Origin of the sequence: Novosphingobium sp. UBA6272, from assembly GCF_002440635.1 — a bacterium.
Classification (GTDB): Bacteria; Pseudomonadota; Alphaproteobacteria; order Sphingomonadales; family Sphingomonadaceae; genus Novosphingobium.
Window position 1 is genome coordinate 308,724 of sequence record NZ_DJUW01000002.1, and the last position, 40,769, is coordinate 349,492.

Below are 40,769 nucleotides of genomic sequence, written 5' to 3' on the forward strand. Positions count from 1 at the left end.
CCGGCACCGGAAAGCCGGCGCTGCCGCGCTTGCGGCGCAAATCGCCCAGCGCAAAGCAGGTCGCGACCCCGGGCCAGCCGAGTTCGGTCTGCCACCAGTGGTCGATCACCGGCAAGCCGCTGTGCTGTTCCAGCCAGGCGATCGTATCAGGATCGGCGCGTTCGCCAGCAAGGAAGATGACGCGGCAATCGCCGGTGCCGATCTCTTTCAGGAACTTCGCCTCGGGATCTTCCTTGCGGACCGCGCGGATCGCAGTCGGCGCGGTGAAGAAGCTTTTGACGCCGTGGCGGTCAATGACTCGCCAGAAGGTGCCGGGATCGGGAGTGCCGACCGGTTTGCCCTCGAACAGTACCGAGGTCGCGCCAGCGATCAGCGGGCCATAGACGATGTAGCTGTGGCCCACGACCCAACCCACGTCGCTCGCCGCCCAGAACGGATCGCCCGCACCAATCCCGTAAATGTTGGCCATCGACCAGGCGAGCGCAACGGCGTGCCCGCCATTCTCGCGCACCACGCCCTTGGGCATGCCGGTCGTGCCCGAGGTATAGAGGATGTAGAGCGGATCATCCGAAGCCATTTCCGCGCAGGGCGGGATTGGATCAGAGGCAGTCGCGGCGCGCAGCTCCATCCAGTCATGCTCGCCCGGCGCCAGCGCGGCGGGCAGGCGATCACGCTGCATCACCACCATGTCGCCCACCTTGTGCGCGGCAAGTTTCAGCGCCTCGTCGACCATCGGCTTGTAGGCAATGGTCCGCGCGCCTTCGATCCCGCAGCTGGCGGTGAGCAGCACCTTGGGCGCGGCATCGTCGATCCGCTTGGCCAGTTCGAGCGGAGCGAAGCCGCCGAACACCACCGAGTGGATCGCCCCCAGCCGGGCGCAGGCCAGCATCGCGAAGACGGTTTCGGGGATCATCGGCATATAGACGATCACCCGATCGCCCTTGCCTACGTCCAGGCGGGCCAGCATCGCCGCGACCCGGCAGACTTCCTCGTGCAGTTGGGAATAGCTGAAGCGCCGGACCGTATCGGTCACCGGGCTGTCATAGGCGAGCGCGACCTGATCCCCCCGCCCTGCGGCGACATGGCGATCGATGCAGTTGTAGGCGGTGTTAAGTGTGCCGCCTGGAAACCAGCCGCGCCGCTCGTCGTAGGCTTTTTCTGGCGGCATGATCCAGTCGATCGCCTCGGCCGCACGGGTCCAGAACCCCTCGCGGTCCTCGATGCTCTCGCGCCAGGCAGCCTGATAGGCTTCACTCATCGCACCGGTCCCCTCTTGTTCGTCATCACACTACCGCCGCGAGCAGGCCGACGCGATAGCCTATCCATTGCCATAAACAGAACCGGAGCGAGGGCCGATGCTGCATCGCCGTCGCTCCGGGTCAAGGTTTGGGACGCGCCGCCAGGGTGTGCGGTCGCGCGTCCCGGGGAGATCAATCGTCGATGTTGCGCTTGAAGGTTTCCGGCAGGAACAACAGCCCGGCTACCACCGTAAGACCGGCGATCACGATCGGATACCACAAGCCATAGTAGATATCGCCAGTGGCTGCGACCATTGCGAAGGCCGTGGTCGGCAGGAACCCGCCGAACCAGCCGTTGCCGATGTGGTAAGGCAGCGACATCGAGGTGTAGCGGATCCGGCTGGGGAACAGCTCCACCAGCAGCGCGGCGATCGGGCCGTAGACCATGGTCACCAGCAGCACCAGATAGGTCAGGATCAGGATTACCATCGGCTTGTTGATCTGCGCCGGATCGGCATAGAGCAGCAGCTTGGGTGCCTTGGGATCCTTGGCTGCAGCCGGGTTTTCCTTCACCGGATAGCCGGCTTCCTTCAGCGAGCCGATCACGTCGCCGCCGAACTTCTTGATCGCGGCGGCCTTGTCGTCGCCGGTCAGGACGTTGGGATCGGGCGCGGCGATCACTTTGTCGCCGATCGTCACGCTGGCGACGGTACCGGCCGGGGCTTCGACCGTTTCATAGCTGACCGCGTTCTTGGCCAAATAGGACTTGGCGATGTCGCAGCTTTTGCTGTCGAACTTGTTCTTGCCCACCGGATCGAACTGGAACGAGCAGTCATTGTCGTTGACGGTCACCTTGACCGGGGCCGAAATTGCCGCCTGAGCCATCGCCGGGTTGGCGGCATTGGACAGGGCGTGGAACGCCGGGAAGTAGGTTACCACTGCCAATGCGCAGCCGGCGAGGATAATGTACTTGCGGCCGATCTTGTCCGACAGCCACCCAAAGACGATGAAGAACGGCGTACCGATGGCCAGTGCGATCGCGATCAGGATATTGGCGGTCGCCCCATCGACGAGCATCATTTTCTCGAGGAAGAACAAGGCATAGAACTGGCCGGTGTACCAGACCACGGCCTGGCCGGCGACCGCGCCGATCAGCGCGATCAGCACCCAGCGGGCATTCTTCCACTGGCCGAAAGCTTCGGTCAGCGGTGCCTTCGAGGTGGTGCCTTCATCCTTCATCTTCTGGAACACCGGGCTTTCGGCGAGCTGCATGCGGATCCACATCGAAACCGCCAGCAGCACGATCGAAACCAGGAACGGAATGCGCCAGCCCCAATCCTTGAAGGCGGCTTCACCCATCCAGGTCCGGGTGCTGATCACCACCAGCAGGGCCGCGAACAGGCCAAGCGTGGCCGTGGTCTGGATGAAGCTGGTGTAGAGCCCGCGCTTGTTGTTGGGTGCGTGTTCGGCCACATAAGTCGCCGCACCGCCGTATTCGCCGCCCAGGGCGAGGCCCTGGATGAGGCGCATCACGATCAGCAGGATCGGGGCGGTCACCCCGATCGAGGCATAGCTGGGGAGCAGGCCGACCACAAAGGTCGACAGGCCCATAAGCCCCATGGTGACGAGAAAGGTGTTCTTGCGGCCAACTAGGTCGCCGATCCGACCAAAGAAGATCGCCCCGAAAGGCCGGACGGCAAAGCCCGCCGCAAAAGCTGCCAGCGCGAAGATGAATCCGGTCGTCTCGTTCACGCCCGAGAAGAACTGGGCAGAGATGATCGAGGCCAACAGGCCATAAAGGTAAAAATCATACCATTCGAAAACCGTGCCGAGCGACGAGGCGGTTATGACGAGCTTTTCGCTCTGCGTTGCCTCGTGATGCTTGGGCATGGCGTCATAATTCGTAGCCATTCCACTCTCTCCCTTGTTGTCTCAGAAGCTGTATTTCGCGACCACATCGATGCGGTCGGTCGATCCTTCGGCGCCGTTCACCAGTTCGCGTTCCCCGTGACGATATTCGACCCCTAGGTCGACGTTCTTCATCGGCGAATAGAACAGGTTCGCGGCTCCGCTCCAAGCTTGCTTGTTAAAGGTACCGACGTTGGCCAGTGTCAGGACATCCGCGTAGTCGACGTTCTGGTAGCTGCCCATCAGGTTGACACGCACACCCGGGGCCACTGGCACCCGCACAGCACCGATGATCGCCAGCAGACTTGCGGATTCGAGACGGTTCGTAGCCGGTACATAGACAGCGTCGGGCGCGAAGTTCAGACCGACATAACGGCCGATGTTGCGGCCATAGGTGACCAAGATCCGGGCATCGCCGGTCTTTGCATCATTGAAGAACAGCTTGCCGCCCAGCGACACGCCGAACCCGCCGGTGCTGGCAGAAACACCCAGATTCTCCGTCCGCACCTGTCGCGCAAGCAGTCCAAGCGAGAACTCGCCACCCTTGCCGCTATGGGTCAGCCGAGCGGCAACGTCCGGCAGACGATCGTCGCCGTTTTCGGTCAGAGTGGCCGAACCGATGCTGGCCGTGCCGCTTTCCGGGTTCTCGATCCCAAGGTGCAGCGTCGTCCCCTTGCCCAACGGCGCGCTGTAGCGGATCAGCGGCTGGCGGACGAAGACTGTGCCCTCTGCGCCGCCGACATAGTCAGTGCTTTCCGGCAGCGCCCCGGTGTACTGGAATGTGGTCCAGTCCTGCCCGAAGGTCCAGCGATCGACCTGCATGTAGGCGCGGCGCAGCGCCGGATTATAGCCGTTGGTAGTACGCTGCGAACCTTGCGTACCGGGCGAAGTCTGGAAGTCGAATTCGAGATAGCCCTTGACCGCGTGGCCCGAGATTGCCGTATCGAGATTGAGCCAGAAGCGCGATTGCTTGGCGGTAAAATCGGTATCGTGTGCCGCCGGCTGACCACCAGTCGGGATGGTCTGCGGCAGGTAGAAGTCGCGGCCGAGCGAGTTGGTCGCCACCTCACCGTCGCTGTAATGGGTGCTCGAACCGATCAGCTTGATATAGCCGCCCAGCTTTATCGTGGTGCTGCCGGACTTGAAGCCGTCGGCCGGGGCCGGAGTGGGCGTCGGTGCCGGTTTTGCTTCGAGTACCGCGACGCGCTTGGTGGCTTCGGCAGCCTGGCCTTCCGCAGCCGCAGCGCGGGCTTCGGCGTCCGCTGCCCGTTGCTTGAGCTTGTCATTCTCGGCGCGGGCCGCATCAAGATCGCCCCGCAGGCCCTGCATCTCGGCCTCAAGCTTGTCGAGCCGGGCTTCGACCGAAACCGGCTTGGCCCAGGCGGTCTGCGGCGCAATCAGCGCCGAACCGGCCAGCAGGCCACCTAACAATATTCTTCGCATCCCTCTCATCGTCCCCTCTCCTCTGCGACCCGGATTTCGATTCCTGGGTTGCCGCAAGCATGGCGGGTGGAGAGGCCAATAAGCAGAGCGATCTAGGTCTTAGCACTACGACCTTTGTCTATGCTCGCTTCGGCCCTCGGCATTCGCTAGGGATTGAACAAAGGCCTTCGCGGCTGTGAATCGATCTTGGAAGAGGAGGCTCTGATGGGCGAAGCGATCTATCCGGTGCCGGCGGATTGGGCCGAGACTGCGCTGATCGACGAAGCGCGCTACCAGGAAATGTACCAGCGCTCGATCGACGATCCCGAGGCCTTCTGGCGCGCCGAGGCGCAGCGGATTGACTGGATCAAGCCGTTCACCACGGTCAAGCAGACCAGCTTTCACGAAGCCGATTTCGGGATCAAGTGGTTCGCCGATGGCACCTTGAACCTGTGCGCCAATGCGCTGGACCGGCACCTGGCCGAACGCGCCGACCAGATAGCGATCATCTGGGAGCCGGACGATCCGGCCGACGCCGGCCGCAAGATCACTTATGCCGAGCTCCACGCCGACGTCTGCCGCTTCGCCAACCTGCTCAAGGCCAGGGGCGTGCAAAAGGGCGACCGGGTCACGATCTATTTGCCGATGGTGCCCGAAGCGGCGGTGGCGATGCTGGCCTGCGCGCGGATCGGGGCAATCCATTCGATCGTCTTCGCCGGGTTCAGCCCCGAGGCGCTGGCCGGCCGCGTCCAGGATTGCGACAGCCGGATCATCCTGACATCCGACGAAGGCCTTCGTGGCGGCAAGAAGGTGCCGCTCAAGGCCAATGTCGATGAAGCGCTCGCCCATTGTCCTGGCGTCGAGACGGTAATCATGCTGCGCCGCACCGGGGCCGATGTGACCATGGTGCCGGGTCGCGACGTCGATTGGGCGGACGCTTCCGCGCAAGGCCCCGATTGTCCGTCCGAGGAAATGAACGCCGAAGATCCGCTGTTTATCCTCTACACGTCAGGCAGCACCGGAAAGCCCAAGGGCGTGCTGCATAGCACCGGCGGATACTGCGTTTGGGCCTCGATCACCCACCAGTATGTGTTCGATTACCGCCCCGGGCAAATCTATTGGTGCGCCGCCGACATCGGCTGGGTCACTGGCCATTCCTATGTCGTCTACGGCCCGCTGATGAACGGCGCGACCACGGTGATGTTCGAAGGCGTGCCCAACTTCCCCGATCCCAGCCGGTTCTGGCAAGTGGTCGACAAGCACCGGGTCGAGATCTTCTATGGCGCCCCCACGGCGCTTCGCGCGCTGATGCGTGAGGGCGACGACTGGGTGACCAGGACCAGCCGCAAGTCGCTGCGCCTGCTCGGCTCGGTCGGCGAACCGATCAATCCCGAGGCGTGGGAATGGTATCACAAGGTGGTCGGCGAACGCCGCTGCCCGATCGTCGATACCTGGTGGCAGACCGAAACCGGCGGGGTAATGATTACCCCCCTGCCCGGCGCGACCGCGCTCAAGCCCGGCTCAGCCAGCCGGCCGTTCTTCGGGGTAAAGCCCAAGCTGGTCGACAACGAAGGGGTCGATATCGAAGGACCGGGTGACGGATGCCTGGTGATCACCGACAGCTGGCCAGGCCAGATGCGGACCGTCTGGGGCGATCACGAGCGCTTTTTCCAGACCTATTTCTCCACCTTCAAGGGGCTGTACTTCACCGGCGACGGCTGCCGCCGCGATGCCGACGGATACTACTGGATCACTGGCCGGATCGATGACGTGATCAATGTTTCGGGCCACCGGATGGGCACCGCCGAAATCGAATCCGCGCTGGTCGCACACGCCAAGGTTGCCGAGGCCGCGGTGGTTGGCATGCCGCACGAAATCAAGGGTCAAGGCATCTATGCCTTTGTCACCACCAACGCCAATATCGAACCCGATGAGGCGCTTCGCAAGGAGCTGGTCCAGTGGGTCCGGCACGAAATTGGCCCAATCGCCACGCCCGACGTGATCCAGTTCGCTCCCGGCCTGCCCAAGACCCGCAGCGGCAAGATCATGCGCCGGATCCTGCGCAAGATCGGCGAGAACGACGTTTCGAACCTGGGCGACACGTCTACTCTGGCCGATCCTTCGGTGGTCGATCACCTGCTCGCCAACCGGCCGAACGCCTGAGCTGGCCGGGACCGGGGCGTTGAGCGGTACGGTCCTGATCGCGGATGATCATCCGCTGTTTCGCCAGGCCCTGACCCTGGCGGTTCAGCGGGTCGCTCCGACGGCGAAGCTGGTTGAAGCCGGGACACTGGCTGCAGCCGCCCGCGCGGTAAGCGAGGCGGCGGACCTGCGGCTGATCCTGCTCGATCTCAAGATGCCGGGTGCAATCGGCTATTCAGGGATCGCCCTGCTTCACGCCGAGCGGCCCGAAGTGCCGATCCTGGTCGTTTCAAGTGCCGAGGGTGAAAGCGCCGCGCAAGAGGCGAGAGCCTTCGGAGCGATCGGGTTCCTGCGCAAGGATGCCGATCTGGCAGCGATCGAGGCGGCGATTGGCCGGGCGTTGAACGCCGCGCCGCCGACCTCCTCGCCTGCTCCGTCCCGGCCCGAAGATGCCGTGCGCCAGACTGTGGCCGGCCTCACACCGACACAGCTCAAGGTCTTGCTGGCCGTGCTGGAAGGCCAGCTCAACAAGCAGATCGCCCATTCGCTGGGGATGAGCGAGGCCACCGTGAAAGCGCACATGACCGCGATCATGCGCAAGCTTGACGTGCGCAACCGCACCCAAGCCGCACTGGTCGCCCGCTCGCTAGGGCTCGACCTCAAGCATTGACACTTCGGCGAGGAACCGGGCGATCATTGCCGGATCAACCGGCTTGGCCAGGATCGACACTCCCATTTGCCGCGCGCGTGCCGCCATCGCCTCTCCGGATTCGGCCGTAACCAGCCGCGCCGGAAGCCCAGGGCGAGCTTGCCAGATCGCTTCGATCACGCTGAGCCCTTCTTCCCCGTCATCAAGTTGGTAGTCGGCGAGAATGGCATCCGCAGCGCCGCAATGCGCTAGCGCTTGGTCCCTCCCGGAAGCGCCAAGCGGACGGTGCCCAAGGCCTTGCAGCAAGGCGCTGGTGGCTTCGACGATCCGAGGATCGTTGTCGATCACCAAGACTGCCAGCGAACGGGCTGGCTCGGCGTTGAGCGAGGCAGCTGGCCGCGGTGTGCCGATAACGGCATCCCCCACCGGCAGCGCAAAACTGAACCGGCTGCCTCGCCCGGGCTTCGACGCAACGCTGATCCGCCCGCCGAGCAATCGCGCAATCCGCTGGACCAGCGCCAGACCGAGGCCGAGGCCCTCCTCCTCGACATCGCCAAGCCGGGTGAATTCCCCGAACACTGCATCAAGCTTGTCGGGTGCAATGCCGACCCCGCTATCAATCACGTCGATCCGCCAATTCTGGCCCCGGCGCCTGACCCCGACAACGATCCCGCCGCTCCGGGTATAGCGCACCGCATTGGTCAGAAAATTCTGCATAACCGAGCGCAGCAACGCCGGATCGGTCACGACGCTCCCTGGTGCGGGCCCCAGCCGCAGGGTCAGCCCCCGTTCTTCCGCCAGCGGTCGCAGGCTGTCGGTCAGGTCGACCAAGAATTCTTTCAGGTTGACCGGCTCGGGGCGCGGCTGGACGCCTCCGGCATCGAGTTTCGAGATGTCGAGCAAGGCCCGCAGCAGGTCTTCAGCCGCAATGATCGCGCTTTCGACGCGGTGGACCAGTTGCCGGGGTTTGTCATCGACTTCGCGGTCCAGCGCAGCGGTAAACAGCCGGGCGGCGTGGAGTGGCTGGAGCAGATCATGGCTGGCCGCCGCGAGAAAGCGCGTCTTGTCCGCATCGCTTTGCGCCAGCAGCCGGTTCACTTCGGATAATTCGCTGGTACGTTCAGCTACCCGGCTTTCCAATTCGTCCAGCGTCCGCCGCAGTTCCTCGCGAACCCGGGCTTCCTCGGTAATGTCGGTGAAGCTCATCACATAGCCGCCGCCGGGCATCGGGCCGCCCACGGTCTTGATCACCCGCCCGTCATTGCGGCGGCGCTCGAACGAATGCTCCAGCCCGCGCCGCAGGTGGCCGAGCCGCTTCTGGACGTGGAATTCGGAGTCTCCAGGGCCGAAATCGCCGCGTTGGGCATTGTGCTGAAGCAGGTCTGCGACTGGCAGGCCTGTCCGGACCATACCAGACGGGTAATCGAACAGTTCGAGATAACGCGAGTTCCACGCCACCAGGTTCATCTCGGCATCGACCACGCTGATGCCAGCGTCGATATTTTCGAATGTGGCAGCGAGCAGCTGCCGTGAGAAACGCAGGTTCTGCCCGCGCTCATCAAGCAGTCGGGCAACTTCGGGCAAGCTCATCGTCCCGCCGGCCAGTGCCGAGGTCACCAAGGTGCGGGCCGAGGAAACCCCGACCACGCGGGCAATCAGCTCCTGCGCGTGCCGGGCCGATCGGCGATCCACCGGCTGGCCGATCGCCACATCCTGAAATTCCTGCTCGGCCCGTTCGCGGCCGATGAAACTTGCGGTCAGTTCGACCAGGCTGGGCATGTCGCTGATCGTGCGCTGTGCGCGCAGGAACCGGGGCAAGGCCGGCGCGCGGATTCCCTTGGCCGAAAGCGCGAAAAGTACCAGCAGGTTCACGCCGAGGCTCCAGAAAACCCCATGAACCAGCGGGCTGGCTGATCCGACCCCGAACAGCTGCAGCGGGTCGGCCGGACTGCCGCGAAGCTGTCCCAGCCATGCCGGGGGCAAGATCGGCGGCAGCGCCAGGGTATAGGCCCACAGCACCAATCCTGCTGTCAGGCTGGCGCGGGCGGCAAGCGGATCGCGGCCCCCGCCGTTTGCCGCCAGGATCAGGTGCGGGGTGAACTGGGCCATCGCGGCGAAGGCGATCAGCCCGATCGAGGCAAGCGAGTTCGAGGCTGAAACCAGCATCGCCCAGGCCAGCGCCAGCAGCATGATCGCCAGCACGGAAAGTCGCCGCACCAGCAGCATTCTGGCGCCGAGGGCACCGGCGCGGCGCCGCACGTCGTCGCGGAGCAGGGCCGGGAAAACCAGATGGTTCGAAATCATTGTCGCCAGCGCGGTGGCATCGACGATTGCCATCGAGGCTGCCGCGCTAACACCGCCCAGCAGTGCCAGGATCAGAACAAGCGCGTCATCTCGGGCGGCGGGCAGGGCAAGCACGAAGCTGTCGGGTGGTGCCGCGGTGCCAAGAACGCTGATCCCGGCCAGCGAGATCGGCAGAACAGTGATTGCCATGAGCCCGAGATAGCCGATCAGCCCTGGCCTGGCGCGGCTGAGATCGCTCGGTTCGCGCGCTTCGACCAGGCCCATGTGAAATTGCCGCGGCAGGGCGATGATCGCCGTGGCGGAAATCAGCGCGATAACCATTGTCTCGAGCGCGATCCGTCCTGGCGCGAACTGCTCCGCCAGACCGCCCAAAGCCTGATTGAGTTCAGCCGGACGTAGATCTTGCAGAACCGAGATCGCCAAAATGGCAACGGCCGCCAGCGCCAGCAGCTTGAACAGCGAATCGACCCCGATCGCATAGACCAGACCCTCGCTTCGTCCTGCGACTTCATAACGGCGCGCCCCGAACAGGATCGCGAACAGGGCAAGCAGGATGGCCGCGATGACCATCGCCGGAAAAGTAACCTGCTGGCCCGAAACAATCGACATGGCATAGCCGATCGATCGCAATTGCAGAGCGACATAGGGGATCGAACCAAGCAGCGCGATCATGGTGACGAGCCGGGCAACCCCGACATCGTGGCCGAACCGCGCCGCGATAAAGTCGGATACCGTGGTCGCCCGTTCCATCGCCACGGCTTCGGACAGGCGCTCGATGAAGCGTGGCGCAAAAAGCAGGAACAGGATCGGCGCAAGGTAGATCGGCAAATAGTTCCAACCATCGCGGACCGCGCTGCCCACCGCGCCGTAAAAGGTCCAGCTTGAGCAATAGACGCCCAAAGCCAGAGTATAGGCCAAATGGCGCCACGCAGGACGCGCCTGGAACACCGCCGAACGCCGCTCGACCAGGGTCGCGAGCGTGAACAGCGCTGCGATCAACGCCAGTGTCGCAAATGTTGCAGAACGCAGGTCCACGCTGCCCGCCCGACCTTCCTTCCCCCGACCAACCCGGTTGCACTCCGCTTCCAGGTCGATTCCGCGTGCCGATGCACTTGTCCGGCCAAGAAATGCACGGTTGCACTTTGAAAGCAAGCGGGCCCGGAGATCTGAGAACGCAAGGTGATGGAGGGGGAGTGGGGATCCAAACCGCACCGAGATCTTTTGGCAGCATGGGCACCGCGGGCACGACAGGTAGCACCAAGGACGTGATGATGACCTATGGCCTTGTGCTGCCGCAGTTCGACGTGGCCTAGCGGGTGCGGCACCTGTGCCGCCGGTGCTGATCGAGCGGATCCGCAAAGAACTCGGCCCGCGCGACATCATCACCGCCTATGGCATGGCCGAATGCGCCAATATCACCTTGTGCCGTCCGGGCGGTCCGGTGGAAACCACGGCCCAGACTTGCGGCGCGGCGATCCCCGGCAACGAGGTGATCTTTGCCGGTGACAATGGTATTGAACTGCCGCGCGGTGCAGTCTGCGCTTAAGCCACGCCGCCTCAGCCGATTGCCTTGGTCCTGATGTTGAGCTGCCCGGCGAGGCCAGCGTCGCGGTGCTTGGTGATCGCCTGGTATTCTGCCGACTGGACCATCTCCAGCATCGCTGCCCGCGAGGGGTATTCGGCGATCGCGACCATGTCCCACAACTCTTCGACTTCGCCCAGCATCAGATCGGTGACCATGCCGCTGAAACGGGCCTTGCCGCCAACCGCGGCGAGGCAGGCCTGGACCCCGGCTCCGTAGCGCAGATAGGCATCGCGCCCTGAAAGCTCAGGCTCGGAACCGTCGGCGTAGGTCGCCTTGTCCTTGAACTTGAGCAGGTTGACCATGCACATCGGACCATCTTCCTCACCACTGAAGAATGCCTTGGCCTGTTCAGGGGTGGGGTGAATCTGATTGGAGACGTTCATTCAGGACTCCTGTGCTTCGATGAAATTGAGGATCAGCTCTACCAGCCGTTCGGGCTGATCTTCCTGGCAGAAATGGCTGGCTTCGATCCGGCAATGCGGTTGGCCCGTGGCACCAGGGATCCGCCGCTGGATTTCGGCATCGAGGTGGCCGAGCACCCGGTCGTGCTCGCCGTAGCAAGTGATCACCGGCTTGGCGAAGCTCTCGAGCACCGTCCACGCCGCTTTGTTTTCGGCGACGGATGCGTGGTCAGGGGTCACCGGCACAAGGACGGGAAACTGGCGTGCCCCGGCTTGATAGCTCTCGTCGGGATAGGGCGCATCGTAGGCGGCCACTTCGGCACTGCTCAGTTCGCGGGCACAACCGCCAGCGACGATCCGGCCGGTCTTGAACTCGGGCGTTGCCTGGCTGAAGGTGCGCCAGGCATCGAAGCCTGGACCGATGCTTTCGCCGGTGGGCAGATAGGTGTTTGAGATAACCAGACGGGCGAAGCGTTCCGGGAAGGCCGCGACCAGCCGCAGCCCGATCAGTCCGCCCCAGTCCTGACAGAACAGCGTGATGTCCTGGAGGTCGAGCTGGATCAGCCAGTGGCTGAGCCAGGCGACATGGCGTTCATAGCTGTAATCGGCGCGCTCGGCGGGCTTGTCCGATTTGCCGAAGCCGATCAGGTCGGGCGCCAGCACCCGGTGGCCTGCAGCGGCGAGCGGGGGCACGAATTTGCGATAGAGGTAGGACCAGGTCGGCTCGCCGTGGAGTAGCAGGATCGGCGCGGCATCGCGCGGTCCCTCGTCAACACAGTGGAGCCGCAAGGAGGGCGCGCCGGGCGCACCGACCTCAAGATAATGCGGAGCGAAGGGATAGTCCGCAAGGACCTCAAAGGCCGCTTCGGGGGTGCGCAGGACTTTCACTTCTTGGCCACTTTCAGGATGCAGTCGACAAAGCCTTGCGGATCGTTCTCCTGGATGAAGTGGCCGCCCTTGAGCGTGCAATGCGGCTGGTCTTTGGTTCCGGGAACGCGACCAATGAACCGGGCCTCGCCGCCGCGGGTCACCGGATCGCCATCGCTGAAGCAGCACAGGAACGGCTTGTCCCATTGCTCGAACACCTGCCAGGCGCGCTTCTGGTCGGGCACCGCGACGTTGTTTTCGAACGGCACGAAGCTGGGAAAAATCCGCGCCCCGGCCTTGTAGCTGCTGTCCGGGAAGGGCGCGTCGTAGGCGGCGATTTCTGCCGGGCTGAGCGCGCGCTTGGCTCCTGCGTTGACGATCCTGCCGATCGGAAAGACCGGACTCCATTTGGAGAAAGCGCGCCAGATCGCGAAGGCGCGCGGCGGTGTGCCGCCTTCGGGCAGGCCGCCGTTCGACAGCACCACGCCGGCGAACCGATCGGGCATTTCAGCCACCAGCCTGAGGCCGATCAGCGAGCCCCAGTCCTGGCAGGCCAGCGTCATATTGGTCAGGTCGAGCGCCTCGATCCACTGGCGCATCCAGCCGACGTGTCGGGCATAGCTGTAATCGGTCTTCCTGGCCGGCTTGTCCGATTTCCCGAACCCGATCAGGTCGGGCGCAACCACGCGGAAACCCGCCGCGACTACCGGTGCGATGATCTTGCGGTAGAGGTAGCACCAGCTTGGCTCACCATGCATCATCAGCACCACCGGCGCGTCACGCGGCCCTTCATCCAGATAGTGAACGCGCAGCCTGGTGCCGTCATCCGGATCGGTGATTTCCAGATAGTGCGGGGCAAAGGGAAAATCGTCGATCCCGGCAAAAGCCGCATCGGGGGTGCGCAGGACTTTCATGGGTTTCTCCATTGCGGCGATATTATTGGCACTGTAAATGCCATATTTTTCACCAATGGTCAACGCGGCGGAAGTGGCTTGATGTTATCGACCAGCCTGAACCCGATGTGGTCGGTCCCAAGGCCCCGCTCCTGGAACTGGCGCGCGGCCGGGCGATAGCGCGCACAATAATTCGCAGCGCAGAGGAACGATCCGCCCTTGATCACCTTGGCCGGTTCACCGGCGTCCGGGCGCGATCCCGACGTGCTGGTCCATTCCCAGACATTGCCGATCATGTCGTAGAGCCCGAAAGCATTGGGCTTGAAGCAGCCCACCGGAGCCCGGCCGACAAAACCGTCGGTGCCAAGGTTCTTCACCGGGAAGACACCCTGGTAGTAGTTTGCCTGCGGCTTGCCCGCTGCATCGACTGGCTCAGGCAGTGCCGTGCCTCCAGCGCGGGCGGCGTATTCCCACTGTTCCTCAGTCGGCAGCTCCAGCCCGATCCACTTCGCATAGGCTTGAGCATCCTCGTAGGCGATCTGGACCACTGGCTCGCGCCCGCGCCCCGCGATGCTATCTGCTGGGCCGGATGGATGCCGCCACTGCGCACCCACAACCCAGTACCACCAGTTGGGATTCTCCTGCGTTGGTGCCTGGAAGACCGCCGATCCCGGCTGCAACATCTCCGGCGGCGCGCCGGGCAGCTTGGGCGGATCGCGCTCGGCCAGGGTCTTGTATCCGGTGGCCTTCACAAAGGCGGCGAACTCGGCATTGGTCACTTCATGAGCACTGATGAAGAAGCGCTTGAGCGAGACCTTGCGCGGGGGGCCTTCCTCTGGGTTCTGAGGATCCTCGCCCATTGTGAAGCTACCCGCGGGGATGTCGACCATAGCGTTGGCGGCTAGTTCGGCGCATGCTGAAACCGGTGCAGTCGGCTCAGTCTCGCAGCCTGCCACCATGACCAGCAACCCCAAGGCAAGCAGGCCGCGCATGGTCAACCGTCTGGCAGTTCGGCCAAGGCGGCACCAAGCAAGCGGCGAACCACTGCCTTTGCCGCTTCGACTGGCAGTTCCTGATCGTGGCGCAGCAGCCGCCAGGTCTGGAAGCTCAGGATCACGTTGAGCCCACCTGCTGCAGTGGCATCGGTCCGCACAGACTGCGGCAAATGCGCCTCGATCGATTCGCTCTCGAACCGCAGCATCCGGCGGTAATCGTGCATCAGATAGGTCGATTCAAAGCGCCTGAGATTGGCCGAGATCCGATAGGGCATGATTGTTTCGAAAAGCTTGGCCCGGCGCTCGGCCAGGTCGAAGACCTTGTCCTTCCAGGTTTCACCGACCGGCGGTTGGAGCAGGATCGGCAGAACCCGCGCCTCGATCACTTCACCCATTTCGCGGTAGAGCGCGTCCATATCCTCAAAATGCCGGAATACCGAGCGCAGCCCGACCCCGGCCACTTCGGCGACCCGCGCCGCGCTGGGCGAGACATCGCCCTTGCCGATGAGATCGAGCAAGGCGGCGACGATTTTCGCGCGGCTGGAGCGGCTGCGCTCGCGCCGCCCATCACCGAGAGGGGCTTGCTTCGCCAATGCAGGGGGGAGCTTCGTGACAGCCATCGCCGGTTTGATCGCCGCAAAGGCGCTTTCGTGCTGGGGTTGGTTGACCAAAGTCGCTATATTATGGCACAAATAATGTCAATTGAGTGGTAGATAGGGGAGTGGACTGATGGCATCGTGGATGATTTGGGCCGCAGCACTGGCAGCCTATGTGCTGTTCCGGCTGTGGTATGACAATTGGTCCGGTCCGCTCAATCCGGCGGAAGTCGAGGCCTTTCTGGCCGAGATGGCAGGTCGTTATGAAGGCACCGGCAACAGCCCGGACGTGATGCGCGCGTTCCTCGAAGCCTATGACGGGCGCGAATTCGTGATGCTCAACCTGGTCAAGGCGCAGATGGACCAGGTCAAAGACCCGGCCAGTGGTGAGATGGTTCAGGGCTTCGAACTGCTCAAGCGCTATTCGAAACGCTTCATGCCGGTACTGTTTCGCAATGGCGGCCATCCCGGCATCGTTGGCCGCAAGGTCGGCGGTTATGTCGATGCCTGGAATACCGAGCCCGATCCCGGCTGGACGATTTTCGGGCTGATGCGATACCGCAGCCGGCGTGACATGATGAAGCTGGCGATGGACCCTGCCTTCAAGGATGCCCACCCGGAAAAGATCCTGGGCACGCTAGCAACCTTCTCCTTCCCGACCCAGCGGGTTGTTTCGTTCTATGTCAGCCCGCGCGTAACCGTGGCGCTGGCGCTGGCGCTGGCCGCCGCGCTGGGCCATGTGGCACTGCTGAGCAGCGGATCATGACCGCGCTGCTCCCGCCCAGCACCAATCACCAATACCACGGCTCGCGCTATGCGGCCTGGTTTCTGGCCCTTTACGGTGTCGGCTGGATCGTGCCGGGGATGATCCACAGCTTCCTGCCCGATGGCGGCGCGGAGGCGATTGCCGGGCTCGATCTCAGCCACAATCGCAAGCTTATCCTGGGCCTTTTCGCCTGGGCGGGCGCCACCCAGATTGCGCACGGGATCGTGACGCTGGTCGTCGCGCTGTTCTATCGCTCGCTGGTGCCGTTGTTTCTGGTGGTGAGTCTGCTGGAGCGCATCTTGCTCAGCTGGTCGGCCTGGATTGGCGAAGGGAAAGCCGGCGGCCACCATCCGCCCGAACACTATGGCAGCCTGATCCTGGTCCCGGTTATCCTGTTCTTCCTGGCGCTCGCCCTGCGGCCTGGCGCAGTTCACCCAAGAGGCCCCAAATGAACCGCACGATGAAATGGCTGGGGGCCGTGGCCCTGCTGCTCGGCGCGGGCTATCTTGGCCTGCGCCAATACGGCATCTACATTCCCGGGATCATCGGCGAACTGCGCGAACCGATTGCCGACAACCGTCCGGTGACCTGGGACCAGGGCCCCGCAACCACACCTTCGGGCGAGCGTCCGCCCAACGTGATCCTGATTGTCGCCGACGATCTGGGGGTGAACGATATCTCGCTCTACGGTGGCGGCGTGGCTGGCGGGGCGGTGCCGACCCCCAATATTAATTCGATCGCCAAGCAGGGCGTCAGTTTTTCCAACGGCTATGCCGCCAATTCCACCTGTTCGCCCTCGCGCGCGGCCTTGATGACCGGGCGTTACCCGACCCGCTTTGGTTTCGAATTTACCGCCGTCCCGGCCTCGTTCGTGGGCAATCTGGCGCATGCGGGAGACAGCCCGCTCTATCCAGCGATCTACCACAAGGAACTCAACCACGATCTGCCTGCCTACGCCGATATGGGCGTACCGCACGACCAGATCATGCTGCCCGAAATCCTCAAGCCCAAGGGCTATCACACGATCCACATCGGCAAATGGCATCTGGGCGAAGCGCAGCCGCTCCGCCCGACATCGCAGGGCTTTGACGAAAGCCTGGGGCTGCGCGCGGGCGGCGGGATGTTTGCGGCGAGCGGCGATCCAGATGCGGTTGACGCCAGGTTGCCGTGGGATCCGATCGACCGCTATCTGTGGGCCAACTTGCCCTATGCGGTCTATTGGGGCGATGATCAGCGGTTTCGCCCCAAAGGCCACCTGACCGATTATTTCACCGACAATGCGATCGCCGCGATCGAGGCCAACAAGAACCGCCCGTTCTTCCTATACCTGGCCTACAACGCCCCGCACACGCCGTTACAGGCGACCAAGGCAGACTACGATGCGCTGCCGCAGATCAAGGATCACACCCAGCGGGTTTACGGCGCGATGATCCGCCAGCTCGATCGGCGGATCGGTGATCTGCTGCAAAAGCTGAAGGATACCGGGCTCGACCAGAACACGCTGGTGATCTTCACCAGCGACAATGGCGGGGCCTGGTACACAGGGATCCCCGATCACAACAAGCCCTACCGCGGGTTCAAGGGTACCTTCTTCGAAGGCGGGATTCACGTTCCGATGCTGATGCGCTGGCCCGGCCAGATCGCGCCAGGAACCGTGCGCCCCGACACCGCCCAGCACCTCGACATGTTCGCCACGATTGCTGCGGCCACTGGGGCGCAAATGCCCGGCGACCGCGCGATGGACAGCTTCAACCTGCTCGGCACCGGACCCCGGCGTGAGGTGACCTTCTGGCGCTCGGGCGATTACCGGGTGGTGCGCGCGGGCGACTGGAAGCTGCAAGTCTCGAAGCGGCCGGACAAGGTCTGGCTGTTCAATCTTGCCGCCGATCCGACCGAGCAGGTCAACCTGGCGACGCGCGAACCCCAGCGCACGGCCGAGCTGCTCAAGCTGATCGAGGTGCAGAACGCCAGGATGCCGCCACCGCTGTGGCCCGGCCTCCTCGAAGCCCCGATCCGGATCGATGTTCCGCTCAATGCTCCATGGCGCAAGGATCAGGAATACATTTACTGGGCCAACTGATTGCCCAAATCACCGATATTGGTGCGAGCTTTGGCATAAACCGCACACGCGGCGGAACGCATGGCTGCTAACCAAAGCAGAGATTGGCTCTGGGAATGCGTGGCGGAGCGGGAGGGCGCCAGTCTATTTGAACAACAAGCTGAATAACCGCCTCATTTCAGATTTCTGGACGAACCGCCCCCACATCTTCCCCACTTTGCGCCGGTCACTACTAAGTCAGCTACATTCGCCTAGCCGGCAAGGCTCCATAAGACGCCCAGTTTGGAAGGCGGACCCCCCAACCGAGGACCAGCGAGTGAGTATCGCGCCGCGATCCAAGTCACGCGTGCAGCCCAAAGCCTCCTCGGATCGATCAATCAAACGGCAGCATGTGCTCGGCGCTCGCGCGTCGTTAGTCGCTCGACGAAAGCAGGTTCAGCCGGCATCCCCCAGGATCATTTCCGCTGCACGTTCACCGATCAGAATGCAGGGGGCATTGGTGTTGGTCGAGACCATGGTTGGCATGATCGACGCATCAGCTACCCGCAATCCCTGAAGGCCTCGCACGCGCAGGCGCGGGTCGACTACGGCGTCAGGATCACTGCCCATCCGGCAGGTGCTGATCGGATGCCACGAAGTTTGCCCGGTTTCCCGAGCATAGGCGAGCAGGGCTTCGTCGGATATCACGTCTGGGCCAGGCAGCAGTTCGCGCACGACGTGCCCTTCCGGCCCCATTTTTGCAGCTACGTCGCGGATCAGGCGCAGACCTGAAATGGTATCGCGCTGATCCTGGGAGTGTTGGAGATAATTGGCCACGATCACGGGTGGCTTTCGTGGATCGGCAGAGGCGATATGCACCGATCCGCGCGAGAGCGGGCGGATCTGAAAAGTCCCGAGCGTCATGCCCGGGCAGCTGTCAGTCCCCTTGCCATTGCCGCTGTAGCGATCCGCGCCGCTCATCAGGGCAACCTGGATCTTGGTGTCGGCTGTCTCGCTGTCTGGACGGGATTTCATGATGGCGTGAGAGACAACCGTTGAAGTCGCAAACAGACCTTTGCGGGTAACGAGATATTTCAGCAGTTCGAAGGCACCATGCAACGGGCTGCCGAGGATGTCGTTGACTGTCCGCTCGCCCTCTACCTCGAAGGACATCCGTACCTGCAGATGATCATGCAAGTTCTCGCCGACCTGCGCGAGTGCATGGTGCAGCTTCACTCCGGCGGCGGCAAGGACGGCCGGATTGCCGACCCCGGACCGTTCAAGGAGCGCTGGCGATTCGATCGATCCCGCGCACAGAATCACTTCCCGCCGCGCGCGGATCTGCTTTCGAATCGTACCCTGCCAATAGCTAACACCGGTACACTGCGTGCCATCAAAAGTCAGCCTGTCGGCCAATGCGCCCGTCAGGACGGTGAGATTGCGGCGGCGCTTGGCAGGCCTGAGGTAGCCGACCGCGGTTGAACAACGCCGACCCTTGCGGATCGACATTTGCAGATCGGCGACACCGACATTGTCAACGGCGTTATAGTCTTCAAGCGGCTGCGCTCCAAGCGCCTCGCAGGCCTTCTTGAAAGCCTCGGACACAGGTGAGCGATGCGCCACATTGGTGACGGTGATTGGCCCGTTCTGACCGCGGTACACCGGATCACCGCCTACACGGTTTTCCATCCGCCGAAAGCTGGGCAAGATATCGTCATACCCCCAACCCTCACAACCCAGGTCGCGCCACTCGTCCCAGCTTGCTTTGGAACCGCGGACGAACACCATGCCGTTGACCGAGCTGGAGCCGCCGAGCAAGCGGCCCTTGGGCCAATAGACCGGCTTGTGCGGAGGATCTTTGGTCTCTTCGGTGAAGTACTGCCAGACATAGCGGGGATCGGTGAGGATCTTGCCGACACCGAGCGGCACATGAATCCACAGACCCCGGTCTACTTCACCGGCTTCGAGCAGCAGCACCTTCAGGTCTGGACGCTCGCTCAGACGTGCCGCAACGACTGCACCCGATGAACCTGCGCCAATCACCACATAGTCGAATTCACCCTGGCTCATTCGCGATCCATATTTCAAAACCTATCCCACGAATACCACAGTCTTGCGCCCATTGAGCAATACGCGGTGTTGCAAATGGTATCGCACCGCCCGCGCCAATACCCTCCGCTCCACGTCACGACCAAGCCGGACCAGATCGTCAGGCGAGTCGGCATGCGTGATCGCCTCTGCGTCCTGATGAATGATCGGCCCTTCATCCAGATCGCCGGTCACATAATGAGCGGTTGCACCGATCATCTTGACCCCTCGAGCATGCGCCTGATGATAGGGCTTCGCGCCTTTGAAACTGGGCAGGAAGCTGTGATGAATGTTGATGCAGCGTCCGCTGAGAAACGCGGCCATCTCATCCGAAAGGATCTGCATGTAGCGCGCGAGCACAATCAGATCGGCACCGCTTTCCTCAATGAGCGTCCGGATTGCGGCTTCTTGCGCCGGTTTGGTCGACGGCGTGACGGGCAAATAATGGAACGGCACATCGCCCAGGATGGTGATGTTGAGAACCTCCCTCGGATGGTTGCAGACCACCCCGACGACATCCATCGCGAGGTCACCGGTCCGGCTGCGATAGAGCAGATCGCCAAGGCAGTGATCGAATTTGGACACGAGCAAAAGCACGCGCGCACGCCGGTCACTGGGCACCAGCTTCCAGTCCAGCTCGATTTCAGCGGCAATCGCTCCTAGCGCGGTAGCCAGATCCGATTCAGTGGCATCCGTTGCAAAAACGACCCGCATGAAGAACATGCCGGTCTCGCAATCGCCAAACTGGCTCGAATCAAGAATGTTGCCGCCATTGTCGAGAATCATCCCGCTCACACGTTGCACGATTCCCGGCTGGTCGGGGCAGGTGATTGTCAGGGTAAACGATTGCGACATGAGAAAGTCCTTGAAGAACAGGTGCCGGCGTTCAGTCGGAACGCCGCACTCACGACTACCGGCTAACGCCGGGCGTCAGATCAGACTGGCTTGCGCAGCAAGTGAGAGCATGGCCTGGTGAAGGTGGTGCACAGCAGTACGCGACAGGCTCTGCAGGACCATGATTTCAAAACCTTGCGCGATCGGGGTGATGATCGCAGGCATGTCTGCCAGCGGCGCACGGGCGGTTTGGCCGATTCCGAAGCGTTCGGTCCGCAGATCAAGCGGGCAGTGCCGCGCAAGCACCTCCGCCGCGCCCGCACCGACCAGGTGCATCACCGCCCAGGCATCGCCCTGGTCGGTGAGAGCCGCAAATTCTGAAAGCGAAGGGGCTGCGGGCGCTGCACCAATCAGCAGATATTGATCGGTACCGAACCACAACAGCCGATGGTCTGTCGCCGCAGTCACCTTGCCGACTTCGGGCAGAGTAAGCCCATGGCTCGCCTGAAGCGCCTTGGCCAGAGCCGAAGACTTGCCCTGGCGTGCCTGGATCGAACTGACGAAAGCCGGCGCAGCTTCGGTCAATGTCAACTGCCCCGCGCTTAGCGGAAGCAGTCCGGAATGCGGGCTCTTTGCGACCAGATCAACCACGCAGCCTCTCCCCGTCCGGATCGACATGCACCATCGGACAAACTTCGCAGACAGCCTCGATCCCGCGGGCATTGTCTTTCATGATGATATGTTCGCCCAGCCTCGATCGGCCGTCCCTGAGGAAAGCCATTGCGATGACATGATCCAGCGAGGGCGAATAGCAATGGCTTGTCACATGGCCTTCCTCGTTGCCGAGCACCTGCCTTGCTCCCTGGCTGAACAGGAATGCCCCGCCGCTGAACTGCTTGAGCGGCGACACCGGTTTCAGCCCGATCAGTTCCATCTTGCCCGGGCCGACCAGCGCCGAACGCTGGCTCAAAACCTTGCCGATACAATCCTTCTTGGCCGAGACCATGCCCCCGATCCCCAGAGCATCGGCGGTGTATTGGCCAGTCATCTCGGCGTGGGTGAGATAGCCCTTCTCGATCCGCAGCGCGTTGAGCGCCTCCAGCCCGTACCAGCCGCCGCCAAGCGCCGCCGCGCGCTGGCCGAGTTCCCGCGCCAGGGCCTCGCCATAACGCGCCGGAATGGCGATTTCATAGCTTTGCTCGCCAGAGAACGAGATACGGAACAACCGGCAGCCAATCCCGCCGATTGTCACCTCGGCGCATGCCATATACGGGATCCGTTCGTTCGATATGTCCTCGTCGCACAACCCGCTCACCAATTCGCGCGATCGCGGCCCGGCAATCGAGAACTGCGCCCACTGGTCAGTGACCGAGAAGAATTGCACGTCGAGTTCTGGCCGCAGCACCTGCGTGCAGAATTCGAGATGGGCGAACACATCGCTGGCGGCCCCTGCGGTGGTCGTCAGCACAAAGTGATCCTCGCCAAGCCGCGCGCAGGTCCCGTCGTCGAGCGCCATGCCGTCTTCGCGCAGCATCACCCCATAACGGACCCGGCCCTGCTTGAGGCTGGACATGGTGTTGGCGTAGACGAGGTCGAGCAAAACTGCGGCATCCGCACCCTGCACGTCGATCTTGCCGAAGGGCGTGATGTCGGTGATCCCCACCGCCGAGCGCACCATGCGCATTTCCCGGTCGCAGGTTTGCCGCCAATGGGTTTCGCCGGACTGCGGAAACAGGCTCGGCCGATACCAGACGCCCATTTCGATGAAATGCGCTCCCAGTTCGCGCGCCAATGCATCGGACGGCAGGAAGCGCGATGGCGCGAAATCCTTGCCCGCACCGTGCGCGCCCAGGGCCCCCAGAGCTACGGGTGAATAGGGTGGGCGGAAGGTTGTCGTGCCGGTTTCGGGGATCGAGCGCTGAGTAAGGTCGGCCATGACCGCCAGCCCGCCGACGTTCGAAGTCTTGCCCTGGTCGGTCGCCATGCCCAGCGTGGTGTAACGCTTCATGTGTTCGACCGAACGGAAGTTCTCACGGTGGGCCAGCGCGACATCCTTGGTCGTCACATCGTTTTGCAGGTCAAGCCAGGCGCGGCCCTTGCTGCCTGTGAAGTGCCAGAACGGCTCAAGCTGGATCGGGGCATCTTCGGCTGCGGGAAAGACGGTGGCGGGCGCAGGCTTTCCAAGATCGCCCAGCGCCTCCGCCGCAGCCGCCGCTCCAGCGGAAAGCGCGGCGTGGGTGGAGAAATCACCGTTTGCAGCACCAGCCACCCGCATCCCCGGAATGGCATTGTCAGCCGGAACGAAAGCGGCAATGTCCTCGCGCCAGACCGGACGGCCGTTCATGTGGCAAGTGAGATGCACCGACGGGTTCCAGCCACCGCTAACCGCGAGACAATCTGTGGCCACCTTCAGCCTTCCCGAGGCGCTGCTGACCGTGATCGATTTCAGGCCGAGGCGGCCTGAGGTCCCGGTGACCTGCCCCCCGGTGATCAGCGGATAGTCGCCCATCGCCGCCACATCGCCGCGGGTATCGACGACTGCGGCGATATCCGCACCGAGCCGCAGCAGATCGAGCGCGGTGCGGTGGCCGTCATCGTTGTTGGTGAACAGGCTGATCTTCTGCCCCGGCAACACGGCGAAGCGGTTGGCGTAGCTGCGCACGGCGCTCGCCATCATCACTCCTGGGCGATCGTTGTTCGCAAAGGCGATCGGCCGTTCGATCGCGCCGCCGGCCAGGATCGTCCGCCGTGCCGCGATCCGCCAGAATGTCTCGAGCGGAAGATGGTCCGCCGGATCGGCAAGATGATGCGAAACCCGCTGCAACGCCGCATAGGTGCCGCCATCATAGGCGCCGGTCACCGTGGTACGCGGCATCAGGCGGACATTGGCCATGCCCGCTAGTTCGGTCACCACCTGCGCAGCCCAGCCAGCCCCGGGTTGACCTGCAATTTCGACGGTTTCAGAGTTGAGGCGGCCGCCAAAAGCAAAATCCTCGTCGGCGAGGATGACATCGAGCCCGCCGCGTGCCGCAGTGAGCGCAGCCATCAATCCGGCGGGCCCGCCGCCGATCACCAGCAGGTCGCAGTGGGCAAAAGCCTTGTCGTAGAGCGCCCGATCGGCCTTGCCGCTGAGCCGCCCAAGTCCGGCGGCACGGCGGATGAAGGGTTCATAGACCTTCTCCCAGAACGACTTGGGCCACATGAAGGTCTTGTAATAGAAGCCCGCGCCGAAGAACGGCGCCATCAGATCGTTCACGCTCAGAAGATCAAAAGCGAGCGACGGAAAGCGGTTCTGCGAAGCAGCGATCAAACCATCGTAAAGCTCCTGCGTCGTAGCGCGCACATTCGGCGTAGTCTGGTCGCCTTGCCCGAGTTGCATCAGCGCATTGGGCTCTTCGGAACCGGCGGAGAGGATCCCGCGCGGGCGGTGATATTTGAAGCTGCGCCCGACCAGACGGATATCGTTGGCCAGCAGGGCAGAGGCCAGCGTGTCGCCCTTGAATCCGGCAAGGCTCTTGCCATCGAAGCTGAACCTGAGCGGCTGGGTGCGATCGATCTGACCGCCGGATGTCAGGCGGCTCATTTCGCACCTCGCTTCACGTCGGCGGCCAGGCGGGTCGAGGCAAATTCGTGCGTGCCCATGTTCCGTTCGGCGACGATCCAGGACCGGCACCCCATTTCGTGCAGCCACAATTCGCGGTGCGCGCCGGCGGGGTTCTCACGAAAATAGACATATTCGACAAAGGCCTGTTCGCCCGCATCGGGCGCAGGCCGGTCCATCAGTACCGCCGCGCCGAGATACTGGAACTCGCGCCGGTCGCGGCTGCCGCAGTTGGGACAATCAATACGCATGGTTCGTCCCCATCAATGCCGTCCGGGCCGCGGGCCGGCACCGGTCTCGTCGATCAGTTCGCCGGTTTCGAACCGCTTCAGCGTGAACTTGTCGGCGGCGGGGTGGTAATTGCCGGTGGCGATCAGGTGGGCAAAAGCATCGCCGCCGCCGGTAATCGCCTTGAACCCGCCGTAGCACCAACCGGTGTTGATGAAGAAATTCTCGACCGGCGAGCGATCGATGATCGGCGAACCGTCCATCGTCATGTCGTTGATCCCGCCCCACGAGCGCAATAGTTTGGACTTGCCGATCATCGGCATCAGCGCCATGCCGGCCTCGGCGACATGTTCCATCATCGGCAGATTGCCGCGCTGGGCATAGCTGTTGTAACCATCGAGATCGCCGCCGAACACCAGCCCGCCCTTGTCCGATTGGCTGATGTAGAAATGGCCCATGCCGAAACCTATCACCGTCGGCAGCACGGGCTTCAGACCTTCGGTGACGAACGCCTGCAAGACATGGCTTTCAATCGGCAGGCGGAAGCCTGCCATCGCCGCCACCTCGCCCGATCTTCCCGCGACAGCCATGCCGACCTTGGTCGTCCCGATGAAGCCGCGCGAAGTCTCTACCCCGACGACCTTGCCAGCCTCGATCCTGAAACCCTGGACCGCGCAGTTCTGGATAATGTCGACCCCCAGCCGATCCGCGCCGCGGGCATAGCCCCAGACCACCGCATCGTGCCGCGCCGTGCCGCCATTCGGGTGCCAGTGCGCGCCATAGATCGGGAAGCGGGGATCATCGTAATTGAGGTAGGGCATCTGGCGGCGGCATTCCTCCAGGCTCCACACCTCGCCGCCGTCGCCCTCCAGCTGGCAGAAATTGGCACGGCGGGCCATGGCTTCCATCTGCCCGTCGCTGTGCCCCAGCGCGACCAGACCGCGCTGGCTGAACATCACGTTGTAGTTCAGTTCCTGCTCGAGATTTTCCCACAGCTTGATGCAATGCGAATAGAATTTCACATTGGCCGTGCTCATGTAATTCGCGCGAATGATGGTGGTGTTTCGGCCTGAATTTCCACCACCGATGTAGCCGCGTTCAAGCACCGCGACGTTGCGGATGCCATGCACCCTGGCGAGGTAATATGCCGTTGCAAGGCCATGCCCGCCGCCACCAACGATCACCACGTCATAGCGCTGCTTCGGCTCCGGATCACGCCAGACCGGTTTCCAGGCCTTGTTGCCGGTCAGCCCGTTGCGGAACACTTCCCATGCCGAATAGCGCATATTCTATCCTGAGCCTCTCCGGCCATAGCTGTCTAAATCGAGCGCCGACCCGATAGGAATACGACGAATCGTTCCACCCATGCGATCACAAATGTCGCTCCGGTTCTCCGCCCCCTTGAAACACCAAGGGAGCGGAGCGAGACAATTGGAGCCGGTTACAATCCTTGCGCAATTGCTCAGAAGTTGACGGTCAGCGAAGCGCCAAACGTGCGCGGAGTGCGATAGGACTGCTGGATGTAACCCAGATCTCCGGTGAGATCGAATGCGTAGATCAGATTGACCTTGTTGGTGATATTCTTGACGAAGGCCGCGACTTCGAATTCCTTGTTGGCCGATGTCCAGGCGACACGCCCGTTGAGCAGGAAGGTTGACCCTTCGGAAAGGCCTGGCTGGTTGAGATTGTCGAAGAAGATCGACGAACTGTAATTGCCATCGACCTGGAACGCCAGCGAACCACTGTTCGAAAGGTCGACGGTGTAGCGCGCCGAGGCATTCGCTGTGAAATCGGGGGCAAGCACCATCTTGCGGTCACGGATTGCTCCCGAGCCATCCTGGACATTCTTGACCTTGGTATCGAGCACCGAAACGCCAGCAGTGATCAGCAGGGCGTCGGTCCAGTAGCCGCTATACTCGAGCTCGCCGCCCGTGACCTTGGCATCGGCATTGAACAGCAGCTGGTTCAGGTTGCGGTAAACAAATGCCTGGCTGTCCTTGTAGTCGTAATAGAAGACGGCCCCGTTGAGGCGGTGGCGGCGATCGCCAAATTCTGTCTTGAAGCCCACTTCATAGCTGGTCAGCTTTTCCGGCTTAACCGAATAGTTCGCGGGCGCAACCGGACCAAAGCCGCTGTTGAAAGTGCCTGCCTTGTAGCCGCTGGAAACGCCGCCGTAGAGCAGCACGTTGTCACTCGGCTCCCAGACCAGCTTGGCGAGGTAGGAAACGTTGTCGGTGTCCTGCTTGGCCAGCGCGCCTATTGTCGTGCTGTCGTAGACAATCCCGCCCGGCACGACACCCAGCAGGAAGGTTTGCGACATGTCCTTCTTGTCCTGGGTATACCGCAGACCGCCGTTGAAGGTGAGCGTCGGTGCCAGCTTGTATTCGAACTGGCCGAACAGCGCCCAGCTCTTCGTCTGGGTGTCAAAGGCGGTAGTTCCCGAGGCCGTGCCGAAGAAGAATCCGGCAACAGGGCCGGCAAGGGTCTGCGTTCCGTCGGTTTGAAGGTTGAAGTAGTAGGCCCCCAGGTTCCACGTAAAGGCATCGCCCTTGCCCTGCAGCCGCAGTTCCTGGCTGTATTGCTTGGTGTTGGAGGTGTACTGGGTGATGCAGAACACCGCCGGAGCGCTGTCACAGTCCTGTTGCTGGTTCTTCTTGAAATGCTGGTAATTGCTGATCGAAACCAGCTCCACCCCGCCAAGATCGACATCCAGCCGCGCGGTTCCGGCATTGTAGTCCGAATTCACGAACAGGCCCGGGCTGACATTGATGTTGTTGAGGTCGCTCGTGCCGACGACGATATCGCGATTTGCCGTATCGACCCGTGCAAGGCCATCCGCACCGAAGAACGAGGGCGCATAGCGATAGGGGTTGCCGCCGTTGTTGCGGTTGTGCGAAGTCTCGCCGGACAGCAGCAACGTCGCATTGTCAGACATCTTGAACTTCAACTGGCCGCGGAACGCATAGAGATCGACCTTGTTGCCATCCTGTGCGCCCGCCGCCGTATTCTGGTTCTGCTGGATACCGCTGTTGCGATGATACATTGCCGAAATGCGCGCTGAAACGCCGGTCCCGAGCGGACCGCCGACTGCGCCTTCAAGATTGACATCGCCAAACGATCCGCCGCCAGCGCGCAGGAAACCGTCAAGTTCATCGGTCGGCTTCTTGGTGATGTAATGAATAAGGCCGCCGGTCGCGTTGCGTCCGAACAGGGTACCCTGCGGCCCCTTGAGAACTTCGACCCGGTTGATATCGAACAGCTGGAAGTCGAGGCTCGCGAGCGCGCCCTTGTAGACTTCATCGACGTAAACCGCCGAGGGGCTTTCGTGGTAGTCGCGAAAATCGTTGAGGCCCACGCCGCGAATGGCAATGTTCGGGATGTTACCCGCGCCGAACACCGGCGAGATCCTGAGGCCCGGGGTCAGATCAGCCAGATCGTTGCTGCTCTTGATCCCGGCCCGCACCAGCGCGTCACCCGAAATGGCGGTGATGGCGATCGGCGTCGACTGGGCGGATTGTTCGCGCTTTTGGGCGGTAACAACAATCTCTTCAAGCTGCCCGTCCTGGGCTTCCACTTGCGCCGCCTCTTGCGCCGAGGCCTGTGAGGCCGGCCAGATCAGGAGGCTGCCCGTAAGCAAGAGCGCCTTGGCAAGACCGCAGGATGTCCTAGCGATGCGAGCCTGTTCCGTCCCGTTTCCAACGAGAGTGCTCCGTTCGTTCATTCTACCCTCCCTCATAGGCCATTGGCATGGCTGCTACTCGTTCGCCGCCGCGCGATCGGCCTTGATTGTCCGTTCGCTGCAGGCAGAAATTGATGATGGTAGTGGTATCAGCAGGTTTGCCGACGAAATTGCTCGAACGTGACTATCATTTGTGTTTATGCGCCACTTCTTGCGAGCCGAAACCGGCCAGACCTGGCTCTAGGCTTTCGCTGCTGCATCACGACTGATGGCGCGATTGAGCAAGCCGACGCCCCACATGTTGACCAGGCAAACCGAGTAGAAAATCGCTGCGATCAGCAACGGCAGGGTGAAATCGGTCTTCGATACGAAGTTGGAAGCGAAGAAGGGGCCGATCGCGATCCCGGCCTTGACCATCAGCAGAAACAGCACCGCAGCGCGTCCGGTCCGGTCCATTTCGATCGCGAAGGCCAGAAGGTAGGGAAAGGGAAACGTGATGCAGAACACGTAGACCATTAGCGCCAGCACATAGGCGGTTGGCCCAGTGAGGTAAAATGCCAGTACGCCCAGCGAAGCGAGCTGCAAGGCCAGGGTAATGACACAGGGCCACAGGCGGCCGATCCGGTCGCTGAGCAACCACGCCACAACCGACCCGCCAATCCCCGCCAGGAACGACAGCGAAAGCGTCTGGCCGACCGCTTCGACCGACATGCCCGATGCCACGCCAAGTCGTTCGATATAGGCCCAGCTGGCAGCATAAGCGACATGGAACCAGAACGCCGGAAGGGTCGCGAACAGCACTACCAGCACCGCGCGGGTCAGTGCAGAGCCCGTCAAACCGCTTTTGGCGACGCTACCTTCTTCGCTTTCACGGGGCCACCTGCCAGCCTTCGGCATCCAGAAGGCAGCAATTACGGCTGGCACGGCAAGCGCTGCCAGGAAGCGATAGGCACCTGCTACGCCATAGCCTTCGATGAAGCGCGGCATCACCAGGAAACCCGCAGAGGCAACCGCCATCTGCATGCCGATAAACAGGGCCGTGTTGCGTTCCGGGCGCGAACCGTCGGTCAGCGCGGTTCCGCCCAGCGCCATCATCGATCCGCCGCAGAAACCCGCCAGCAGTCTGACCACGAGCAACGGCGCAAAATGCTGCAATTGCGAGGAAACGACGTGGCACAGGCACAGGCAGAGCGCCAATGCGATGGCAAGGCGCCTCCAGTTCGCCCGCCGTATCCAGTAGATCGCCGCAATCGCAGCCAGAAACATGCCGAACATGTCAGCCGAAGCCATCAGCCCGACCTCTCGGGTAGAAAAGTCGAGATGGTCGGTGACGGCCCCCACCACCATCGGCAGCAGCGGAAAACTGATCGACCCCATGACGAAGACGAACAGTGCTGCGACTATGCTGACCTTGCGATCTACTTCTAGGGTATCGCCAGAAAATGCACTGTCAGCCATTCCAGTCTCCCAAGCTCATTTTGACCGCGTGGTCCGCAGCACGTGTCATCGAAGAATCAATCTCACCTTCGACAATCGCACCGGGTGTCGTTCGGGGGAGATCTCCCAGCCTTGATCGTGCAGGTCTATCGGCACAATGGATTGCGCTTGAGCGCCGAAAAATTGTGTCTTGGTGCCAAAAGATCCCTGAAGTGAAGCCAGCATCAGGTAACTCGCCGTCATGCCGAATTGGGTCTGAGCCAGGTCCTCAGCCAACCTCCCGGCGCTTCGCCTTGCTATCTGTCCGCCATGTCGCCACGGCTGTTCTTTCGCCATTCGCCTGGCGTCACCCCGTACCAACGCTTGAAAGCATGGTTGAACGTGCTCTGTTCTCGGTACCCAAGGTGATAGGCGATAGTAGAAAGCTGCAGGTTGCCGTCTTCGAGCAGTTCAGTAGCCATCATCCTGCGCGTGTCTTCAAGCAGCTTGTCGTAGGTCAGTCCCTCGCGCGACAGGCGGCGCTGCAGGGTTCGCTTGTTCGAACAAATCTGGTCGGCAATGATCTCGATCGAGAACTGCCCGGTCGGCAAAAATCGGCGGATCAGGCTGCGGACATTGTCCGGCAGGTTCTTCCTGCCCCAACCGGTTTGCTCGCCCAGTACCGAGGTGACCAGTGCCAGGACATCGTGATCTTCATTGCGGTTCTTGGCCTGCAGAACCTCGTCGGGAAACTCGATGCCGTCGATCTCGGTATCAAACTCCGGCACCATGCCGAAATACTCGGCATATTTCCGGATCGGGCTGATTGGCGAGTGCTTGAAGCGGACGGAACCCGGCGTGAAACTGTTGCCGATGAAAATCCGCGCGACCTTCAAGGTCGTCAGCAGCGATTCCTCAACCCACTGGTTTGATATCGGCCGGAGCGCCTCGTTGAGGAAGAACTGATAGATGAACGACCCGTCCATATCGACGATATCGGCCTCGTAGGCCCCGGCAATCTGCACGGACGAGAAGCGCTTGAACTCAAGCAGCGCAGTCTGGAAGTCCGGCGCATACTTCAGGATCAGATTGAGCGGCCCGAAAAAGGCGAAATCGCGCGAACGGGCCAGTTCCAGCCCGAAACTGGGCAAGTTCGCTTCACGCGCCGCCAGTTCATAGCAGGCCAGAATTCCCCGGAATGGTACCCATCGTTCGGGATCGTCAGCGGGATTGAAGCCGATGCCGGCCTTGGCGAGGATTGCGGCCGGATCAACGCCATGGCGCGCCACCGCTTCGGTGAGGCCCAACAAGGCCCGGCTGCGCCCTAACGGTTCGGTCACCCTGAATCCTTCTTTCCGGCTAGCGCATACTATCAATTGAGTGGCACGAAAAAGCAATACGCTTGGCTGCCCCGCGTTAATCTGGGTCTTGGCGGAAAGCGCTGATGAATTCGCCTGCCAACGAAGGTTCTGGGAGTTAGGAATAGCCATGGAAACCACGGGTCGCGATCACATCGAGGCGGTAACGCGCGGCCATATCAATTCCGGCAAGATCGACCTGTTCAAGCAGATTGGTGTCGACCTGATCATGGGTGAGCGATCAGGCTGCGACGTGTACGATATCTCGGGCGCGAAATATCTTGACGTGCTGTGCGATGGTTCGACCTACAATTTCGGTCACCGCAATCCAGAGATCGTCGATACGCTCAAGGCAGCCCTCGACCGGGTCGATATCGGTTGCCAGTTTCTGGCCTCAAGAGAGCGTGCGCTGCTGGCCGAAGACATCGTTCGCACCAGCCCCGAGGGGCTGAGCCATGTCCATTTCATCGCCAGCGGCAGCGAGGCCAACGACGCCGCGATCAAGGCTGCGCGCTTCGCCACCGGGCGGCGCAAGATCGTTTCGATTGCCAAGAGCTTCCACGGCGTAACGGGGCTGGCGGCCAATGCGAGCGACAAGGCCTTCTGGCAGCCCTTCAATACTGGCCGGAACGCCGATGATTTCGTGACAGTCGCCTGGAACGATCTGGGGCAGATGGCCGATGCGTTGGCCGGTGACGACGTCGCCGCGGTGCTGATCGAAACGGTGCCGGCGACGCTGGGTTGGCCGATCCCGTCGGATGACTATCACGCCGGGGTCAAGGCGCTGTGCGAGCGCCACGGCGCGTTGCTGATCATGGATGAAATCCAGACCGGTCTGGGGCGAAGCGGCCACCTGTGGGGGCTGGAGCGCTGGGGCGCCCGGCCCGACATCATGGTGGTAGCAAAGGGCATCGGCGGCGGGATCTATCCCTTTGCCTATCTGGCCATGATCGAACGGGCAGCGTCCTGGACGCGCGAAGCTCCGCTTGCCATGCCTTCGACCTTCGGCGGCAGCGAACTGGGCTGCGTTGTCGCGCGCAAGGTGCTGGCACTGGCAAGCGCCGACGCCACCCTTGCCCACGTGCGGGAAATGGCCGCGCTGCTGGGTGCAGGCTTCGACCGGCTCAAGGCCCGGTTCCCCGAGCAGCTGTTGGAGGTTCGCCAGCTCGGCCTCGCCGCGGGGCTCAAATTTGCCGATCCGGCGGGCGGTGTGAAGATGATGCGATCGCTGTTCCGCCACGGTGTGCTGGCATTGTTCGCGGGTTACGATCCATCGGTCGTCCAGCTGAAACCACCGCTGGTCATAACTGCCGCGCAGATTGGCCTGCTGCTCGATGCGCTCGCCAAGGCTATCGGCGAAATGGATGAACCACTGCCATTCGCGCAAGGCATGGGCGCGCTGGATGCGCTGCATTCCTGATCGCGCGCGCACCCGATCAGGAATGCAGTCGGATCAAACCGTGTAGTGGACCCTTGCCACGGCTTCTCCCAGGGGAACAAATTGCTGCGCGAAGGCAATATGGTCGGGATGACCGGCGTAGCCGCGCATTGCGGCCTCATCCGCGAAATCGATCACCAGGGCATAGTCCCAGGTGCCTTCCATCAGCTTCAGGTTCGGACCGAACTCGAAACGGTGGATACCGGGAACAACGCTTGAAATCGCGGCAAAACCCTCGCCAACCCGGACGATGTCTTCAGCGGTGACTTCGGGTTTGAATTTCACCATCGTGATCTGTCGGATCATGTCACTCTCCTCAGGCGACGCTTTTGAGCGCCTTGGTAACTGCAGCGGCGATGCGGTCGATCTCGTCGCGGGTCACCACCAGCGGCGGGGCAATCAGCAGGATGTTGCAGCGCCCGGGCACGGTGTTGGTATTGCGGCCCAGGATCACCCCGTCACCCATGCAACTTGCCAGGATCTGCATGATCTTGGCTTCGCCGAGCGGCACCTTGCTTTCGCGGTCTTCGACAAGTTCAATCCCCGTGAGCATGCCCAGCCCGCGAATCTCGCCGACATGGGGGTGCTGGCCCAATTCGCGGCCCAGCACATCGCGCACATGGTCGCCCTGCTCACGGGCATTGCCCGCCAGACCTTCGCGCTCCACGATCGCGATCGCCTCCAGCGCGATCGCCGCGCCAACCGGATGACCGCCGAACGTGTTGATCTGGCGCAAGTGCCGCATGCTGTCCGGCGCGCCGTCGAAGCCGGTGAAGACATGGTCCTTCACCACCGTCGCGCCCATCGGGAAGTAGCCGCTCGAAAGCCCCTTGGCGAAAGTGTAAATATCCGCCTCGGTCGCCCAGTGCTCATAACCGAACATGGTCCCGAGCCGGCCGAAACCGGAGACGACCTCGTCGAAGATCAGCAAGACGCCGTACCGATCGCAGATCTGGCGGACCAGCGGCAGGTAATTGTCCGGGGGCACGATAACCCCGCCGCCCGACATCATCGGCTCCATGATCACTGCGGCCACCGTATTGGCGCCTTCGTGGATGATTGCCTCTTCAAGCAGGCGGGCGCACTCTGCGCCGTGTTCCAGCGTGCTCAGCTTGGGATGGGCGCGGAACGGGTAGGGCGGCATGACGTGCACGAAGCCCGCCGGTCCAGGCTCCGATCCGGTCTTGCGCTCGGCCTGGCCGGTGGCAGCCATCGCGCCGGCCGTGTTGCCGTGATATGCCCGATAGCGTGAGATGATCTTGTAGCGGTTGTCGCCTGGCTTACCGTTCTGCAGATGATACTGCCGGGCAATCTTGAATGCGGCTTCATTGGCTTCCGAACCGCTCGACGAAAAATAGCTGTGGCACTTGAAGCCCAGCATTGTCTGCATCTTTTCGGCAAGCGCCAGCGTGGGCTCACAGGCCATGACCGGCGCCAGGTAGTTGAGTTGCTCCATTTGCCGCGCAGCGATTTCGGCGATTTCGCGTCGGCCATAGCCTATGTTGACGCACCACAACCCAGCCAGCCCGTCGAGCAGCTGCGCACCATTGTTCATGGTCAGCGTGCAGCCCTTGGCAGACTGCATCTGCGGCGGCGTGGTTCCTCGCAGCGCGGCGTGCTGGGTCAGCGGACGCCATAGCTGGTCGGGATAATCGGCGGTCATGCTTTGCGCGTTGTCCATTGGCTGTTCCTTTATTCCGCCGCGGTCCTGACCCGCATTTCGATCATGCCCTGTGTCAGTGGCGATTTGACGCCTTGAGTCACCACGTCGACGAAGGACGAGATATTCTGGTTGTTGTGCAAGGCGCGCTCGATTGCCGAGCGCAGCTGCGAAGCATCTTCGACTCGCTCGGCATAGGCACCGCCGCCAGAAAAGATCTTGCTGTAATCCATCTTGCGCAGGCTGGTTGCGACGACTTCGCCCCACATTTCCTTCTGCTGTTCCTGGATCATGCCCCACTGCGCATTGTTGGCGACAAGCAGTGTAACCGGCGCGTTATGGTCGATCGACGTCTCAAGCGGGGTAACCCCCGGCGAGAGCCCGAGTGAGCCGTCACCCGTCACCAGAACCACGCGCGATTCCGGCGAGGCCATCTTGACCGCAGTGGCATAGGCCGGACCGGTTCCCATCTGCTCCCACGGACCGGGGTTGATGATCGCCTTGATCTTCTTGCCTTCAAGCGCCCAGATGCTGAGCGCGGTCTCGAACCAGCAGGCGATGTCGCCGCCGTCGATCACCATGATGTCCTTTTCGCCAAGCGACGACAAAGCCTGGTAGCACAGCGCCACAGGGTGGATTGCCCCTTCGCTGGCATCGAGGTGCGGGCGATATTGTTCGACGCTTTCGCGCCGGCGCTCGCGGATGGAGGCGGGCCAGTCGGCACCGACCGACATGAGGCCTTCTTCAGCCTCCAGCGCTTTGAACAGCATCTTGATGTCGCTGCAGATGCGCGTATCCACCAACATGTTGTCACTCAGCTCACGCGGCGTGGGATTGACCGCGACCATGTGCAAACCAAGCCCAAACAGCGGCGCCTCACCAAAGTTGAGCGGGAAGTCGAGCCGGCCACCCAGGAACAGCACCAGGTCCACCTCGTCCATCAGGCAGCGTGAACACGGGTTCTGGTGATAGTCGACGATTCCCATGTTGTTGGGATGCGACATGTCATAGGTCTTGAGATGGGTTGTAGGCACAAAGATCGGCACGTTGTAGCGGGTCGAGAAGTCCTCCATCTCGCGCTCGGCATGCGCGAACCAGACCCCGGGTCCGGCGATGATGATCGGCTTTTTCGCCTTTGCCAGTAGATCCTTCAGCTCGGCCACGTCGTCAGGATTGGGTGCGGGCTTGTGCACCTTGTGGCGCTTTGTATCGAACTTGCGCGCGCCTTCGGGCTGCTCGAGACTGATCTTGCCCGAGAACAGGAAGTTGGTCGGGATAACCAGCTGCACCGGCCCGGTCGGCTGGTTGACGCAGATGTCATAGGCCTTGTCGAAGAACCAGCCGATCCGCTCCGGCGCGTTCACCTCGATCGCATATTTGGTCATGCAGCGGACGACTTCGGCCTGGGGCATTTCCTTGAAGCCCGCATTGTCGAAATTGTTGGTGTTCGAAGAGGCGCTGATGAAGATCACCGGATCGCCGACGTAGTAGGCTTCGGCCACTGCCGAGACATAGTTGGTGAAGCCGCTCGGTTCAGCAAGGCAAACGGTTGGCTCGCGCGTCAGCCGGGCATGGGCAGCCGCCATGAAGCCGGCCTCGAGCTCGTTACGGCAGCCGATGACTTCGATGCCGTATTCCGCGCAGCCCATGTAAATCGGATTGATGAACCCGCCGCACAGCGAATAGACGCGCTTGACCCCCTTGTCCGCCATGGCCTTGGCGAGCAGCGTTCCGCCGCTGATCTTGCCGCTAAGCGCCTTCTTGGTGTTTGCCGCATCCATCCCGAGATCTCCAAGCTGTCCTGGTTTTTGCCTTTTCCGGCTCCCTCTATCGCCCGCAGCGATCAACGGACACCGGACCAAGGAATCGTCAGCGAAGGTAGGAAGCGGGCCGTATCCCGTATTATGAATACGCGCCAATGATTTGCTTTTAGACGCCAAGCACATTGGCAGCGCCATCAGTAGTTAGCCGAAGGGGAAACGCGGATGATTGACCGATTGGAGTCGGCTATAGCCGGAAAGGCGATGGCTCAAGTAACGATGTCAGTTAGCTGGCACATCCCGCTCCAGGACGTCAGCTATGCAGTGCTATCCTAAACGCTCAATCGCCGGAAGGCTGCGCCCTTGCACGATCGAACTTTCAGCCCTTTCACAAATTTGGAGATTGGATGCCGGATCCAAATTCCGAGCTGGTTTACAAGCACACCGTACGCAGTGGACTGCATGGCGTAAGATATTGATATCGAGCTTGAAAATGCCATTTTTCGGAAAAATGCTGATATGAATTGGCGATGATCCATGGATCATTTGGCAATGTGGCGGACGGGACTTGCACGTCTACCACACTGTAATGCAATACGCTTTCCTGCATTGACTGCACTTCGCGAGTGATCCATCGTCCATCCTGCCTTCCGCAAGGTCAAACCATGTTCGCCAAGGACTCCAGGAGTCACGAACATGGCAGTTTCTGCAAAAGTACAAGCCTACATTCCCTTCCCGGTTGCTGACTGGATCAGGTCGCGCGCCGAGGAGGCTGAGGTGTCGGTCAGCATCATCGTCCGCGACCTGCTGGTTGAGGCGTGGAGGGACGAATACCAGTCGCGAAAGGGGCCTGCCGCGCTCGATCCGGTGCGACAGAACCTGTTCATCACCGTTGCGCTTGATGCGATCCTGTCAAGCCTGGGAGATGGCACTCTGAGGCAGCGAACCCACGATGTTTACCGGCGCCGACTGGAGCGGCATGGCTTGTCCGACTGAGCTGCTTCAAGGCTGACCGCCAGTGCAGAACTTTGCCCAATCGGCCATCATGTCACGGCGCTTGTCGAGGTAGTTGGTGCGCCGATAGGCCGCCTCAACCTTGTTCGCGACGGTGTGAGCTGGCGCCGCTTCGGCAACCTCGCCTGGGTAGCTGGTCTGTTCTGCAGCCCAGTCGCGAAAGGCTGAGCGAAACCCGTGCACCGTGTAAGGCAACTCGGCGTAGCGCAGGATCTTGAGCAGCGTCATGTCGGAAAGAGGGCGGCGCACATCGCGTCCCGGGAAGAGCAGGTTGCTGCACGGTGCATGGAACTGTCTGGCGCGCTCCAGCGCGTCGATCGTGGGTGCGGAAAGGGGAACGGTGTGTTCCTTGCCAACCTTCATCCGGGACGCTGGAATGGTCCAAAGCTTGGTGCTCAAATCGATCTCATTCCACTTAGCTCCGCGAACTTCTCCCGACCTCGCAGCGGTCAGGATCAGGAACTCCAGGGCGAGCCTGGGCACGCTCAAACGCCTGTGAAGATGAGACATGAAGGACGGCACCGCATCATAGGGCATCGCGGCAAAGTGCCCGTCCTTCTTGGGCTGCCGTGGCAGCACGCGGTTGACCGAGCGCATCGGCGCCTCGGTGGGCCGCATGCCGCTGGCATAGGCCCAGTCGAGCACCACCCCGATCCGCTGCTTGACCCGCCGCGCTGTCTCCGGCTTGTCCAACCAGATCGGCAGCAGCACCTCGCGGATCAGTGGTCCTTCAATGTCGCTAACCAAACGGCCGCCCAGCAGCGGGAAGGCATAATTCTCCAGGGTGGTGATCCACTGGTCCTGATGCTTGCCGTTCTTCCAGCCCAACTTCTGTTCAGCATGGACACGCAAAGACGCAGCTTTGAAGGTCAGGATCTCCAGCCTACGCCGCTTGCGCTCTGCCACCGGATCGATCCCGCGCTGGATGTCGCGGCGCAGTTCGAAGGCTGCATCGCGGGCTTCCTTCAACGAAACCAGCGACAACGAACCAAGCCCGATATCCCGCCGTCTGCCGTTCACAGTAGCGCGGAGCTGCCAGTTGCCCTTGTTCGGTCCAGTCAGTTCAAGGAACAGCCCGTCGCCATCGTTGTAACGTCCAGGTTCCTTGAGGTTTCTAATCTGCAGTGGCGTGAGCTGGCCCATGATCGATCATCCTGTTCCGCCCCCACAATCTCCCCCACACTCCAAGCCGGATTTAGGGAGATTATTGAGAACAATATAAGAACATGGAAAGCGCAATCAAGACCAAAAATCCGCAGAAATCTGCGGCTTTCCGGGATCAATCGGGCTTTCCTGGGATGATATAGCTGGCGGAGCGGGAGGGATTCAATGTACATTGTAAATGAACGTTAAATCTCTTCATTTCTGTTTGAGCCATACATTCGGCCATAAGTTTAGCGACTGCGCCAGCATGATTCCATCATCCCGGTTGCATTCCGGTGCCGAGCGGGTGAAGCTGTCCGATCATGAACTCGCTTTTGGCCGTATCGACGTTGTCCGGACCCAGCCAGCCGCTGGCGGCGGTGCAGTGGGTTGCGGATCTGTTATTGGGGCCGTTCAGCACTGCAATTGCGGTGATTGCTGTTGCTGGACTAGGGCTCTCGCTGCTCGGTGGCAGGCTGCCAGCGCGGCGCGGGGTGATGATCGTGCTGGGCTGCTTCATCCTGTTCGGCGCGCCGAGCATTGCGCGCGAGCTGATGGGCCTGGCTGGACGAGACGGCGGTCCATACGCCGCGCCGGACCAGTCCCCGGCTGCCCCGATCCCACCGCCAGCACCGCTGCCGCCGCAGCCCGATCCTTACGCCGGGGCAGCTATGCCAAACGGTCAGTGATTGGATTACGGTGGCAGATTACCGTCGATTACGGATTACGGAGAATACGGTGACAGTGCACATAATTCACCGGCCTGTCGCACCTTTGGCCCCCGCTTACGCGGTTTCGGATCGCGGCCCAAGAGGTTCGACACTTGGTCGAGAAAGGCGGTATCGCCAAGCGGGCGCCCGGTGCTTTCAGAATTCCGCAAGTCGCTCGATCGTGCCTTGTCGTCTTCCGATTGCAGTAGATCAGCGAAGTTAGGCACCCGCTCCAATACCGGTCCTGTTACAGTCAGTCCGTCACCTTGCGCGGGATCGAGCAGGGCGTGTACGCTGGACCAACACCAGTCCTGCGCCCGCGCGACCAGCCGCGCACGCACGGGATTGAGTGCTACATAACGCAGGGCCGCCAGCAGGTGCGGCTCGTCCATCGCCAAGCAGCCAAAACGGCCTTGCCAGAAGTGCCCTGTCCGCTTTTCCCGTGCATGAATCCGTCCGGCATAGGCCCGGTGTACCTTTGACAACTCGGCGCGCAAGGCATCGGTGTGTTCTGGCACAAGGATCAAATGGACGTGGTTGGGCATCAGCACCCAGCTCCACACCGCCACGCCTTGGGTTGCGCACTGGTGCCCTAGAGATCGCGGTAAGCCGCGTAGTCGCTGTCATCAAAGAACGTCTGCTGCCGACCGTTCCCGCGCTGGGTAACATGGTGGGGAATGCCGGGAAGGACGAAGCGGGCAAGACGGGCCATGCGCGTGATGCTCTAACGCCGGACAGTAGCTGTCAATTAAGTGCACTGTCACCGTAATGTAATTCCATTTACACCCCATCATCGTAAATCTTTTGTGCCTATCATTGGCAAGCTAGAGCAATCCGGACCTTGGGTGGTATCAAAACTCTCATCAAAAACCCACGCACTCCACCACCGATTTGGAACACTGTCAGGGTTGTTGAAGGGGAAGCGCATTTTTGAGAAAGTCTGGAGTCGGGTAATGTCAACCGCAGCGTCCCCCGAGCTCTTCACAACTATTATCTGGTGGAATGACAAAACTGTGCGGTTTGGCCCAATAGCCGATACCATGCTAAAACACACTCCAGTCGCCGATTGTGGTTGCGAATAGGTCCCGCCCTGAGAGCACCCCGGGATAACAGCGAGCACAAGTGGAGCTAGGCTCATTATCCTTCTGGCACGACGTTTCGACATGGCTACATTTCCTCGGTGTGGGTGGGGTCCGCTACCCGCAGCGGGGCACCGGTTTGGCCGCGCACAGTGTTTTCGTTAGTAATTGCATTCCCCGATCCACCACCAAAAATCATTGGAATGGCATGACCTACTAGTTCGTGTGCAAGAATCTGCCCAGCGGTAGAGCGCACTCCGTCCCTAGGATCAACGTTCGATCGCCCCGAAATGGCAACAGACCTTCCACTTGGACTAGTCACGCCCTCCCCCGATTCTCTAACTGAAACAACACTAAGCAACGGAGACTCTCGTCCGTTCGGAAGCGGGCTGTGATAATATAGTTTCTCGGCTATAAAAATTGTTATAGTTTGACGTCCATTAATTGCCGTATTCAATCGTGAAGAATAATAACTTGAACCATTTTTATTTATTCCCGCCTTAGTATCAATTTGTAAATTCCCGTTTTTGTCAAATTTATACTGAGTTCGAGAGATTTGATTTATCAGCTTAAGGAGAATTGGCCGATCTTTTTCGCGAGCGTAAATGCTTTTCCCCGTTGGGTCGACTTTGTTGACTGGATCATTTCCAACATAAACATACAAGTTGATCTGATCCTCATACCCAATCGGATCGGTCTGCAAAAACCGCCCCAACGTCGGCGAGTAGATCCGCGCCTTGTAGTAATACATCCCCAGCTCGGCGATCCACGCCTGCCCGGTGTACTGGAACCTCCCGCTGTTGCTGCTCTGCGGAATACCATACTCGTCATAGCGATTGACCGCCAGGACGGAGGCTCCGGTACTGTCCGTCACCAGCACAATCGATCCAAGCCAGTCCGGACGAAGGCGACGCTCAGCGGTCTCAGTAAGCGAGGCCCCCTCATACCAGGCGATCG

General features: G+C 61.6%; 32 protein-coding genes and 1 pseudogene (1 of these 33 only partly in view). 9 read left to right on the forward strand and 24 right to left on the reverse strand.

The window, feature by feature from the left end; genetic code table 11:
* From B2V17_RS02200 to B2V17_RS02210, 3 genes are all read right to left on the reverse strand, one after another.
* On the reverse strand, nt 1–1,258 hold the 5' portion of the coding sequence (locus tag B2V17_RS02200) for an AMP-binding protein (RefSeq protein ID WP_292994682.1). 605 nt of this gene lie to the left of the window's left edge; 1,258 of the gene's 1,863 nt are visible here — the first part of the coding sequence; the start codon lies at nt 1,256–1,258; its stop codon lies beyond the left edge, outside the window.
* 172 nt (nt 1,259–1,430) lie between these two features.
* Nucleotides 1,431–3,149, reverse strand: coding sequence for an MFS transporter (locus B2V17_RS02205; RefSeq protein ID WP_292994684.1), 1,719 nt, complete (start codon nt 3,147–3,149; stop codon nt 1,431–1,433).
* Between the two features lie 21 nt (nt 3,150–3,170).
* Nucleotides 3,171–4,589 (reverse strand): DcaP family trimeric outer membrane transporter, encoded by a 1,419-nt coding sequence (locus B2V17_RS02210; protein WP_292994686.1) that lies wholly within the window; start codon nt 4,587–4,589, stop codon nt 3,171–3,173.
* A 204-nt stretch (nt 4,590–4,793) separates the two neighbouring features.
* Here B2V17_RS02210 and acs point away from each other — a divergent pair, with 204 nt between their 5' ends.
* The gene (acs, locus tag B2V17_RS02215; RefSeq protein ID WP_292994688.1) at nt 4,794–6,731 is read left to right on the forward strand and encodes an acetate--CoA ligase; all 1,938 of its coding nucleotides are present in this window, start codon (nt 4,794–4,796) and stop codon (nt 6,729–6,731) included.
* A 19-nt stretch (nt 6,732–6,750) separates the two neighbouring features.
* Nucleotides 6,751–7,380: a LuxR C-terminal-related transcriptional regulator gene (locus B2V17_RS02220; protein WP_292994690.1), complete on the forward strand. Its 630-nt coding sequence runs from the start codon at nt 6,751–6,753 to the stop codon at nt 7,378–7,380.
* On the opposite strand, the gene B2V17_RS02225 is transcribed toward B2V17_RS02220, so the two are convergent.
* Nucleotides 7,357–10,698, reverse strand: coding sequence for a hybrid sensor histidine kinase/response regulator (locus B2V17_RS02225; protein ID WP_292994692.1), 3,342 nt, complete (start codon nt 10,696–10,698; stop codon nt 7,357–7,359). The genes B2V17_RS02220 and B2V17_RS02225 overlap by 24 nt on opposite strands.
* A 292-nt stretch (nt 10,699–10,990) precedes the next feature.
* Here B2V17_RS02225 and B2V17_RS02230 point away from each other — a divergent pair, with 292 nt between their 5' ends.
* Complete coding sequence (locus B2V17_RS02230; protein ID WP_292994694.1) at nt 10,991–11,209, forward strand: AMP-binding protein; 219 nt, start codon at nt 10,991–10,993, stop codon at nt 11,207–11,209.
* 11 nt (nt 11,210–11,220) lie between these two features.
* Here B2V17_RS02230 and B2V17_RS02235 read toward each other — a convergent pair whose 3' ends face one another.
* The 5 genes from B2V17_RS02235 to B2V17_RS02255 are packed head-to-tail and all read right to left on the reverse strand — an operon-like array spanning nt 11,221 to nt 15,075.
* Nucleotides 11,221–11,631 (reverse strand): DUF1330 domain-containing protein, encoded by a 411-nt coding sequence (locus B2V17_RS02235; protein ID WP_292994696.1) that lies wholly within the window; start codon nt 11,629–11,631, stop codon nt 11,221–11,223.
* A complete protein-coding gene (locus tag B2V17_RS02240; RefSeq protein ID WP_292994698.1) occupies nt 11,632–12,537 on the reverse strand; it encodes a haloalkane dehalogenase in 906 nt (301 codons plus the stop codon).
* Nucleotides 12,534–13,430 carry a haloalkane dehalogenase gene (locus B2V17_RS02245; protein ID WP_292994700.1) on the reverse strand — a complete coding sequence of 299 codons (897 nt, stop codon included), beginning with the start codon at nt 13,428–13,430 and terminating at the stop codon, nt 12,534–12,536. The genes B2V17_RS02240 and B2V17_RS02245 overlap by 4 nt, the downstream gene beginning before the upstream one ends.
* A gap of 59 nt (nt 13,431–13,489) precedes the next feature.
* Nucleotides 13,490–14,401 carry a formylglycine-generating enzyme family protein gene (locus B2V17_RS02250; RefSeq protein WP_292994702.1) on the reverse strand — a complete coding sequence of 304 codons (912 nt, stop codon included), beginning with the start codon at nt 14,399–14,401 and terminating at the stop codon, nt 13,490–13,492.
* Nucleotides 14,402–14,403: 2 nt separating this feature from the next.
* Nucleotides 14,404–15,075, reverse strand: coding sequence for a TetR/AcrR family transcriptional regulator (locus tag B2V17_RS02255; RefSeq protein WP_292994704.1), 672 nt, complete (start codon nt 15,073–15,075; stop codon nt 14,404–14,406).
* A gap of 58 nt (nt 15,076–15,133) precedes the next feature.
* Here B2V17_RS02255 and B2V17_RS02260 point away from each other — a divergent pair, with 58 nt between their 5' ends.
* The 3 genes from B2V17_RS02260 to B2V17_RS02270 are packed head-to-tail and all read left to right on the forward strand — an operon-like array spanning nt 15,134 to nt 17,846.
* Entirely contained in the window at nt 15,134–15,766 is a 633-nt protein-coding gene (locus B2V17_RS02260) for a hypothetical protein (protein ID WP_292994706.1), read from the forward strand.
* Nucleotides 15,763–16,218, forward strand: coding sequence for a hypothetical protein (locus B2V17_RS02265; protein WP_292994708.1), 456 nt, complete (start codon nt 15,763–15,765; stop codon nt 16,216–16,218). The genes B2V17_RS02260 and B2V17_RS02265 overlap by 4 nt, the downstream gene beginning before the upstream one ends.
* Nucleotides 16,215–17,846, forward strand: coding sequence for a sulfatase-like hydrolase/transferase (locus B2V17_RS02270; RefSeq protein ID WP_292994710.1), 1,632 nt, complete (start codon nt 16,215–16,217; stop codon nt 17,844–17,846). Before B2V17_RS02265 ends, B2V17_RS02270 begins: the two co-directional genes overlap by 4 nt.
* Nucleotides 17,847–18,260: 414 nt before the next feature.
* Here B2V17_RS02270 and B2V17_RS02275 read toward each other — a convergent pair whose 3' ends face one another.
* The 9 genes from B2V17_RS02275 to B2V17_RS02315 form a co-directional block, all read right to left on the reverse strand.
* Nucleotides 18,261–19,874, reverse strand: a complete 1,614-nt coding sequence (locus tag B2V17_RS02275; protein ID WP_292994712.1) for a GMC family oxidoreductase — start codon at nt 19,872–19,874, stop codon at nt 18,261–18,263.
* 21 nt (nt 19,875–19,895) lie between these two features.
* On the reverse strand, nt 19,896–20,747 hold the full coding sequence (purU, locus tag B2V17_RS02280) for a formyltetrahydrofolate deformylase (RefSeq protein WP_292994714.1): 852 nt from the start codon (nt 20,745–20,747) through the stop codon (nt 19,896–19,898).
* A gap of 75 nt (nt 20,748–20,822) precedes the next feature.
* Nucleotides 20,823–21,377, reverse strand: a complete 555-nt coding sequence (locus B2V17_RS02285; protein ID WP_292994716.1) for a sarcosine oxidase subunit gamma — start codon at nt 21,375–21,377, stop codon at nt 20,823–20,825.
* A complete protein-coding gene (locus B2V17_RS02290) occupies nt 21,370–24,309 on the reverse strand; it encodes a sarcosine oxidase subunit alpha family protein (protein ID WP_292994718.1) in 2,940 nt (979 codons plus the stop codon). The genes B2V17_RS02285 and B2V17_RS02290 overlap by 8 nt, the downstream gene beginning before the upstream one ends.
* Nucleotides 24,306–24,578, reverse strand: a complete 273-nt coding sequence (locus B2V17_RS02295) for a sarcosine oxidase subunit delta (RefSeq protein ID WP_292994720.1) — start codon at nt 24,576–24,578, stop codon at nt 24,306–24,308. Before B2V17_RS02295 ends, B2V17_RS02290 begins: the two co-directional genes overlap by 4 nt.
* A gap of 12 nt (nt 24,579–24,590) precedes the next feature.
* Complete coding sequence (locus B2V17_RS02300; protein ID WP_292994722.1) at nt 24,591–25,841, reverse strand: sarcosine oxidase subunit beta family protein; 1,251 nt, start codon at nt 25,839–25,841, stop codon at nt 24,591–24,593.
* A gap of 176 nt (nt 25,842–26,017) precedes the next feature.
* Nucleotides 26,018–28,129 (reverse strand): TonB-dependent receptor, encoded by a 2,112-nt coding sequence (locus B2V17_RS02305; protein ID WP_292994724.1) that lies wholly within the window; start codon nt 28,127–28,129, stop codon nt 26,018–26,020.
* A 345-nt stretch (nt 28,130–28,474) separates the two neighbouring features.
* Nucleotides 28,475–29,692: an MFS transporter gene (locus B2V17_RS02310; RefSeq protein ID WP_292994726.1), complete on the reverse strand. Its 1,218-nt coding sequence runs from the start codon at nt 29,690–29,692 to the stop codon at nt 28,475–28,477.
* 275 nt (nt 29,693–29,967) lie between these two features.
* Nucleotides 29,968–31,140 carry an AraC family transcriptional regulator gene (locus B2V17_RS02315; RefSeq protein ID WP_292994776.1) on the reverse strand — a complete coding sequence of 391 codons (1,173 nt, stop codon included), beginning with the start codon at nt 31,138–31,140 and terminating at the stop codon, nt 29,968–29,970.
* Between B2V17_RS02315 and B2V17_RS02320 the strand changes: the two genes are divergently transcribed.
* On the forward strand, nt 31,139–32,428 hold the full coding sequence (locus B2V17_RS02320) for an aspartate aminotransferase family protein (RefSeq protein ID WP_292994728.1): 1,290 nt from the start codon (nt 31,139–31,141) through the stop codon (nt 32,426–32,428). The genes B2V17_RS02315 and B2V17_RS02320 overlap by 2 nt on opposite strands.
* Before the next feature lie 33 nt (nt 32,429–32,461).
* Here the strand turns inward: B2V17_RS02320 and B2V17_RS02325 are convergent, their stop codons facing one another.
* Genes B2V17_RS02325 through B2V17_RS02335 form a run of 3 tightly spaced genes read right to left on the reverse strand, consistent with a single transcriptional unit; the run spans nt 32,462 to nt 35,887 of the window.
* Nucleotides 32,462–32,752: a Dabb family protein gene (locus B2V17_RS02325; protein ID WP_292994730.1), complete on the reverse strand. Its 291-nt coding sequence runs from the start codon at nt 32,750–32,752 to the stop codon at nt 32,462–32,464.
* 10 nt (nt 32,753–32,762) lie between these two features.
* On the reverse strand, nt 32,763–34,127 hold the full coding sequence (locus tag B2V17_RS02330; RefSeq protein ID WP_292994732.1) for an aminotransferase: 1,365 nt from the start codon (nt 34,125–34,127) through the stop codon (nt 32,763–32,765).
* 11 nt (nt 34,128–34,138) lie between these two features.
* A complete protein-coding gene (locus B2V17_RS02335; protein ID WP_292994734.1) occupies nt 34,139–35,887 on the reverse strand; it encodes a thiamine pyrophosphate-binding protein in 1,749 nt (582 codons plus the stop codon).
* 675 nt (nt 35,888–36,562) lie between these two features.
* Between B2V17_RS02335 and B2V17_RS02340 the strand changes: the two genes are divergently transcribed.
* Nucleotides 36,563–36,862, forward strand: a complete 300-nt coding sequence (locus tag B2V17_RS02340; protein ID WP_292994736.1) for a hypothetical protein — start codon at nt 36,563–36,565, stop codon at nt 36,860–36,862.
* Between the two features lie 6 nt (nt 36,863–36,868).
* On the opposite strand, the gene B2V17_RS02345 is transcribed toward B2V17_RS02340, so the two are convergent.
* Nucleotides 36,869–38,023 carry a tyrosine-type recombinase/integrase gene (locus tag B2V17_RS02345; RefSeq protein WP_292994738.1) on the reverse strand — a complete coding sequence of 385 codons (1,155 nt, stop codon included), beginning with the start codon at nt 38,021–38,023 and terminating at the stop codon, nt 36,869–36,871.
* A gap of 323 nt (nt 38,024–38,346) precedes the next feature.
* On the opposite strand from B2V17_RS02345, the gene B2V17_RS02350 reads away from it, so the two are divergent.
* Nucleotides 38,347–38,712 (forward strand): TrbC/VirB2 family protein, encoded by a 366-nt coding sequence (locus tag B2V17_RS02350; RefSeq protein ID WP_292994740.1) that lies wholly within the window; start codon nt 38,347–38,349, stop codon nt 38,710–38,712.
* A gap of 35 nt (nt 38,713–38,747) precedes the next feature.
* On the opposite strand, the pseudogene B2V17_RS02355 reads toward B2V17_RS02350, so the two are convergent.
* A pseudogene (locus B2V17_RS02355) lies at nt 38,748–39,311 on the reverse strand (transposase); the annotation flags it as partial.
* A 589-nt stretch (nt 39,312–39,900) separates the two neighbouring features.
* On the reverse strand, nt 39,901–40,769 hold an 869-nt coding region (locus B2V17_RS02360; RefSeq protein WP_292994742.1), incomplete at its 5' end, for an RHS repeat-associated core domain-containing protein.

Bases quoted from the DNA above. Each gene is read 5' to 3' on its own strand.
- B2V17_RS02205 (WP_292994684.1), bottom strand. From the start codon at position 3,149: ATGGCTACGAATTATGACGCCATGCCCAAGCATCACGAGGCAACGCAG.
- B2V17_RS02210 (WP_292994686.1), bottom strand. From the start codon at position 4,589: ATGCGAAGAATATTGTTAGGTGGCCTGCTGGCCGGTTCGGCGCTGATT.
- acs (WP_292994688.1), top strand. From the start codon at position 4,794: ATGGGCGAAGCGATCTATCCGGTGCCGGCGGATTGGGCCGAGACTGCG.
- B2V17_RS02235 (WP_292994696.1), bottom strand. From the start codon at position 11,631: ATGAACGTCTCCAATCAGATTCACCCCACCCCTGAACAGGCCAAGGCA.
- B2V17_RS02245 (WP_292994700.1), bottom strand. From the start codon at position 13,430: ATGAAAGTCCTGCGCACCCCCGATGCGGCTTTTGCCGGGATCGACGAT.
- B2V17_RS02250 (WP_292994702.1), bottom strand. From the start codon at position 14,401: ATGCGCGGCCTGCTTGCCTTGGGGTTGCTGGTCATGGTGGCAGGCTGC.
- B2V17_RS02260 (WP_292994706.1), top strand. From the start codon at position 15,134: ATGGCATCGTGGATGATTTGGGCCGCAGCACTGGCAGCCTATGTGCTG.
- B2V17_RS02265 (WP_292994708.1), top strand. From the start codon at position 15,763: ATGACCGCGCTGCTCCCGCCCAGCACCAATCACCAATACCACGGCTCG.
- B2V17_RS02270 (WP_292994710.1), top strand. From the start codon at position 16,215: ATGAACCGCACGATGAAATGGCTGGGGGCCGTGGCCCTGCTGCTCGGC.
- B2V17_RS02275 (WP_292994712.1), bottom strand. From the start codon at position 19,874: ATGAGCCAGGGTGAATTCGACTATGTGGTGATTGGCGCAGGTTCATCG.
- purU (WP_292994714.1), bottom strand. From the start codon at position 20,747: ATGTCGCAATCGTTTACCCTGACAATCACCTGCCCCGACCAGCCGGGA.
- B2V17_RS02290 (WP_292994718.1), bottom strand. From the start codon at position 24,309: ATGAGCCGCCTGACATCCGGCGGTCAGATCGATCGCACCCAGCCGCTC.
- B2V17_RS02295 (WP_292994720.1), bottom strand. From the start codon at position 24,578: ATGCGTATTGATTGTCCCAACTGCGGCAGCCGCGACCGGCGCGAGTTC.
- B2V17_RS02300 (WP_292994722.1), bottom strand. From the start codon at position 25,841: ATGCGCTATTCGGCATGGGAAGTGTTCCGCAACGGGCTGACCGGCAAC.
- B2V17_RS02310 (WP_292994726.1), bottom strand. From the start codon at position 29,692: ATGGCTGACAGTGCATTTTCTGGCGATACCCTAGAAGTAGATCGCAAG.
- B2V17_RS02320 (WP_292994728.1), top strand. From the start codon at position 31,139: ATGGAAACCACGGGTCGCGATCACATCGAGGCGGTAACGCGCGGCCAT.
- B2V17_RS02315 (WP_292994776.1), bottom strand. From the start codon at position 31,140: ATGGCTATTCCTAACTCCCAGAACCTTCGTTGGCAGGCGAATTCATCA.
- B2V17_RS02325 (WP_292994730.1), bottom strand. From the start codon at position 32,752: ATGATCCGACAGATCACGATGGTGAAATTCAAACCCGAAGTCACCGCT.
- B2V17_RS02330 (WP_292994732.1), bottom strand. From the start codon at position 34,127: ATGGACAACGCGCAAAGCATGACCGCCGATTATCCCGACCAGCTATGG.
- B2V17_RS02335 (WP_292994734.1), bottom strand. From the start codon at position 35,887: ATGGATGCGGCAAACACCAAGAAGGCGCTTAGCGGCAAGATCAGCGGC.
- B2V17_RS02340 (WP_292994736.1), top strand. From the start codon at position 36,563: ATGGCAGTTTCTGCAAAAGTACAAGCCTACATTCCCTTCCCGGTTGCT.
- B2V17_RS02345 (WP_292994738.1), bottom strand. From the start codon at position 38,023: ATGGGCCAGCTCACGCCACTGCAGATTAGAAACCTCAAGGAACCTGGA.
- B2V17_RS02350 (WP_292994740.1), top strand. From the start codon at position 38,347: ATGAACTCGCTTTTGGCCGTATCGACGTTGTCCGGACCCAGCCAGCCG.